Origin of the sequence: Dactylosporangium sp. NPDC049742 (genome assembly GCF_040674675.1) — a bacterium.
GTDB classification, from domain to species: Bacteria; Actinomycetota; Actinomycetes; order Mycobacteriales; family Micromonosporaceae; genus Dactylosporangium; species Dactylosporangium maewongense.
The window spans coordinates 115,344-173,014 of the sequence record NZ_JBFANF010000011.1; the positions used below are offsets into that span (position 1 = coordinate 115,344).

Genomic DNA, 57,671 nt, shown 5'->3' on the forward strand with positions numbered 1-57,671 from the left:
TCGGTGATCCAGCGGACGCCGGTGACCGCGCCGGGCACGTCGGTGCGGGGTCGCACGGCATAGAGCATGGACATGGCGAATGCGGTCAGCGCGCTGGCGCCGGCGGCGGTCAGCACCAGCAGGCCGACATCGTGCGGGGTGACGTGCCAGGCGAGCAGGGCGGCCAGGTCGAGGCCGCCCCAGTACATCACGAGGATCGACGCAAGGACGCCGCCGGCCAGATACACCAGGGTGCCCAGGATCGGGAACACGTATCGGCCTGGCAGCCCCGTGCGGCTGGCGACGGCCAGGCGTACCCGTTGGCGGGTACGGTTGCGCCGGAAGGGCAGCCGGTACAGCGCGAGCCAGGCCGCGGTCGCCGCGACAGCGACGGCGGCGAACACCGCCGCGTCGCGGGTCACGAGGGCTCCCGGCGCCGCAGCACGGTGAGCACGACCACGTTCTGCACCGCGTGCGCCACCATCGGCACGAGCACGTTGTCGCCTCCCAGCAGGTACAGCAGGCCGAGCCCGATGCCGGTCAAGGTCTTCTGCGCGACGGTCATGGCGCCGAAGTAGAGGTGGTTGAGGCCGTACACGACGGCGGTGACCAACAGCGCCGCGGCGGCCGGCCAGCCCAGGACGACTCCCAGCAGGTGTAGTCCCACGCCCCGGAACAGCACCTCCTCGGCAGCGGCGACGCCGACCGCGGCCAGCACCACCCAGACCGATCCGCCGCCCGCGAGCCGGTGCAGCGCGATGCCGGCCAGTCGCCGGTGCCGGACCGCCAGCCATGCGGCGCCGGCGGCCCATTCCAGCACCGGGGCGAGGCACCCGAACGCCACCGCGGCGGCGTACCAGCGCCAATCGACGGGCGAGGACAGGTCCCACCGCATCGGTGCGAGCGTGGCGACCAGCGCCGCCATGGCCATCAGCGCCACGGCGAACACCAGCTGCCCGCGCACGGCCGGGTCGAGTCCGCGCCGCGCCGCGCCGCGAGCGCCGGTGCCGCCGAGCACTCCGGACAGGGTCAGCCGGAACGCCTGCGCCGGGAACGCCGCGCAGAGCAGAACCAGCACGCTAAGGCAGAGGGTGCGGGTGGACATTCGTCACTCCGCCGTGCGCGACCATGCGCGGATGCGCCTTCGGCGGCATCCCGGGCAGGCACATGCTGAGCAGTTCGGGGATGAGGACGCGAACCACTTTCCAGTCGGTGCCGGCCAGTTCCGGCGGCGTGATGTCGAGGTAGGTCGCCCAGCGGCTCACCCCGGCCACCATCTCGAGCAGCGACTCGAGCGTCGACGCTCCGGCCAGCGGGGCGATCTCGGAGAGCTTCACGGACCCGCTGAACCGCTCGGCGACGATGGCGCGCTTGTGCTCCGCGTCCTGCGGTCCGGCGTAGAACAGCACGTTGGAGTCGAGGTCCAGGTACGGCGAGGAATTCGTCGCCGCGTGCACCGCCGTCGTGTCGAAGATGGCGCTGTACATGCCGAGGCCGAGGATGGCCGCGCTCTCCATCGCTCCGCGCAACAGCGCCGAGCGCGGGTCGGCGTCGCCCTGCACCCCGAAACTGAGCATCGGCAGCGCGTCGGTCTTGCGGTCCATGTACACGCCGATGGTCGGCAGTGGGAGGTCGGGTCGGGTCAGGTGGATCGCCCGGACCCGGTAGTCGGCATCCGGCCCGAGGTTCATCGTGGCCAGCACCCGCAGCGCGTCCTCGTCGTCGACGACGACCTGCGGGCACGGATTCGGGGTGTACCAGTTGAGAACGAACGAGTCGATCTGCACCGCCTCGATCAACGCGTTGCGCAGCGCGTCCTCCAGGCTCACGTGTGCCGCCGTGCCGGTCGAGAACGACGGGGTGAAGAGCAGGTCGCCGTGCGCCGCCGAGGTGGTGAAACCGAGGAAGAACAGCTGCGCGGGGACCCAGAGGTCCTCCCCCGGCCGGGTCAGCGCCGGGCAGCGCACCCACGCGATGACGTCGTCCTCCGTGGGCGGGCGGTCGGCGTACCGGTGCAGCCGCGAGGCCAGGGTGCGCTGCTGTTCCGGACCGAGGATGCCCAGGTACTCCAGTGGCAGGCACTCGCCCTCGGCCGACAGCTCGCGCCGTGAGGCGTACCGGAAATCCTGGTCGAACAGGCGGATCGCGACCATCGCGGCGTACCGCTCGACGCTTTCCCCCATCATCTTGATCATGGCCTCTTCCTGGTACAGGCCGTACCCGCTCAGGTGGTACTGCACCTGCAGATGCGGGTCACCCATGATCAGGCGGTGGTAGTGCGGCATGGTCGCCGTCATCGCCCGCATCCGGGGCTCGCCCGGGATGTCGGCGACGGCGACGAAGAACCCCGGCATGATGCCGGTCTGGTTCGCCCCCAGGTGCTTGTACCGCCGCAGCAGCCGCGTCATCGGCGGGTAGTGCGACACTGCGCTCATCGCAGCACCCCGGACACGATCCGGTCCACGGCCGCCCGGCTGTTGAAGTTGATCTCGCGGATCCGCTGGCGGGACACCTTGCCGCAGCCCGGGCAGGCGGGCATGCGCAGCAGGTCCTGCGTCTGGATCTCCAGCGTGGGCAGGTGCACGCCGAGCACCCGGCCCGACAGCCGCGACACGCCCACCGTCGCGTGCAGGTATCCCTCGGTCAGCGCCAGCGTGGTCAGCAGGCTCATCATGGGCGCGTCCGCGGCCCGCGGTGCCGGGGACCCGACCGGCGAGCGGGCGAAGTCGTGATAGGACACGTGGTCCTCCAGCCGCGCCAGCGCCCGCTGCTCGAAACACTCGAAGCAGCCGGTGTGCGGGGACTTCAGGCCCACCACGGACACGAACGGCCCGTCGATGAACGCGCACACCCACGGCACGTCGCGGCCTTCCAGCACCCGATTGATGTTACGCAGCAACGGCAGCGACGGTCGCTGCAGGCACGTCACCAGCGCCGCCGAGCCGGTCAGCGCCGGAGTCAGGTCGGTCATGGCCTGCTCGGTGGCCAGGCCGTCGATACGGGACGTGAGGTCGGCGCTCGAGAGGCGCTCGACCGTCTCCGGGGCGAGCGGCGCCAGCCGCAGCCGCATCCCGGCCGCAAGGTGCTCGGCCTGCGCCGTGGCCGCGGCAGAGTCCGACAGGAAGGCGACCTCACCGCTCGGCGGCTCGCCGTCCCCCGGGTACGGCGACACCATCCGGCCCAGCAGCGCCGCGGTCACCGCATCCTGGCTGTCGCGCTCACGCGCGGGCACGAACAATCCGGCCTGTGCCAGGTCGGCGAAGAGGCGCTCGATGTTGGCCGACTCGATCGGTTGCAGCCCCGGATCCAGATGGTCGGCGACGCGCACCGGCCCGGCGGCCGCCGCGCGCAGCGCGGCCCGCACGGTGGCCCCCACCGCCGGCGACTCGCGGCTGACGTCGATCACCGCCTCCTCGAAGTTCCACACTCCGGTGCGGATCCGGAAGCGACCGGCGCTGTCCTCCACCAACCGCGCCGTGCTTGCCAGCTGGTAACTGTCCATCATGGACTCGTCTGCGCTCACCGACTACTCTCCCTGCCCGACCACGCTCACGTGCACGACGTGGCTGGTCAGGCCGTCCAGGTCCAGCATCTTCTCGATCGTCTGCTTGTCGTAGCCACCCTGGTCGCAGCCGGCCAGGCCGAGCGCCGTGCGGGCCAGGTGCAGGTTCTGCAGGATGGCGCCGACCTCGATGAGCCCGAACACGACACCCCCGTCGCCGTACTTGCGCGAGTTGTCGTAGAGGTTGTACACGAACGTCAGGACGAACCCGCTGCGCTCGACGTCCAGGTCGGGCGAGCGCAGCACCTGTGCCGGCGGCAGCTGCGGATGCGGCGCGACCGGCGAAAGACCGTGGGCGTACGGCAGGTACTCGTACGCGCCGGGGGCGAGCCCCGCGACGTTGAAGGCATGGACGTACAGCGTTACCGGGTAGAGGCCGCCGCCGGAGGCGACGGTGCGCAGCCCGATCACGCCGTGCGGGTCGGCCGGATTGCCGTACGGCAGGCTGCCGGTGGCACCCTGGCAGTGGAACAGCAGCGCCGACAGGTCGGCCAGCGAGATCGGCGCGCCGCTGAACAGGCGGGTGCTGCGCCGCTCGGTGACGACCGCGGTCAGTCCTGCACGGATGGGTTTCGCGGTGGGCAGCTTGACGACGTCACGCAGGTCTTCCTCAAGGTCGGCGTGACAGGAGGACAGGACCGCATCCGGCTCGTAGAACCTGCCGATGCCCATCTGGAAGCCCAGCCGAGCGTTGTCCGTGCGGTAGTTGAGCAGAAGTTCCTCGCCGGCGAAGGCGTCATCCCCGGTCGCCCATCGGCCCCGCACCACGGAGTCTGGGGTCCGGACGACCGTGGATGACGTATAGATCGAGACAATCGTGTGCTGCATCGCGAAGCTGCCGACCGCCCGGAGGTAGTCGTGGTCCTTGAGCGCTTCCTCGACTTCTTCCCTGGTGCGGCGGTAGGGCATGTCACTCCGATGCGAGCGCGGACAGGGAGGTGACCGGCAGCGGCCGGATCACCAGGAGCAGCAACTGGAGCAGCAGCAGTTGCCGCCGCCGCACGTGGTGGAGGCACCCGGAGCGACCGTGACGGTCAGCCCACCGGTGGCTGTGGTACCGATCTGGCCGGAGAAGCTGAGCAAGGCTGGTTTCCCTTCACTGGTTGGGCGCATGGGCCGGCGACTACCACGAGCAGCAACTGGTGCAGCAGCAGTTGCCGCCGCCGCACGTGGTGGAGGCACCCGGAGCGACCGTGACGGTCAGCCCACCAGTGGCCGTGGTACCGATCTGACCCGAAAAGCTGAGCATGCGATTCACCTCCCCAACGACGAATTGACGATATCGATCGATGCGATTTCGTCGGCCGCACGGTAACATGCGGATCAGAGGTGTATCCAGGATGTACTTTCGCTGGTCAATGTGCATGGGGCACACGGGGCACGACTGTTCATCCGGCGTACACACCTCCGCCGAGACCTGCGCACGAACCGCAGACAGGCCGCAGCGAGCCTGATGACTACAGCCGGCCGCCGGTCGTGTCGGAGGAGAGGCGCTGGGCCAGGTACACGGGGATGATCGATGCGACGATGAGCACCGCGGCCACGACGTTGATGACCGGGGCCTGGTTCGGGCGGAACAGGTTGTTGAAGATCCAGATCGGTAGGGTCTCGGTGCCGGGGCCGGCGGTGAACGTGGTGACCACGATCTCGTCGAAGCTCAGCGCGAACGCCAGCAGGCCGCCGGCGAACAGGGCGGAGCGCAGCAGCGGGAACGTGACGTAGCGGAAGGTCTGGCCGGGGCGGGCGCCGAGGTCCGCGGACGCCTCCTCGTAGGAGGCGCCGGTGCGGCGCAGGCGGGCGAGCACGTTGTTGTACACGACGACGACGCAGAACGTGGCGTGGCCGATCACCACCGACAGCAGGCCCTTGCCGACGCCCAGCGGCTCGACGACCGAGCGGAACGCGGTGTCCAGCGCGATGCCGGTGACGATGCCGGGCAGCGCGATCGGCAGCAGCACGAGCAGCGAGACCGCCTCGCGGCCGAAGAAGCGGTACCGCTGCACCGCGAACGCCACCATCGTGCCGAGGACCAGGGCGACCAGGGTGGCGCCGAGGCCGGCCTGCAGCGACGTCCACAGCGCCGAGCGCAGGCCGCTGCTGTCCCACGCCCTCGACCACCAGCCGAACGTGAACGAGCGCGGCGGGAAGGCGAACGTGCGGTCGGCGTTGAAGGAGTTCAGCAGCACCAACGCCAGCGGCATGTACACGAACGCCAGGCCGAGGGCGGTGACGGCGCCGAGGAGCCAGCGGGCGGTGCGGGAGAGCGTCATAGGTTCTCCAGGGCTCCGGTCCGGCGTACCGCGAGCAGGTACACGAGCATGACGAGCGCCGGGATGGTGGCCAGGGCGGCGGAGAACGGCAGGTCGTTGGCGGCGCCGATGTTCGCGTACACGAGGTTGCCGATCAGCTGGCTCTTGCCGCCGACGATCTGCACGGTGATGTAGTCGCCCAGCGACAGCGAGAACGTGAAGATCGAGCCGGCCACGATCGATGGCACCAGCATCGGCAGCACCACCGAGCGCAACGTGCGCCCGGGCCGGCCGCCCAGGTCCGCCGACGCCTCCAGCAGCGAGTCGGGCAGCCGGTCCAGGCCCGCGTAGACGGGCAGGATCATGTACGGCAGCCACATGTAGGACAGCACGAGCACGGTCGCCGGCAGCCCGTAGCCGGGGCCGCCGAAGATCCGGTCCAGCGGGCCGTCGTTGGCCAGCATGACCCGCCACGCGTACGCCTTGACCAGGTAGCTCGCCCAGAGCGGGGTGACCACGGCGACGAGGAGGATCCGGCGGTACCGCGCCGGCGCCACCTTCGCCATGAAGAACGCCATCGGCACGGCGAGGACCGCGTCGATGAGCGTGACGGCGGCTGCCACTCCCACGCTGCGCAGCACGACGTTGCGGTACACGGGCTCGGTCAGGATCGTGCGGAAGTTGTCCAGCGTGCTCTCGTGCACGACCTCGCCGGTGAAGGTGTTGACCTGCCACAGCGACGAGGTGAGCAGCACCGCGAGGGACCCGAGGTAGGCCACGACGAGCCAGGCCAGCGGCGCCGAGAGCAGCGCCGCCAGCCTCGCCCGCGGGTGGCGGTGGAAGAACCCTGCGATGACCGTCATCCCTTGATGCTCGTCCAGGCCTTGGTCCACTCGCTGTAGTCCTTGCACTTCACGTCGGTGCGACCGTCGACGCAGTCGGCGACCGGGGTCGTCCAGTACCAGACCTGGCCGTAGTACGACTCGTCGTCGGCGTGGTAGGTGGTGCAGTGCTGCGGGTCGGCGGTCTTGGCGCAGGCCAGCTTGTTCGACGGTGCCTCGCCGAACCATTCGGCGACGGCGGCGTTGGCCTCGGGGGAGATGATGTGGTTCATCCACAGGTACCCGCAGTTCGGGTGCTTCGCCTTGGCCGCGATCATCCAGGTGTCGGACCAGCCGGTCGCGCCCTCGCTGGGCAGGATCGCCTCGACGGGCGCCTTGTCGGCCTCGGCGAGGTTGGCGATGACCTGCCAGGTGGTGCCGAGCACGGAGTTGCCGGCCTTGAACGCCTGCACCTCCTTGGTGTAGTCCGACCAGTACTCGCCGATGATCTTCTGCTGGCCCTTGAGCAGGTCCACGGCCGCGGTGAACTGCTTGTCGTCCAGCGCGTACGGGTTCTTGATGCCCAGCTCCGGCTTGTGCTTCATGAGGTACAGCGCGGCGTCGGCGATGTAGATCGGCGAGTCGTAGGCGGTGACCTTGCCCTTGTACGGGGAGTTGGCGTCGAAGACCACGTCCCACGAGGTCGGCGCCGGCTTGACCACGTCGGTGCGGTACATGAGCAGGTTCGCGCCGCGGCCGTGCGGGACGCCGTAGGGCGCGCCGCCGACGGAGTTCCACGCCTTGTTCTTCAGCCCGTCGAAGACGTCCTTGTAGTTGGGCACCAGGTCGGTGTTGACCGGCGCGACCACGCCGCCGTAGATGAGGCGCAGGGAGGCGTCGCCGGAGGCGGAGACCACGTCGTAGTCGCCGGTCTTCATGAGCGTCACCATCTCGTCGGACGTGCCGGCGACCTTCACGTTGGCCTTGCAGCCGGTCTGCTTCTCGAACGGGGTGACCCAGTCGACCTTCGGGTCGTTGCTGCCGTTCTCGGCGTACCCGGCCCACGCCACGATGTTCACCGCGCCTTCGCCGGCCCCGAGGCTCGCCAGCTTGTCGATCTTCGGCAGCTGGGCTCCGGCGGGCCCGGCCGGCGCGTTGCTCTGCTTGGCGTCGTCCCCGCAGGCGGCGAGGGCCAGCACGGTCGCGAATACGGCGATGTATCGGCGCATGCCTTCTCCTTGATTCGAGCGCGTCAGTCGAGCGCGATGAGGTCGGAGGAGCTCCAGGTGAGGCGGACCGCCTGGCCGCGCAGCGCGGGCAGTCCGGGTGCGGAGGTGAGCAGCACGACCATGCGGGGTCCGGCGTCGAGGTCGACGACCAGGCGGGTGAAGGCGCCGGCGTACACCACCTCGGCGACCTTGCCGGCGGCCGCGCAGTCGCCGTCGCCGTCGAGGCGGATCTTCTCGGGCCGCAGCGAGAACGTGCCGGACCGGCCGATGACGTCGGCGCCGTCGAACTGGTTCGAGATACCGACGAACCCGGCCACGAACGGGGACGCCGGGCGCTCGTAGAGCTCGACCGGCGCGGCCACCTGCTCGACCCGCCCGCCGGAGAAGACGGCGACGCGGTCGCTCATCGTCAGCGCCTCCTCCTGGTCGTGCGTGACGAACACGAACGTGATGCCGACCTGCCGCTGCAGGGCCTTGAGCTCGACCTGCATCTCCTCGCGCAGCTTGAGGTCCAGCGCGCCGAGCGGCTCGTCGAGCAGCAGCACCTTCGGCCGGTTCACCAGCGCCCGCGCCAGGGCCACCCGCTGCCGCTGCCCGCCGGACAGCTGCGCGGGGCGCCGGGCGCCGTAGCCCTCCAGGCGCACCGAGCGCAGCGCCCCCTCGGCCCGCTCGCGCCGCTCCCGCCGGCCGGTGCCGCGCACGCGCAGCCCGTAGGCGACGTTGTCGAGCACCGACATGTGCGGGAACAGCGCATAGTCCTGGAAGACCGTGTTGACGTCGCGCTCGTACGGCGGGCGCCGCGTGACGTCAACCCCGGCGAGTTCGACGGTGCCGGCGGTCGGCGACTCGAAGCCCGCGATGAGGCGCAGTACGGTCGTCTTGCCGGAGCCGCTCGGCCCGAGCATGGAGAAGAACTCGCCGTCCGCGATCTCCAGGTCGACCCCGTCGACGGCGTCGACCACGCCGAACGACTTGCGCAGCCCGGTCAGCCGGATCGCCGGTCCGCTCATGCGTTGGTCACCTCCGCTTCCCTGCGGCTGGGTTGACGGAACCGTAGGGAAATCGGGCACTGACTCCAATGGACAGATGTACAGCGCTACAGCGAATCGTTGTGCAGCGGTACAGTCACGCGCGTGAGCGTGCGTCTCGCCGACCTCCTCGCCGACGACGGGCTGAGCCTCGTCGTGCGGGCCGGTTCGCGCGCCGACCTGCAGCGGGAGGTCCGCTGGTGCGCCGTGACCGAGCTCGACGACCCCCGGCACTGGCTGCAGGGCGGCGAGCTCGTGCTCACGACCGGCCTGCGTCAGCGCACCGCCGCCGCCCAGCGGCAGTTCGTGCGCCGGGTCGCCGAGTGCGCGGTCGCCGCGATCGGCTTCGGCACCGGGCTCACCCACCGGGTCGTGCCGCCGGCGACGATCGCCGCCGCCGATCTCGCCGGGCTGCCGATCCTCGAGGTGCCGTACGAGACCCCGTTCATCGCCGTCGACCGGCTCGTCGCCGACCGGGTCTTCGCCGCGCACTACGGCCGGCAGCGGGCGCTGCTGCGCATGCACGACGAGCTGACCCGGGCGCTGCTGTCCGGCGGCGGCCTCGCCGGCATGGTGGATGCGCTGCGGCGCATGGTCGGCGCACCGATCGGCGTCGTGGACCCCTACGGCCACGTCTTCGCCTCCGCGCCGCCGGGCCTGCCGTGGCCGTCCGGCGCCGCCCGGCAGGACCCCGTCGAGGTCGGCGGAACGGTCGAGGCGGCGCTGTGCACCGGGCCGGTCGCCGGCGGCCAGGACGACATCCTGCCCTACGCGGCCAGCCTCGTCGGCCTGGAGCTGGCCCGCCGCCAGGCCGTCCTCGCCGGCCGGCGGGAACTCATCGGCCACCTCGTCGAGGACATCGTGCGGGCCACGATCGCCCCCGCGGAGGCCGAGCGGCGGCTGCTCGCGTTCGGCGTGGACGTCTCCCACCCCTACACCGTCGTCCTCGCGACCTCGCCCGACGTCGCCGGCCTGCGGGCCCTGCCCGGCAGCGTCTACCCCCTCGCCGAGACCGGGGTCGAGCCGGTCGCCACCGCCCACCTCGACGACCACCTGGTGGTGCTCGTCGGCCGCTCGCCCAGCGCCGCGGATGTCGCCGCCAAGACCCTCGCCTACGTCGCCCAGCTCGGCGACGGCGCCCGGGTCGGCGTCGGCGGCGCCTACAGCGGCGTGCACGGGCTGCGCTGGAGCTTCTACGAGGCCCGCGAGGCGCTCAGCCGCGGGCCCGGCATCAACGGCCGGGAGCCGCTCTCACTGCCGGGCCTGCTGCTGGCCAGCGACGACCTGCCCCTGGCCGACCTCGGTCGGGAGGTCCTCGCGCCGCTGCTCGACTTCGACACCGCCTCGGGCGCGGCCCTGGTCGAGACGCTGCGGGTGTACCTCGAGGAGGACGGCTCGGTCGCGAAGGTCGCCGCCCGCCTCTACGTGCACCGCAACACCGTGCGCTACCGCCTCGAGCAGATCGAGCGGCTCACCGGCAGGCGGCTCACCTCGACCGCCGACCGCGTGCAGCTGTGGCTCGCCCTGCACGCGGTGTCACTCTGACACGGTCGGCAGCCGTCCGCGGACGTCCCGGTAGCCGACGGCGCTGTTGACGGCCAGCATCAGGGCGTTTAGAAGACCTCGTCCAGGAAGGCCGTCAGCTCGCGCCAGCTGCGCGCGTCGGCCGCCGGGTGGTACGCGCCGCCCGGCAGGGTGAATCCGTGCTCGGCGCCGGAGTACGTGATGACCTGCCAGTCCAGGTCGGGGCGGGTGCGAAGCTCGTCCTGGAAGGCCGCCACCGCCTCGTCGGGCACCACCGGGTCGGCGCCGCCGGTGCAGATCAGCACCGCGCCGGTGATCGCGGCGACGTCGGCCGGCTCGTGTGTCACGAGGCGGGCGTGGAACGCGACCGTGCCGGCCAGCGGCGCCCCGGTGCGGGCGAACTCCAGCGCCGCCGAGCCGCCGAAGCAGTACCCGATGACGACGATCCGGCTCGCGTCGACCGCCGGGTCGTTCGCCACGACGTCGTAGGCGGCGCGGACCCGGGCGCGCATCAGCGCGAGGTCGCCGTAGTACTTCCCGGCCTCCGCCGCCGCGCTCTGGTGGTCCTCGAAGCGCCGCCCGGTGCCGTAGAGGTCGGCGGCGAAGGCGTAGTAGCCGAGGCGGGCGAGCATCTGGGCACGGGCCTTGGGGTACTCCCGCAGCCCCGTCCAGTCGGGCACGATGATCACGGCGGGCTTCGGCCCGGCGACCGCGGCGTCGTGGGCGCGGTAGCCCTCCATGGGCTGCCCGTCATGGTCGTAGGCCACCGCCGCCTCGGCGATCTGCGCGCCCGGGCGCTCGGCGACGGCGTCGATGAGCCGCCGGTGCTCGGCGGAGAAGTCGGTCATGACCCCGACTCTACGAGGCCGACCAGCCCGTCCACCGCGCGACGTCGATCGCGATCATCAGGCCCCGGATTCGGTACTGCGGGTAGCGCGCCACCAGTCGCCCGAGCGCCCGGCGGCCCTCCTCCCCCGCCGGGTCGACCTCACGCGCGATGCCGTCGGCGCGGACCCACCACAGCGTGGACCAGTCCTCGTCGTAATGGTCGGCGAGCACGGCGGCGCGCGGCTCGGCGGCCAGGTTGGCCAGCCGCTGCAGGGCGGTGTGCCGCTTCGGCTTGGCGTCCACGCCGTGGTAGACGGTGTCGCCCTCCAGCGCGAACACGATGGGCACGGCATGGGGCGAGCCGTCCGGGGCGACGGTGGCCAGCCGGGCGACGCGCGCCGCCCCGAAACGCTGCCGGCATTCGTCCGGCGTCACGCGCCTTCGCCGGCGAAGTCGGCGATGGCCCGTTCCCACTGTTCGAGGCCGCGCTCGACGACCGAGCGCGGGCCGGAGGGGATCCACCGGCTGGCGCGCTGGACGCCGGCCTCGTGGAGGCGCTGCAGTACCGCGGGATCGGCCGGCGCCGAGAGCACCTGCACGTCGATCTGGCGCTCGGCCCGGGCCCGCAGCTCGCCGATGCGCTCGATGACGCCCTCGCCGTAGTTGGGGAACCAGGCGTCGCCGAACGCCAGCACGCGGTCCAGCACGCCCGGGCCCATGCCACCGACGAGGATCGGCGGGTGGGGGCGCTGGGCCGGCTTGGGGAAGGACCAGATCCGTTGGAAGTCGACGTACTTGCCGTGGTACGACGCCTCCTCCTCGGCCCAGATCGCCTTCATCGCCTCGATCCGCTCGCGCAGCACGGCCATGCGCACCCGCGGGTCGGTGCCGTGGTTGCGCATCTCCTCGCGGTTCCACCCGGCGCCGACGCCGAACTCGAAGCGGCCACCGGAGAGCTGGTCGAGCGAGGCGACCTCCTTGGCGGTGATGATCGGGTCACGCTCGATGACGAGGCAGATGCCGCTGCCGATGCGCAGCCGGCTGGTGGCCGCCGCGGCCGCGGTCAGCGCGACGAAGAGGTCGTAGGTGTGCCAGTACCTCTGCGGCAGCTCCTGCCCGTCCTCGGACGGCGTGTCCCGGCTGGCCGGGATGTGGGTGTGCTCGGCGAAGAACACGGCGGACTGGCCGCGCTCCTCGGCCAGCCGCGCCAGGTCCCCCGGGGCCATGGCATTGTGGGTGGGGAAATATCCGACTCCGAAGTCCATGGCCCGATCCCTACCCAGCCGGCGCCGCTTCGACCGGCTCGAGCTCGTCGACGTCCAGTGGCTCGGCGCCGTGGCGCCCTGTGTTGAAGTTCAGGAGGGCCGGGGTGCCCGCCGGTCGCGACGCAGTTCGAGCTCCTCATCACTGACCAGGGTCTGCATCGGCTGACCCGGCACCATGATCATGGTGGCCAGGAAGCGCAGCCAGGTGTCCGGCCGGGGATTGGCGGTCTGGTAGTGGATGACGTCGCCGCCCGGTTCGAAGACCGCCTCGCCGGCCCGGACCACCCGCTCCGGCTGGCCCTCCAGTTCGAAGATCATCTCGCCTTCGAGGACGTAGGCGGAGAGTGGGCCGGAGTGCCGGTGCGGCGGGACACTCCCGCCCGGCGGCACTTCGAGCAGCACCGTCATGAGCTCGGGCGAATCGGGGATGAACGGCGGTGACTCGTCGAGCAGCGTCGTCCGTGTGACGAGGTCCTTGGGCATCGCAGTCCTCCAACGTGTCCCGAGGTCTCCGTAGCCGCCGGCTACGGACCCCATGGTTGCCCGGCGGTGCCCGATCACCCCCATCCGGGCGAGGTGACCGGGGTGCACCGGACCGCGAGGCGCCGTGGATGGCTCGACCGGGTTTGCGCTCGACCCGACCGGGTACGTGGTCGTCACAGTTCCACGGGCCCGCCGCAGCCGACACGAACAACGCGATCACCGGCATTCTGCGATGGCGGAGCAGATGCGTCAGACGTACGCCAACGCCGAGGAAGTGCCGGCCTCGCGCCACGACCCTTCCCGATCAGCGTGGTAGGACGCCGAGGTCTGGTGCCACCAACACTGGTGATCCGAAATGCCGTTCAGGCGAGGACTGGGTAAGCGGAGGTGCCGGATGAAGGCGATCGTGGTGACCGATCAGGCCGCAGGAACGGCCGGGATGACGCTGGTGGAGCGGCCCGAGCCGGAGCCGGCGATTGGCGACGTCATTGTTCAGGTTCATGCGTCGGGATTCGTCCCGACTGAGTTGGCGTGGCCCTCGACCTGGACCGATCGCCTCGACCGTGACCGGACACCGTCGATCCCTGGACACGAACTGGCCGGAGTGGTCACCGCTCTCGGCTATGGCACGACGGGGCTGTCGGTGGGACAGCGGGTGTTCGGCATCGCGGACTGGCATCGCGACGGCACCCTGGCGGAGTACGTGGCCATCGAGGCACGCAACCTCGCGCCGCTGCCCGGCGACGTCGACTTCACGGTGGGCGCGAGCCTGCCGATCTCGGGCCTGACCGCGTGGCAGGGGCTGTTCCAGCACGGCCGTCTTCAGGCGGGGCAGAGCGTCCTCGTGCACGGCGCGGCCGGCGCAGTCGGGACGATGGTGACGCAACTCGCACGTGAGGCCGGCGCGTATGTCATCGGTACGGGGCGCGCTGCCGACCGTCAGAAGGCGCTCGACTTCGGCGCGCAGGATTTCGTCGACCTCGACGACGACGCCCTGGAAGACGTCGGCGGCGTCGACCTGGTGTTCGACGTCATCGGCGGAGGCATCCAGAGGCGGTCCGCAGGCCTCATCCGGGCCGAAGGAACACTGGTGACCGTCGTAGGGCCACCCGAGGCGCGGCCCGCCGATGGCCTGGCGATCGACTTCGTTGTCGAGTCCGATCGCGCCCAGTTGGGTGAGATCGTCCAGCGCGTGCGTGACCTACGGCTGCGGACGAACATCGGCAACGTCGCGTCCCTCGACGATGCCGTCGCCGCCCTCAACCCGACTGAGCGACGCAAGGGGAAGACGATCATCCGCGTTCGTCCGTGACGACTCGGGACGCGTTCGGGTGCCGTTACGTCATCTGATCGGGTGGCACCGTGAGCCCGATGCTGGCTTGTTCAGATAGCGGCGGCAAGCTCGGTGACTGGACGCCGGCGGTTCGAGGACTTCACCGGTCATGCCTGCCCGACTGGGGCAACGCATGACGCAACGGACCAACGTGCCATCGCAAGCGGCGCCGACGTCCACGGAGGGTGTTACCGTACTTGCCGGAGCGATGACCAGTTCGCTGACGGCGATCTAAGGAGGTGTGTTGATGACTGGCGTGGAGACGCCCGCTGTGTGCGGTGCCCGGATCATCCTCACCTCCCGGGCCTCGTCCTGACCTTCGCCTGCCTTCCTCCCTCGTAGGAGTGTTCTCGGCACGCTGTCGTCCGGCGGGGCCCCCGTTCAAAGGTCTCCACCGTGTTTCATCGACCCACTTCATACCCATCTGATCTCTCTCCTCCTGCGCGGCGTGGGCCTGCACGACGACGAAGGCCTGGACCAGACCTTCGCAGAGAAAGGAATCTGGTCATGGACCTTCCCCGCATCTTCACCATCCGTGAGAGCAGCCACCGGATCCACAACCCGCTGACCGCGGACAAGTTCGCCGCCCTGGGCGCATCGCTCCACCTCGCCCCCGGGACACGAGCCCTCGACCTGGCCAGCGGCTCAGGCGAAATGCTGTGCACGTGGGCGCGTGACCACGGGATCACCGGCACCGGGGTCGACATCAGCACGGTCTTCACCGAGCAGGCCCAGGCCCGCGCCGCCGAACTCGGCGTCGCCGACCGAGTCGAGTTCATCCACGGTGACGCCGCCGGCCATGTCGCGGACCAGCCGGTCGACCTGGCCGCCTGCATCGGCGCCACGTGGATCGGCAACGGCGTCGCCGGAACGACCGAGCTGCTCGACCGCAGCCTGCGCCCCGGCGGACTGATGCTGATCGGCGAGCCGTACTGGCGGCAGACCCCAACGGACGAAAAGACCGCCAAGGCATGCCACGCCACCTCCATCGCCGACTTCCTGCTCCTCCCGGAGCTGATCGAGCAGTTCCAGGAACTCGGGTACGACGTCGTTGAAATGATGCTGGCCGACCAGGACAGCTGGGACCGCTACGCCGCGGCCCAGTGGCTCAACCTGCGCCGCTGGCTCGACCAGAACCCGGACGACGAACTCGCCCCCGAAGTGCGGGAAGAACTCACCACCGAGCCCGCCCGCTACGCGCGCTACGGGCGTGAGTATCTCGGCTGGGGAGTCTTCGCCCTCATGAAGCGCTGACACTCCCGTCCCGCGCGGGGCCCAGACGTCATACCGTCTGGGCCCCGCACGGGCCACGTGGTCACCGCAGTGCTCAAGCCGGCAGCATGAACGAGCCGACGCCCGCCCTTCCTTCTCGTCCTCCCCGGCCGCCGGCCGGTACAGCCGCGCCGACGTTCTTAGCCTGGGTAGCAGGTTGAAGCCGAGCACTCGAGCGAAGGCGAATCCGACGATGGAGGCACCGTGCGTACGTCTGCGAGGTCCTCGTCGAGGAACTCCTCGACCAGCGGGACCAGCAGCCCGGCCCGGTGCGGCAGGGAGGTGTGGGTGGTGCCGGGCAGGATCGCGAGGCGGCAGCGCGGCATCGCGCAGATGTCGCCGGGGACACCGCCGCCGAGCAGGCGGAACATCCGCACGGCATGTTCCGGCCGGACGATGTCCGCGTCGCCGACCACGACCAGTGCGGGCACCCGCAGGGCGCGGATCTGCGCCGCCGTCCACCGCGGCGGATGCGCGTCCAGGACCGCCATCTTCGTGACGAGGCGATCCCAGCCCGCCGGGTCGGGCGCGGTACGCAGGTACTCCTCGTGCAGCTCGGAGCCGTGCAGGTGCTCGGGCCGCAGGTGCGCGGCGCCGTCGAGCAGCCCGGGGTGCAGGCCACCGCGGTCGAAGACCGGCGAGGCGAGCACGAGCCGGCCGGCCCGCGCCGGGTGGTGGGTGCCGATCCGCAGGGCGACCGCGGCGCCCAGCCCCCAGCCCAGCAGGTCCGCTCGCGCCAGGCCGAGACGGTCCAGCAGCTGCACCACCTGCGCCGCAAAGCCCCCGACGGTGTACGGCCCATCGCAGTCGGGGCTGCGCCCGTGCCCCGGCAGCTCGACGGCGACGACCCGCCGGGTGCCGGCCAGCAACGGCAGCAGCGTGCCGAACGACGTGTGGATGCCCGACAGCGCGGCCGGCACGAGGATCAGTGGCCGTCCCGGGCCGTCACCGTGCTCCTCGAAGTACATCTCCATACGGCGCAGTGTGCGGGCCTGCGCTTACGGTCGGCTTACCGCCGTAACATGATCCGTCGTGCGCTTCGGGATCCTCGGTCCGCTCGCCGTCACCACCGCCGACGGCGAGCCGGTGGTCGTACCCGGCGCCAAGGTGCGCATGCTGCTGGCCGATCTGCTGGCGCACCGCAACACGGTGGTTTCCGCCGACCGGCTCATCGAGGACCTGTGGGGCGACGACGCACCCGCGAACCCCGCCGGCGCGCTGCAGGTACGGGTGTCGCAGCTGCGGAAGGCGCTCAACGACGCCGAACCGGGCGCGCGTGACCTGATCGAGTCGCGGCCGCCGGGCTACCGGCTGCGGGCCGACGACGTCGACGCCGACCGGTTCGCCGCGCTCGCCGACGCCGCCGACGTCGACCGGCTCGGCGCGGCGCTCGCTCTGTGGCGCGGCCAGGCGTACGCCGACGTGGCCGACCAGGAGTTCGCGCGCGCCGAGGCGACCCGGCTCACCGAGCAGCGCCTCCTCGTGCACGAGCGGCTCGCCGCGGCGCGGCTGGCCCGCGGCGAGCACGACCTGGTCGCCACGGAGCTGGCCGAGCTCGTCGAGCTCCACCCGCTGCGGGAAGGGCTGCGCGTCCTGCACATGCGCGCCCTGTACGCCGCGGGACGGCAGGCCGACGCCCTCGACAGCTACGCCGGGCTGCGGGAACGGCTCGCCGACGAGCTGGGCCTGGACCCGGGACCGGAACTGGCCGCCCTGCACCGGCAGATCCTCGAGCAGGATCCGGCCCTCACCGCACCGCCGAAGTCCGCGATCGTCCGCAACAGCCTGCCCGCCCAGCTGGACGAGTTGATCGGCCGGGCCGAGGCCCTCACGGAGCTGCGCGCCCTGATCCCGGCCGTCCGGCTGCTCACCCTGGTCGGGCCGGGCGGGGTGGGCAAGACCCGGCTCGCCGCGGCGACCGCCGCCGAACAGGTCCACCCGGACGGCGTGCACCTGGTGGAGCTGGCGCCGCTGCCGCCGGCGGACCCGCGGGTGGCGGAGCAGGTCCTCGGGGTGCTCGGCCTGCACGAGGCACCGGGCACCACCGGGTCCGCCACCGACCGGCTGGTGACGGCGCTGCGGCACCGCGAGATGCTGCTGGTGCTGGACAACTGCGAGCACGTGATCGCGGCGGCCGCCGCGCTGGTCGGGCGGCTGCTGCGCGACGCGCCCGGGGTACGCGTGCTGGCCACCAGCCGGGAGCCGCTGCTGCTGACCGGCGAACAGGTCTGGGAGGTGGGCCCGCTTGCGCTGCCGGGCGACCCGGCCGACGTCGACGCGGTGCGGCGCTCGGCCGCGGCCCGGCTGTTCTCGGCGCGCGCGGCCGCGCAGCACCGCGGGTTCCGGCTCGACGAGCAGACCGCACCCGTGGTGGCGCAGCTGTGCCGCCGGCTGGACGGCCTGCCCCTGGCCCTCGAGCTGGCCGCGACCCGGGTGCGCGCGCTCGGCGTCCAGGGCGTCGTGGACCGCCTGGACGACCGCTTCGAGCTGCTCACCACCCGGCAGCGGGACGTGCCGGAACGGCAGCGGACCCTCACCGCGGTGATCGCGTGGAGCTGGGACCTGCTGGACCCGCAGGACCGTGCGGTGCTGGCCCGGCTGTCGGCCTTCCGCGACGGCTGTACACCCGAGGCCGCCGAGCAGGTGTGCGACGCCGGCCTGGACGCCGTGGACCGGCTCGTGGAACGGTCGCTGGTGGTGGCCGAGCCGGGACCGCGGTACCGGCTGCTGGAGTCGATCGCGGAATTCGGCGCCGCGCAGCTCACCGACGCCGCCACGGTCCGCAGCCGGCACACCGGCTACTTCCGCTCCCTCGCCGAGCACGCCGACCCGCTGTTGCGCGGCCCCGAGCAGCAGCGGTGGCTCGCGATCCTGGACGCCGAGCGGGCCAACCTGCAGGCCGCGCTCGCGCACGGCGGCGGCTTGCGGATGGCGCTGGCGCTCACCTGGTACTGGGTGCTGCGGGGGCGGCTCAGCGAGGCACGCGCCGCCCTGGCGCTGACCGGCACGGCCGACGAGGAGCGCCTCGCCGCGCCCTGGCGGCTCGGGCTGGCGCTGCTGCAGGGCGAGCGGGTACCCGAGAACGTACGGGACGTGCTCGCCCTGGACCCGGCCGGACGGTCGGCCTGGTTCGTGGCGGACGCCGTGATGGACCGCGGTGACCTGGCGCTCGCCGCGGAGCTGCTGCCGGAGCAGTACGACGACGCGTGGACCGAGGCAGCGGTGCTGGCGTCGCGGGCGATGCTCGCGCACGCCGCCGGTGACCTGTCCGCGCTGGAGGCGACCGCGACGCGCAGCGACGCGCTGTTCGCCGAGCTCGGCGACCGGTGGGGGCGGCTGCGGGCCAGTGACTGGCTCGGCGGGCTGGCGGAGTTCCGCGGCCAGCCCGAACGGGCCGCCGCCCTGCACCGGGAAGGGCTGCGCTGGGCGACCGAGCTCTCGCTGTCGCCGCAGGTCGGCGCGAAACTGTCGTGGCTGGCCTGGCTGGCGGTACAGCGCCGGGACCACGAAACGGCACGGGAGCTGGCCGAACGCGCCTACCGGCTGGCCGTGGAGCAGGGCGCGCCCACCGCGGTGGTGTTCGCCGAGATGAGCCTCGGCATCGCGGCCCGCCGCTCGGGCCGCCTCGACCAGGCCGTCACCCACCTGACCCGCATCGCCGACCAGGGTCGGGTCGAGCCGAACCCGCCGCCGTACCTGCCGATGATCCTGGTCGAGCTGGCCTACGCGCGGGAGTTGCAGGGCGACCCGGCGGCCGCCTGGGCACTGCACATGGAGGCGTACGAGAGCGCCATCGGCTCCACCCGCGACGGCATCGGCGCTGTCGAGGGCATGGCCACGGTGGCCGAGCCGGCCGTGGCGGCCCGGCTGCTGGCTGCCGCGGCCACCGCCCGCGAGCAGAACTTCGCCCCGGCCGCCCCGGCCGAGCAGGACGAGCTCGACCGGGCGGCGCGACGGGCGGTTGCCGCGCTCGGCCAGGAACGCTTCGACGAGCTGGTGGCCGAGGGCGCCAAACTCAGCCTCGCTCAGGCGGTGGCCTTCGGCCGGTAGGTCGCGACGATGACGCCGTTGGTGAAGACCCGGGTGTCGATGAGTTCGAACGTGGCCTTGACATCGCTCAGCACGGTGGAGAACCCGGCGGCGCCCACGATGACCGGGTGGATCCAGAACTTCACCTCGTCGACCAGGCCGGCCGTGACCAGCTGCGCGGTGACCGCGCCGTAGCCGTACTGCACGATGTTCCCGCCGTCCTGCTCCTTGAGCTTCGCGACCGCCTCGACCAGGTCCCCTTCCAGCACCTCGGTGTTCCTCCAGGAGGGGTCCTTCAGCGTGGTCGACGCCACGTACTTCTTCACGTTGTTGAAGAACGCGGCGCCGGTGGCGGGATCGCTCTCGTCCATCGCCGGCCAGGCCTGCGAGAAGCCGTCGTAGGTGGCGCGGCCCATGAGCAGCGCGTCCGCGCCGTTGGTGACCTCGGTGGCCACCTCGGCCGCCTCCTCGGCGAAGTAGGGCGACGTCCACATCGGGTTCTCGATGACGCCGTCGAGGGTGAGGTAGGTGGAGTTGATGAGCTTGCGCATCGGAGGCTCTCCCGGGTGGGTCGTGGTGATCGCTGCTGACAGGGAACACTCTGCCGAGGGCCGCTTACGATTCGCTTCAGGTCGCCTTATGCCGGCTTCGAACTCATCGAACTCGACGACCACGACCACATCGGAGCCCTGGATGACGTGCCGCCGCGAGCCGGCGGCACGTCATCCGTTGCGCCGGCCTGCCAAGGCCTTCATCGGCGCGGAAGATGTGGTCGTGGCTGTCCTCCAAGACATCGTGCGATGGTCCACGTCCTGTAGGAGCCCTGCGCGCCCGTACGGAAACAGCGCATGTCGCGAACCGGACTCCGGCTGGCGCCGGACCGGGGTGTTCACGGCATCCCGTGGGCGTCGAAGGCGCCAGCGTAGAGTCGCCCGGTGACCGTGTACGACATCGCCGTGAAGTTGCCGTCGCTCGACGTGCTGCGTGACCGCTGCAAAGCTCTCGCGGTGCTGGAGCGCATCATCGACCGTGGTGAGCCGTACTACACCTACACCACGCAGTGGGGTGACGACGAGGCGGCGCTGATGAGCAACGGCAGCGGCGACGAATGGGCCGTCGTGTTCACCGCGCAGGGCGCCTTCATCCGAGTGTTCTGCCACGAGTCGCCAATGACGCCGTACCGCGACCCGGACCATGAGCTGTGGCCGGGTTTGCTCGACGGTATCCCTCCGATGTTCCGTCCCCAGGTCGAGGAGCCGGCGTTCGACGACGACGAAGGACAGTTCGTCGCCACCGCGGTGCTCTGGCGGCGCGCCGGGGACGATCGCTGGCACGCCGGAGAAGGCATTGTCTTCCCGCCGTCGCGCGGACCGCACGACACGGACACCGACGGGTCCGGCATGCTGGCGATCCTGCTGGACGACATCGTCGACCGATTTGTCGAGTTCGCCACCGACTACTACGAGATCGAGGTCGACCGTACGGCAGTCGAGCACATCGTCGCGCATCGTCCGCTCACCGGGACTGTGGTGCAGGCACTGAATTCCAGCGCGACGCTGGCAGAGGTGCGCAACGACATCACCATCATCGGATACCCGGTCGAGGCCGCATGACAGTGCAGCATCGGCAACGCTTCGGGACTCGTCGGGTTTGGAATGCGACGCCTGGGTGCGCCCGGACGTGACCCCGAACGGACTGCTGGCGCCGGCCGCCGGGGTAGCCTGGGCCGGCGAACAGACCGGCGGCACGCCTCACCTCATCCCGCGGCTGCTGTCGATCGCGATGGACGGCCCGGTCGGCCGCTGACCCGTCGGCGCCGCAGGACCCTGCGCACGACGACAACGGCGCCGGCCGCGATCAGCAACAGCGGCACCACGGTGCAGAGGCTCACCTGTACCAGGATGCCCCAGCGGGCGGGCAGCAGCGACGGCGACGAGGTCGGGCCGGCGAAGGTGCCGTCGCGGATGAGATCCTGCGGAATGTCGATCGAGGTGACGTCGTTCGGAGGGTCGAGCAGGACGCTGACGGTGCCGTCGCTGCGCAGGGCGAGGACGCGCACGTCGCCGGTCTCGTACCAGCCGGTCTCCCTGAAGTACTCATAGTCCTTCGCCAGGCCGTCCTCGGGCCGGTACTGCACGACGACGAGGTCGGTGCCGTGCCAGCCCAGCGCTCGCACCGCCATCCCGGGCGCGGCCGGCAGCGGCGGGCCGGCGACGTCGGCGCCGGTGGCGGCGTCCACGTAGGACACCGTCCAGCGGCGGGCCGCGAGCTGGTCGCGGTCGCAGACATCGGTGCAGCCGTCGAGGGTGATGGTGGCGATGGCCCTGCCGTCCGGGGTGTAGGCGCCCGAGCCGGCGAGATGCCGCTCGGCCCCGAGGTCCCTGTCCCACAGCGGCGTGCCGCCGGTGTCGTATGCGCGCAGCACGGTGCCGTTGGTCGAACCGGGCACTGTGAGCACCAGGTTCCGCCCGTCCGGTGCGAACGCCGCCGCCCACGCCAGGCTCACGTCGTAGCCCTCGAAGATGTCCGCCAGCGGTACCGATTCGGCGGTGTCCAGATCCAATAGGGCGTAACGCAAAGGCCGCACAAGGTGCTTGGCGTCGACCGGGACCTTGAAGTCTTCGAGCTGGCTCAGCAGCAGCGCCGCACCGCCGTCCGGTCGCCAGGCAGCGATGCCGTCGACGTAGTAGTCCCCGTTCTGCCCGCCGTATCCGCGGTTGCGGCCGGTGCGCAGGTCGGTCACGACCAGCCGGCCGCCGGGGCCGTCCGTGACCTCGCTCTGCGCGACGAGGTTGCCGTCGGGCGAGAGCCGGACGTCCTGCCCGGCGAGCAGTTTCTCGGTCGGGTAGCGCAGGACGCGGTACTCACCGCCGCGGCCGACGACCACCAGCTTGCCGCCCTCCATCTCGAAGAGGTCGCTCTGCAACCCGGCGGCGTCGCCACCGAACAGCACGGCCGCGGTGCCGGGCGGGTCCATGCCGACGGTGGCCTGCCACAGGTACGGCAGCTCGACGTTCGCGGGCACCACCGCGGCTCCTCGCGCCGGCCGCGATTCGGCGTGCAGGACGGGCACCAGGACGACGGCGACGCACAGCACCGCGAACTCCACGACGATGATCTTTCCGCGGCTGACCCGCGACGGGGTGGTCATGCCACCAACACCTTGCCCTCCACCCTCCGACACGCTCGCACCCACCGTCGGGGGTGGGCGCCGCCCTCCGACGGTTGCCTATCATCGCCGGACGGTGCTCGGGTACCGGATCGCGGGGTCGGTAATCGCGTCGGCGGCGGCGAGGAGCAGTGCCTTGGACAGCGCGATGCGAATTCGGCTCCAGGCCGGCGGGCGGGGCAGCGGCCGGGGTAAGCCCGGCGAAAGCGAAGCACGTACCGTGTGGTCATGGCGCTGACCGTTGGAGACGTTGAGCGGTTCGAGGTGGCCCGGCCGCGGCTGGAGGCCATCGCCTACCGCATGCTCGGCTCCGCGGCGGAGGCCGAGGACGCGGTGCAGGAGACGTTCCTGCGCTGGCAGGGCGCGGACCACGGGCACATCGAGGTGCTCGAGGCCTGGCTGACGAAGGTCCTCACCAACCTGTGCCTCAACCAGCTCGCGTCGGCGAGGGCGCGGCGCGAGGTGTACGTGGGGCAGTGGCTGCCGGAGCCCCTGCTCGCGGGGGATCCGATGCTCGGTCCGGCCGACACCGTGGAGCAGCGCGAGTCGGTGTCCTACGCGGTGCTCACGCTGATGGAGCGGCTCACGCCGAACGAGCGGGCGGTGTACGTGCTGCGCGCCGCGTTCGACTACCCGCACCGGGAGATCGCCGGGATCCTCGACATCACGGAGGCCACCAGCCAGCAGATCTTCCACCGGGCCAAGCAGCACGTCGCCGAGGGCCGGGCGCGCACGGAGATCGACGAGGCCGCGGCGCGGCGGATCGTCGAGGAGTTCCTGGCGGCCGCGACCAGCGGGCGGACCGAGCCGCTCGTGCGGCTGCTCGCCGGGGACGCCGTCTCGATCGGCGACGGCGGCGGGAAGGTGCCGGCGCGGGCGAAGGCGTTCGAGGGTGCCCTCGCGGTGGCGAAGTTCGTGCGGGGCCTGTTCGCGCCCGGCGAGGCGAAGCGCGCCGCCGCCGGCGGGTCGCCCGAAATCTACGCCACGACCGCCAACGGGGAGCCGGCCGTGGTGGCCGTCGTGGACGGGCGGGTCGTCGGGGTCATGTGCCTGGAGGTCACCGCCGGCGGTATCGCGGCACTGCGCAACCAGGTCAACCCCGACAAGCTCGACCGCGCGACCGAGCGCTGGGCGGCCGCCGGCGACCATGGAAAACCCCTGTTCACCGCGTTTGAGTGAGCATGTGAGCTGCTTCACACCACGTTCCTGTCAGCAAACGGCGGGCCGCCCGGTTCAAGGGGCACACCGCCAGACAGGAGCAGGGACATGCAGCAGCACCGCATCATCGTTCTGGGCGCCGGGTACGCCGGGGCCATCGCCGCCGGCCGGCTCGCCAAGCGGCTGCGCCGCGAGGACGTCGCGATCACCCTCGTCAACGCCGAGCCGGACTTCGTCGAACGGGTCCGCATGCACCAGCTGGCGACCGGCCAGACGCTCAAGCCGCGGCCGTTCAGCGCCATGCTCGCCGGCACCGGCGTCCAGCTGAAGATCGCCAAGGTCACCGCCGTGGACGTGGAGCGCAGGACCGTCACGGCCGGCGGTGAGGAACTCGGGTACGACACCCTCGTCTACGCGCTCGGCAGCGGCTGGAACGCCCAGGGCGTCCCCGGCACCGCCGAGCACGCTCACGAGCTCGCCAGCCGCCCCGGCGCGCTGCGGCTGCGCGACCGCCTGGCCCGCCTCGACGCCGGGCAGCCCGTGGTCGTCGTCGGCGGCGGCCTCACGGGGCTGGAGGCCGCCACCGAGATCGCCGAGGCACGTCCGGACCTCGAGGTCGCGCTCGCCGCCCGCGGTGAGCTCGGCGACTGGCTGTCGGACAAGGGCCGCGCGCACCTGCGGAAGGTCGCCGCCCGGCTCGGGATCACCGTGCACGAGCACGCCGACGTCGCCCGGGTCGAGGCCGACGCCGTCGTCACCGCCGACGGCCGCACCATCCCGGCCGCGGTCACGGTGTGGACCGCCGGGTTCGCGGTGCACCCGATCGCGCAGGCGAGCGGCCTGGAGGTCACCGACACCGGCCGGATCGTCGTCGACGGCACCATGCGGTCGGTGTCCCATCCGGAGGTGTACGCCGTGGGCGACGCCGCATTCGCCATGGGCGCCGGGGACAAGCCGCTGCGGATGTCGTGCGCGTCCGGCACCCCGATGGCGTGGCAGGCCGCCGACGCGATCGCGGCGCGCCTGACCGGCGGGAAGCTGCCGAACGTCCCGCTGCGCTACTTCAACCAGTGCATCTCGCTGGGCCGCAAGGAGGGCCTGATCCAGTACGTGACCGCCGACGACCGTGCCGTCTCCGCGGTCCTCACCGGCCGGCTCGCCGCGGTCTACAAGGAGCTGATCTGCAAGGGCGCGGCCTGGGGCGTCGCCAACCCGATGCTGGGCATGCCCACCCGCCGCCACCCCGTCACCGTGGACAGCACGGTCGGGGCGACGGCGTAGCGCTGGTGCCGTTGTACCCGGCGTCTTGTCTCCGAGTCAGTTCCTCGCCCGGTACTCACTCGGAGACATCCCGTACTCCTCTCGAAAAATCCGGCTGAAGTGGGCGGTGGAACCGAATCCCCAGCGGCTTGCGATGGCGTGCACGGGCCGGTCGCGCAGTCCGGGATCGGCCAGATCCTTCCGGCAGCGCTGCAGCCGCCGGGTGCGAATCATCTCGGCCACCGGGGTTTCACCGGTCCGGAAGAGACGCTTCAGCGTGGTCATCGAGACGTTGTGCGCCGCGGCGATCATCTGCGGATCGAGGTCCGGTCTGCCGAGGTTGGCGTCGATGAACGCGTCGATGCGGGTGCGCAGCACGACCTGCGAAACGTTCCTCGACAGGGATTCCGCGACGTCGAGCTGCTGCGCGAGCAGAGCGGTGATCAGGTTGAGCGTGACGCCCGCGAGGAGCGTGGCGTCCGACGTGTCGTACTGCTCGGGGTGGGCGCTGATCTGCTGCAGGTGCTGTGCCAGCAGGACGCCGATGCCCTCGGTTGACGGCAGGGGCATGCCGAACAGTCGGCTGACCTTGTCGTGCGGGATGGGCAGCTGCGAGTGCGGAATGACCACGACGACGGAACCCACAGGCCCCGCAACGGTCCGGATGCCGTGGGACGCCTTGTAGGGTCGGGAGGAGGTGAGCAGCGTGAACTGGCCCGGCTGGATGGCCGATTCGCACCGGTCCTGCTCGACCGTGCCGGAACCCGATGTGAGCAGCGCCAGATGGTACTGCTGAGGATCGGAGCGGCGGATCAGCTTTGCCGTCCGCCGGGTGGTCAGCGATGGAAACCGCAGCGTCGTGAGGGTGGGCGCCCCCAGACTGCTCATTCGCATCCAGGCATCGAAGTCGTGGGCGTGTGTGCTGCTGATCTGGTTGGGTGCGACCTCCTTGGCCACGAGATCCGCCCAGTAGTCGAATCGCTCGGCCGGCGGGAGCGGGGACAGGTCCACGGTGCGCGTTGCCAGCATCTTCGATAGTCCCCCGCGTACTCGACGTCCCGCTCCCCGTGCCGCTTCCGCAGATCGGTGACCGTGATGATGTCCACGCCCTTCAGCCTGCGTGACGGCGCTCCGCCGCGGATCGACCGCGCGGCACCTCAGTCGGTGAGCCTCCGGATCAACCGATCGGTGGATGCGCTCAATCGTCCGGTGACCTGGTCCAGGTCGCGCCCAGGAGCACCTGTCCCTCTACTGACGTGGCGTCCGTGCAGATTTCCGTGCCGCGCACGGATGCCCGGTGGCGCGGCTCGGCGCACCCTGATCACCGACGCCGAAACCATCGCACCGAGCCGAGGGGCAACACCATGAACAAGGCCGTGATCAGTCTCAACACGGGTCTGGAGGATGCCGAGACGGTCACCGTCGCGTTCCTCGTCGCCGTGGGGGCAGCCGAGCAGGGACGACCGACGCTGATGTTCCTGACCAAGGAGGCGGTCCGGCTGGCCACCGACGGGTTCGCCCAGGCCGTCGCCTGCGACGGTTGCCCGGCCCTGGCGGATCTCCTCGACCGGTACGCCAAGGCCGGCGGCACGTTCCTGGTGTGCCCGATCTGCGTGCAGGCCCGCAAGGTCGACCCGGCCGGATTCCGGGACAACGCGGAACCCGGCGGCACCGTGCAGATGTGGCAGTGGATCGGTGCCGACCCTGCCGTGACCTTCAGCTACTGACGGGGTCGCAGCCTCGGTAGCAGCTGACGCCACCAGGGGGTCGCCTTCGCCAGTTCGCCGCGCACCACCCCGTTGAGCGTCCACGCGTGATCAGCGTCGCCGGCGGTCGGTTGCGCGGCCGCGTACCCGGCGGCGTCGGCGAGGCGGGCCAGTCTGCGGGTCGGCTCGCCGACGGCGGGGAAGCGCTCCGCAGCCGCGGCGGCGACCTGCCCGGATGTCGTGGACGGTGGCCAGGCCAGGCCGGCGTCGGCGTACCGGTCGAGGGCGTCCAGCCAGGCGCCGTAGATCCGCCGGCGCGGGTCGGACGCGGTCCGTCTGCGCCGTCTGACGAGGCCCCGCGAAACGGGGCGGGCGGCGAGCAGCATGACGGCGACGCCGGCCGCCAGTCCGGCAATGATCCACTGTGGACTGTCGCCGACCATCGGTCCGCCGGTTGCCGAGGAGTCCGCTGTGGAGTCGCCGGAGGGTGCGGTCAGGGGTGCCGGGGTCGTGGTGGGTGCGGGCTCGACGGGTTCGTCCTGCTCGGCCGGCTGCGGCTCCGGCGCACGCTGCCGCGAGCCCGGCGTCGGGTAGAACCCGACCCATCCGGCGCCGGCGAAGCGGACCTCGGCCCAGGCGTCGACGTCCCGTTCGGTGATCTTGCCGGGTGTCGACGGGCGGAAGCCGACGACGACCCGGGCGTCGTAGCCGAGGGCCCGGGCCATCAGCGCGTACGCCGACGCGTACTGCTCGGCGGTGCCTGAGTGGCTGGTCAGCAGCCGGTCGATCTGGAACAGGCCGTGGCCGGTCGGTGGCCGGTTGGACGGGTCCACGGAGAAGCCGCCGTCGAACGCGAGCTGGTCGGCGAGCCGGCGCAGCGCCGGGTATCCACCGTTCGCGCCGGCGAGCCGGGTCGCGTGACCGACGAGCGTCGCTGGCGGCCGTTCTCCGGTGTATGCAGCGGGTGTGTCACCGGCGAGCGCGGCCGGGTCCGGTTCGGTCACCAGGCTGCGGACCGTGTACTGCCGCGGAACCGGGCGGCCGGCCGGCATGACCACGTCACCGGTCCGCGTGTCGACGCCGAGCCCGGTTTCGGAAACCTGGACCGGTCGGCCGGTCGCGACGAGCCAGCCGAACGTGCCGGGGTCCTCGACGTGCACCTCGTCCTCGACGGTGACGCCGTCCCGGTCGGGGGCCGGCAGGCGGGTGCCGGCACGACGGTATGTGGCGGCGCTCGTCCAGTACGTCCCGTCGAACCGGTCCAGCGTCGCGAACCGTAGCCGCGTCGAGGGCTGCGCCGACCGGACGGTGAGCCGCAGCGTCAGCTTGCCGGACTTGAGGGCGGGGTACTGGGCCAGCGGGCTGGTCCCCTCCCGCGGCTGGACGGTCTGGTCGGCGAGGAGCCGCAGGTCGACCGGTTTCGGGTCACCGGCGAGGGTCAGCAGCGGTGTGGCGAGCAGCCCGCCGGCGGCACCGATGGCGGCGACGGCCAGCAGTGCGACCGGTGGCAGCAGCCGGAATCCGGCGGAGGCCGCCGAGACCGGTCGGCGTTCGCGGGCGGTCAACGCGAGCAGCCCGACGGTGACGGTGGCGAACGCCGGCGCGAGCCAGGCTGCCGGACGGCCCGGGACGGCGAGCAGGACGGCGATGCCGGTGCCCAGAACCGGGGCGATCAGCGACCACCCGGCGGCGGCGCGGCGCAGCGCCGGCTCGACCGTGCCGATCGCGACGAGCCCGGCGAACAGTGTGGAGGCCGCGAGCTCGGCGCCGTCGGGGTCCAGCGGCGGGATGCTGGTCAGCAGCCGGGACGGGCCGGCGGCGAGCTCCGCCGGGGACAGCCCGAAGATCAGCAACACGTACCCGGCGAGCGCGGCGAGCGCGATCGTCAGCCTGGTGACCGGCGGGACGCGCCGGGCCTCGCCGGACGCGGCCGTCACGAGCAGACACGCCAGCGGCGCGAGCGCGACGGCGCCGAGCATCGGCAGCGCGTACGCCGGTTCGGTCAGCGCCTCGACGCCGGTCCGCCCGTATGCGGGCGCGAGTGCGACGACCGGTGCGAACGCGAGCAGTCCGGCCAGTCCGGCGCGTGGCAGCGCCGCGCCGGGTTCCCTCGCGGCGGGTTCTGTCATGGCCGGTCGGGGCGCCGTTTCGGTCACCGTCCACCGCCGAGCCGGGTGTACGCCTGCGCGGCCGCCTCGGCGGTCGGCGCGGAGATGATCGAGATCCCGGAGCGCAGCGACGTCCCGGTCGAGTCGCCGATCTGCACGAGCACGATGCGGGCGTACCGTCGCCGCTGCGCCCCCAGGAGCGGGACGAGCCCGGCCGGTTCGCCACTGACGACGACGATCGTCCCGCCGCCGGGCGCGCCGCGGACCATCGCGAGCAGACCGGTTTCGTCGCCGCCGTCCTGGACGGCCGCGGCGAGCCGGTCGAGCGCGGTGACCGGCGGCGGGTCCGTCGGCGTGGTGCACAGCAGCGCGACCGGGTGGCCGCCGCGGCCGGCGGCCGACACCACCGACGCGGCGAAGGCAACCGCCTCCTCGAACCGCTCCGGTGACAGCACCGCCGCGCGGGTGTCCAGCAGGACCGTGGTGGACGGTTCGGTGGTGTCGACGCGGTCCTGCACGACGAGGTCACCGACGCGGGCCGTGGTCCTCCAGTGGATCTGCCGGAAGTCGTCGCCGGCGCGGTACTCCCGCAGTGACGCGAACGCGGTCGAGCCGTGCTGCGCGCGGTCGATCAGCTCACCCTCGAAGTCGACGGCGACGCCGATCGGCAGTGCCTTGAGCGGGTGGATCTTCGGGTGCACCCAGATCCACAGCGCGGGGGCGAGCGGCTCACCGCGGCGGACCAGGCCGAGCGGGTCGCGGCGTTCCAGCCGGACCGGTCCGAGCGCGATGACGCCGCGGCGGCGGGTGCTGATCTCGTACGAGTCGGCGAACCGCGCGCCGGGTGCCAGCGGCGGGACGGCGATCCGCTGCGGTTCGCCGTCGAAGGAGTCGAGGACCTCGAAGACGCCGGTGGGCAGCCGGCCGGCGTTGACGACCGTGACGTCGGCGCGTACCGCGTCGCCGACGGTCATCCGGGTCCGGGCGGCGGCACGGGTCACGTCGAGGCGGGCCGGTAGGAGTACCAGGGCGACCGCGCCGAGCAGCAGGGTCAGCCCGGCGGCGCCGATCCCGACGAGCGCCGGTAGGCCGGCGGTCAGGCCCGCCGCGGCCAGTGCGCCGCCGCCGAGCCCGACGACCAGGCCCGAGCCGGTGGGTCTCATCGGCGTCCGGCCACCTCCGGCACCGGCACCGGCACCGTTTCGAGGACGTCGCGGAGGATGTCGGCGGGGTGGACGCCCTCGATCTCGGCCTGCGGGCGGACCAGGAGCCGATGGGCGAGCGCGGCGACCGCGACGGCCCGGACGTCGTCGGGGACGACGTAGCCGCGTCCGTCGGTGGCGGCCCAGGACTGCGCGGCGCGCAGGAGCGCGAGGCTGCCGCGGGGGCTGACGCCGAGCTGCAGCCGCGGGTCGGCGCGGGTCGCGGCGGCGATGCGGGCCACGTAGTCGGCGATCTGCTCGGCGACGTGCACCTGCTGGACGTACTCGATCATCCAGCGGATCTGCTCGACGGTGGTGACGGGGGTGAGCCGCGCGGCGGTCCCGGTGCGGGAGCGGCCGAGCAGCAGGTCCCGTTCGTCGTCGACGGCCGGGTAGCCGATGCTGATCCGCAGCAGGAACCGGTCGAGCTGCGCCTCCGGGAGCCGGTAGGTGCCTTCGAGGTCGACCGGGTTCTGGGTGGCGACGACCAGGAACGGCACCGGCACCGGGTAGCTGCGCCCGTCCACGGTGACCTGCCGTTCCTCCATCACCTCCAGCAGCGCCGACTGCGTCTTCGGCGACGCGCGGTTGATCTCGTCGGCGAGGACCAGATGGGCGAAGGTCGGGCCGGGCCGGAAGGAGAACTCGCCGCTGTGCTGGTCGTAGACGGTGCTGCCGGTGATGTCGGAGGGCAGCAGGTCGGGGGTGAACTGGATGCGGTGCCAGTCGGCGTCGATCGACGCGGCGATCGACTTGGCGAGGGTCGTCTTGCCGACGCCCGGCACGTCCTCGACGAGGAGGTGACCGCCGGCGAAGAAGCAGGTCAGCGCGAGACGGATGGCGTCGGGTTTGCCGGTGAGCGCGCCTGAGACGTTGTCATGGATGGCGTTGTACTGCTCGGCGAAGTAGCCGGCCGGGTCGCTTGCCTGGGACATCGGGGCACTCCTTCACTTACCGCCGGTGGCGGCCAGGCACGGGGCTGGTGGTCCGGGCGGCGGCGGCACGTCGGTCATGACGAGCGCCCAGATCTGGTAGCAGTACTCGGTCCGTGGGTCGAGTCCGCGCACCAGGTACGGCGACGGCTGGTCCTTGGACGCGTCGCCGATCTTCTCGCGGTCCCGGAAGATCACGTACGAGACGAAGCCGGGGATGTTGGAGGCGACGCGGAAGTCCAGCCGGACGACGCCCGCCTGGGGTGACGTGGCGGTCACCGGCACCGGGTAGAGCTGGCTCTTCGGACCGGCGGCGCTGCTGGTCCTGGCCGTCGCGGGGGTGCCGGTGCTGTCGGGCCGGCCGGTCCAGAGGCCGACGGCGGTCGCCGCGATCAGCAGCGTCAGCAGGCCGAGGATCGGCACCAGCAGGCGCCGCCGGGCCGGTTCGGGCGCGGGCGCGTCCGGCACCGGCAGGGTCGCCCCGGCGGTGGGTTGCAGATCGTCGTGGGCGGCCGGCCGGGACCGCGGGCCGACCGGCGCGGGCTCTTCCGCCGGCGCGACGTCGGTCCCCGGCGCGGCGGCGCGGAAGGCGACGTCGATCGGCCGGGCCGGGGTCGGCGGCGGCGCGTCCGGCGGCAACGTCCCGGTGTGCCCTTGCAGGTCGGCGAACCGCTCGGCGAGGGCGGCCGCTTCAGGCCGGTCGGCGGGCCGCTTGGCCAGGCAGGCCTGGATCACCGACCACACCGGGTCGGCGAGCCCGTCGGGGCGGGCCGGTTCCTCCTCCAGGTGCGCCCGCAGCAGCGCCATCGGGTGGTCGCCGGCGAACGGCCGGTGGCCGGCCAGCAGCTCGTACGCGGTGACGCCGAGGGCGTACACGTCGACGGCCGGGCTCGCGGGCCGGCCCATCGCCAGCTCGGGTGCCAGGTACGCGGGGGTGCCGACGACCATGGACTGCTGGGTCAGGTCCTCGCCGCCGGCGACCTTCGCGATGCCGAAGTCGGTGAGCCGGGCCCACGGCTCGCCACCGCGCCAGGTGATCAGCACGTTCTCCGGCTTCACGTCGCGGTGCACGATGCCGGCGGCGTGGACCGTGGCCAGTGCCGCGGCGACCTGGGCGAGCACGGTCACCGCCCGGTCGGTCGTGAAACCGCGTTTCGTCGCGCCGCGCAGGTCGAGCCCGTCGACGAGCTCCATCACGATCGCGAGGGTGTCGCCTTCGACGACGAGGTCCAGCACCCGGACGAGGTTCGGGTGGACGACGGCCCGCAGCGCGTTGCGTTCCCGCAGGAACCGGGCGACCGCCTCGGGGTCCGCCGCGTACTCCTCCCGGAGCACCTTGATCGCCACCGGCTGGCCGTCCGCGCGGCGGATCCCGCGCCAGACCCGGCCGTTGGCGCCCTGGCCGATCACGCTGTCACGGAGGTAACCGCTGCCCAGCGGTGACCCAGCCGGGGTGTAGGGCGTCGTCGGTGGCAGCGTCGGCTGAGCCGCCGGATCGTCGGTCATGATCTCCACAGTGGGGGTGTGGTCCGCAGCGGGTGAGCGGCGCGACAGCACCGTGGTGTCCACACCATAGCGACTCCCGCTCATCGCACCGACTCACGGGGTTCGGTGCTCGACGCCGCCGGAACCTGTACCGCCGAGTACTGTCCACGGGTGACGAGCAGACCGCGGCCGGCCGGCCAGCCGCCGGCGGTCGAGCGCGGCAGCCGGATGTCGAACAGTTCGCCGTCCACATGCGACAGTGGGTTGAGCAGCAGCCCGGTCCGCGCCCGCCGGAGCATCGCCAGCCAGCCCCGGTAACGGTGCTGCTGCAGGTCGTCGGTGGTGCCGGCGGCGACGATCACGCTGCCGGCGTCGCGGGCCGTTCGTACCAGCGTCTCCAGGGTCAGCGCCGCCGGGCCCTCGGCGAGCAGCTCCGCGTCGTCGACCAGCACCGCTACCGGCGTACCCACCTCCTGCAGCACGAGCGCGAGGTCGGCGGCGTCCTCGGTGCCGACGAGGGCCGCGGCGAGCCCGTCGAGGTCGGTCAGCGGCGACCGGCGCGGGCAGAGGGCCACGACGGGCGCCGGCCGCGCCACCAACGACCGGGCGACCTGCAGCAGCGCGCCACTGCGGCCGGAACTCGGCGGCCCGGAGATCAGGAACGCGTTGCCCAGTTCCGCCAGGTCGACGTCGACCGGGCCGAGCTGGTCACCGCCGACGCCGACGGTGACCGCGCCGGCGGCCCGTGGCGCGCTGCGCAGCGCCTCGGCATCGATGCTAGTGATCATCGACGGGAGCGGGTCGACGCGTTGGGGCAGCGCGTCGGCGGGCACGCCGTCCCAGCGGTGGCGGGTCGCCGCGCAGAGCCGGTCCAGCGCGGCGACCTGCGCGGCGCCGTCAGGTTCCGGGTCGAGCAACGCGACCTGCACACTCTGCCCGCCGGGGCAGGCGATCGCCCGGCCGGGCGGCATCTCGCCCGGCGCCTCCCGCGGGTTGATCCCGTACGCGGCGAGGTCGTCACGGTCGGCGTGGGCGAGCACCAGGCGCGTCGCGACCGCACCGGCGAGCCGGTGGGTGAACCCGGACCGGTCCGTGGACAGGACGGTCAGCACCCCGGCAGCGGGGCCTCGCCGCAGCAGCGCGTCGACGGCATCGACGAGCCGGCCACCGTCGAGCTCGGCGAACCGGGCGTGGAACGTCTCGTACCGGTCGATGATCAGCACCAGGTACGGCAGCGGGTCCCTGGAACCGGCCCGCTGCTCGGCCGGCGACGCGTGCCCGCCGGCGGCGAGGAGCCGCTGACGCCGGCCGATCTCGGCGTCCAGGAGCCGCAGCACGCGCGCCGTGCGGTCGGTGTCGTCGCCGTCCACGTACGCGCCGCAGTGCGGCAGCCCGGCGAGCCCGGCCAGGGCGTGGTTGCCCTGGTCGAGGATGTACAGGTGGACGTCGGCGGGCCCGGCGGCGCTCACCAGCCCGGCCGCGATCGTCCGTAGCGCCGTGGACCGGCCGCTGCGGGCCATGCCCGCGACCAGGACCGGGCCGGTCGACGCGAGGTCCAGCACGTACGGTCGCTGCGCCTGCTGCGACGGCAGGTCGGCGAGGCCGACCGCGACCCGGGCCAGTCCGTCCACGGCGGGACCGGCGAGATCGGCGGCGACCACGACCGGCGGCAGCGGCGGCAGCCACGGGCTGGCCGGCGCGGCGAGTCCCGCGTGCTCCGCGGCGCCCCGGATCGCGTCGACGAGGACCGCCAGGTCGGTCTCGGCGCCGTCGTCGAGCGCGGCGGGCGGCGGCGGCTGGTGGCCGAGCGAGCCGACCGTCCGGGCCCGCGCGAGGACCTCCGACTCGTCGGCGTCCACCACGGCGGAGCGCGGACCGCCGATCCGCGCCGCCTGCAGCAGCGCCAGGTCACCGTGGCCGGCGCGCAGGTAGGCCCGGCCCGGCAGGTGCCGGGACAGTCGCACGGCGTCGGGGACGTCCACGACGTCGCTGCTCTCGCTCGCGCTGGTGACCCGCAGGCAGATCCGGAGGTTCAGGTTGGCGCGCAGCTCGGCGCTGACCACACCGGCCGGTCGTTGGGTGGCGAGGACGACGTGGACGCCGAGGCTGCGCCCGCGCATGCCGATCCCGGCGACGCCGGTGACGAACTCCGGCACCTCCTCGACCAGCGACGCGAACTCGTCGATCACGATCACCAGGCGGGGCAGCCGGCCGCCGGTCGTGGCCCAGTACTCGGCGATGTCCTTGGCCTCGACCTCGGCGAGCAGCGCCTCCCGGCGGCGCAGCTCGGCGCTGAGCGAGGCGAGCGCCCGCGCGACCAGATGCCCGTCGAGGTCGGTGACCATGCCGGCGCAGTGCGGCAGGTTCCGGCATTCGGCGAACGCGCTGCCGCCCTTGTAGTCCACGAGCACGACGGCGAGCGCGTCCGGCGGGTTGACCAGGGCCAGGCCCGCGACGAGGGTCTGCAGCAGTTCGGACTTGCCGGCGCCGCTGGTGCCGGCGATGAGCAGGTGCGGCCCGTCCCGGCTCAGGTCGATGCTGAACGGTCCGCCGGCGCCGACCCCCAGCGGCACGGTCGCGGACCTCCCGCCGGGACTGGCGGCCCACCTGCGGGCGACCGCCTCCGCGGTGGGTGTGTGCCCGAGCCCGGCGAGGTCGAGCAGGCGCACGGTGTCCGGCAGTCCCCCGTCGTCGCCGGAGCGGCCGCCGAGGACCCGCAACGGAGCGAGGGCGTGTGCCAGCGCGGCGGCGTCGGCCGGACCGAGCCGGTCCAGCAGCATGTTGTCCAGGACCCGCCCGTCGGGGTGCCGCAGCCGGGCCCGCGTCCCCGACGGGGAGCTGATCACGGCGGTGGCCCGGCACTCAGCCGGCAGGTCTGTCTCCTCGACGTCCACGCAGATCGCGTACACCCCTGCATCCGGACCGTCGGTGAGCAGTTCGGCCAGCTCCGGCAGCCCACGCAGCCGCCGGGCCCCGTCCGCGACCACGATCATCCGGCGGCCGGCCGGCACCGACGCGCGCAGCGCCGCCTGCCGCTCGGCCCGGCGCGCCGCCACGATCCGGCGTAGCTCGGTCAGCCGCGCCCGGGCCTGCTCCGCGTCGGTGGCGATCATCCGCTGGCACGCCAGGTCGGCAGTGTGCGGGACGGTGTGCGGCAGCCAGCTCGCCCACTCCCACTCCGATGCCTCGTCCGTGCCGGTCAGCACCACGATCCCCAGGTCGTGCGGGGCGTGCAGGGTGGCGAGGTGCGCCAGCACGGCGCGGGTCGTGGCGAGGACCGCTTCCCTGGGACCGGCCAGCCCGAGCACACCGGCCGCCGCCAGATCGACGGTGGACGGCAGGTGTTCGACAACGGGGATGTCGAACTCACCGTCAAGGTCGACCCGTGCCGGTGCGGTGCCCAGCCCCAGCCGGACGTGCAGGAAGTCCTGGTCGGCCGGCCGGCGCTCGTACAGCCGCCGGCCGGGACCGCTCGCGATGCCCAGCAGGCGGGCCGGGTCGGGCCAGGCGTCACGGCCTGCCCGGCCCTGCTCGCCGGCGAGCCGCTCGAGGTCGGTGACCAGGGCGGCCCGCGCTCGTCCGTACTCCTTCACCGCCGCGCGGTGCTCGTTGCGGCCGCTGCGCCGGTCGGACAGCACCGTCGCCAGCATCAGCACCGGCGACAGCGCCAGGAAGATCAGGAAGTAGCCGGCGCCGGGGAGCAGCTTGTACATGACCGCGGCGATGACCAGCGGCAGCAGGATCACCAGCAGCGGAAAGCGCACCGCCCGCGGCCGCTCCGGCCGCCGCGGCACGCTCAGCCGCGCCACCGCCGGGGGTGCGCCGATGCGCGGCGGCCGGTTGTACGGGACCGTCCCGTCCTCCGCGACCGGCCCGACCGGCCCGTCGGCCGGATCGACGGGCCGGACGGTGAGGACGGTCTCGCCGGCGGAGAACACCTCGCCGGGCGCGACCTCGGCAGCGCCGACGAGCCGCACCCCGCGGTGCGCGACGCCGTTGCGGGAGCCCGCGTCGGCGATCTCGAACCCGGTCGCGGTGGGCCGCGCCGTCGCGTGGACCCGGCTGACCTCTGGGTCGGCGATCACCAGGTCGTTGCTGGATGCCCGGCCGACACTGACCGTGCTGCCGGCCGGTAGCGCGGCCCGCGCCGCGCCGCCCGCCCCGCCGACCGCGACCAGCTCGACCCCGTCCCGGTCATGATCCGGACCGGCCGGTCCGGCATCGGTTCGCAGCAGCGCGCCGATCGGCACCGTCAGGTCCGCCACCCGCGCGGTGCCGGGCAGCGGCCGGCCGGCCAGCCACAGCTGCCGGCCGGCGCAGTCCAGGGCCCGCGCGAGATCCTCGACGGTCGCCCGCGCCCCGGCCCGGATCCTCGTCGCGTACTCCCGGCCGTCCGTGGCGACGCGCACCTCACGCTCCATGCCCGTGATCCGCATGTCGCCGGTTCAGCCGCCGGCCTGCTCGAGGGCGTCGGCACGCCGCCGCACCTCGTCCGCCGCGTCCTGCAACGCCACCGACAGCCGGGTCAGCGCCGGCTCGTACTCACTGCTCCACGACGATCGGAACCGTTCCGACGCGCCGCCCTGCCAGTACGTGTTGGCCAGTGCGGTGCGCAGGTCACGCAGCAGGCTGTCGACCGTGCTGCTCTGTCGGGCGAAGTTGCCGTTCAGCGTGTGCAACTGCCCGATCTCGCCGCCGATCACCGACATGGGACTCTCCTTCGCTGGTGGACTGTTCGCCACTCAACGTAGGGACCGCGCCGGCACCGGCGACATCGGAAAGGCTCCCCAATCCCTCGTGACCCCGGCGGGCGCGCTCAGCGCAGCAGCCGCAGGTCGTCGCGGGTGATCAGCTCCCGGCTCAGCGCGTACTCGGCCAGGCCGACAAGTGCGTTGTGGCCGGTCATGCCGGGCACACCGGCCTCGTCGAGCCGGGCCCGCAGGTATTCGATCCGCTTCACGAGGGTCGTGCGCGGCCAGTCCAGGCGCGCGGCCGCGGCCGCGTACGTGCGAGGGTGCGGGTCGTACTGCGGCGGCTCCCGCAGGTACCCCGCGAACAGGGCGACCATCGCCAGGCGGTCCGCCGCGCTGATCACCACGGCGGCACCGACCTCGGTCGGCACGGCCGGTGTGAGCGGCTCCGCCACGGGGCCGCCGGCCGGTAGCGGTGCGGACGGCGGTGTCAGCCGCAGATCGTGCTGGGCCAGGCTGCCGTCGACGAGCACCGTGACCGGCCGCTCGACCGCGACCCGCCGGCCCGGCGGCAGGACACTGCGGAAGCCGTACTCGTCGGCGACCGCGAACGGCCGGGTGGACGACGCGTTCGTCAACCACCAGACGGACCCCTCCCTGGTGATCGTCCCGGCGATCCGCGAGATCGCCGCGTCACCCGGGTCCAGGCAGATCGTGCACTCCTTCGCCCGCCCGAACGTCAGCCGATCTTCATCGACCAAGGTCAGAACCTGTCCACCGCGCTCAACACGCATCCGTTGGGAAACCCTTCCCGTCCGACCGCCGCTCCGATTGACCGGCATCGTCGCTATTCTCGGCCACGCCGACAAACCGAGGGAGTGCCATGTCCGGCTTCACCGCCCGGCTCAGGTCCATGCCGCTGCGCCTGCCGGGCCGCTCGTCATTGACCGGCGAACGGGTCAACCGCGCCGCCCTGGCCGTCGTGCTGTGCGGTGCCGTGATCGCGGTCGGGCTCGGCGTCGGCTACCGGTCCTCACGCGCCGCGTACGGCGACGGTGGGGCGTTCCTGCAGAAGGACACCAGGATCGTGCACGTCAATGCCGACAACCGCGACGCCGACGCCGTGGTCGCCAAGCAGCTGGCGACCGGCAAGCAGATGCTCGAGGTCGTGCAGGTCCGGCCCGGCGTCGTGTACGTCGTCAACAACGCCACCGGCACGGTCACCCTGCTGCCGACCGACACCCTCGACCCGAAGACCGTCGACAAGCGACCCGACTCCCAGGGCAAGCTCACCGTGGTCAGCGGCGGCGGCGACGCGTACCTCCTCGACTCGCAACGCGGCACGGTCAGCCGGCTCGACGGCACCGCCGGGCAGCAGACCCAGGTGACCGACCTGCCGCCGGTCGACCGGGCGGTGGTCGACGGCGCCGGGACCGCCTGGGGATACGCACCCGCCTCCGGCGAGCTCGTGGAGATCGTCAAGGACAAGGTGAAGTCGCGGCAGCGCGTGCTCAGCGCCGGCGAGCGCGCCGAGCTGACCCTCGTCGGCGGCGCACCGGTGATCTACGTACCGCACACCGGGCAGGCCGGCATGTACGGCCCGGACGGTCCGAAGCGCGTGCTCGACCTCGACGCGACGTTCGGGGTGCTGGCCGCCCCCGGCGCGGCCGCGACCGTCGCCGTCGCCGTCGCCCGCACGGGTGAGCTCGTCCTCGGCGAGTTCAGCGACGAACGGGACGTGCGCCGGATCGCGCTGCCCGGCCGCGCCGGTCACCGGTTCGGCCAGCCGGTCATCCACAAGGACCGCGTGTACCTCCCGGACTTCACCGCCCGGCACGTGATCGTCGTGCACACCGCGAGCGGCAAGGTGGAGACCGAACAACCGGTCCCCGGCCGCTCCGACTCGTTCCAGGTCTTCACCCGCGACGATCACGTCTGGGTCAACGACCCGCACGACAACGCCGTGGTGATCACCTTCGACGCCGACGGCCGGCCCACCACTACGGACCTCACCGACGCGACCAAGCCGAGCCCGTCACCGAAGGCGTCGACGAAGCCGTCGGGAAAGCCGTCGGCGAGCCCCAGCGGCTCCCAGCCGTCGGCCTCGGCGAGCGCGGCGCCACAGCAGCCGGTCACCCTGCCGAACCTGGTCGGCGTCGACCGCACCGCCGCGTGCGCGCGGCTGGCGCAGCTCAGCCGCCAATTGCGGTGCAGGCTCGTGGCCCAGCCGGACGGCCCGGCCGACACCGACAAGGTGACCGGCACCGACCCGCCGGCCGGGTCGCGGGTCAGCCCGCGCAGCACGGTGACCGTCTTCTACCGTGGGCCCGCGCAGGTGCCCGACGTCACGAAGCTTCCCGCCAGCCAGGCCTGCCGGGCGTTGGTCGCGGCGAGCCTGACCTGCCGGGAACAGGTCGCCGGGCTGGCCGCCGACGGCAGCCAGGTCCGGGTCGTCACCGCGCAGAGCCCCGCGCCGGGGACGGCCGCGGCGACCGGCACGCCGGTCACCGTCACCTACCCGGACATGATCGCGGTGCCGAACCTCGTCGGCCAGCCGTCCAACGTGGCCTGCCCCACCGGTCTGACCTGCGCCCCGCACAGCCTCGGCCCGGGCACCCCGGCGTACGTGGTGATCGCCCAGCAGCCGGCCGCCGGCACGGGCCTGGCGCCGGGCGCGGCGGTGACCCTCGACCACTACGTGCACGGCGGCGTGGGGAACCTGGTCGGGATGAGCCCCGACGAGGCGTGCGCGAACCTCGCGCAGCAGCAGCTGGGCTGCAACCGCAGCGACACCGCCCAGATCCTGTCGCCGATCGGTGTCGTCGTCGCGCAGGACCAGCCGCCGGGCACCGCGCTCCCGGTCGGCACCGCCGTCACGATCGCCTACCAGTCACGGACTCCGGTGCCGATGAACCGGTTCAAGGCGCCGGGCGCCAGACGCGGCAACTTCCTGTCGCCGGGCGGTGGCGGGCCCTCCGGCTGGTCGCAGCAGAGCACGATCGGACGGATCTATCCGGTCGCGATGGCCGCCGGAATGCCCGGGCTGACACTCATCTACCAGTCGCACTGCGAACGGGCCTGCGGTGAGGTCGGCGGCTACTACTACTCCGCAAACCCGAACACGCAGGCCAACTGGGTCATGGACGGGCCGGCGTTCGCCTGCTTCGTCGACCAGATCCCCGGCACCGTGCCGATCCGGGCGCTGTTCCACCCGGGCGCCGCCGCGTGGGCCTGGGCGGAGCCCGGCAGCGGTGAGTACAACGCCTTCGTGGCCGCCGGGTTCGGCTCGCCGTACGACTTCACGCTCTGCCACGTCTGGCCGCGCCCGTAACCGTCACCCGCCGCGATGTGGCGGGGAACCCTTCCCATTGAAGGGTTCCCCGCCACCGGCAACGCTTGGGGCATGCTCCCGCGCGACCCTGTTCTCATCGACGGTGCCCGCTACGCCGAGTACGCGCAGACGGCCACCACCCAGGCGGCGGTCCTCCGATCCGCGGCGATCCGCGCCGAGGCGGCCGTCCGCGCCGTCGGACGCGGCACCGCCGGCGCCGCGTTCGAAAGCCCGTCGGCGAGCCGGTTCAAGCAACGCACCGGCGACATGACCGAAGACCTCCGTGCCGCCGCCGACCGGCTCACCGAGCTCGCCGAGGACCTCGACCGGATGTCGAAGCACTACGGCGACCTCTACCTCGCGTGGAAGACGGTCCAACCATGAACCCGGTCGTCCGGTACGTCTTCAACCTCGACGACCTGCACGGCCTCGCCGGCACCCTGCGCGGCGCGGCCCACGCCCTCGACGACGCCGCCGGGTCGGTGCGGGTGGCGCAGGCGGCCGTCGCCGACCTGCCCGGGATCGGCGCCGACACCGCCGCGGTGGCCGGCGGCATCGCGGTCCGGTTCGAGGCCGCGGCCCGCGGGCTGCGCGCCGACGCCGGCTGGCTCGCCGCGACGGTCGGCAAGCTGGCCGCGCTCGACGCCACCTTCTGGGCCGGGGCGAGTCTCGGCAAGGTCACCAACGCGTTCAAGGGCGACCGCACGCTGCGCGCACGGTACGGACGCGACGCCGGCGCCGCCCGGCGGCTGGGCAACATCACCCGCACCGGCGTCGACCTGTTCGGCGAGGACGTGACCGGTTCGAAGCTGCCGCAGCAGGCGATGCGCTACTACCAGGGGCTCAAGCACTTCAAGGCGGTCGACCGGGCGCTGTGGCGGCTGCGCTACCCGCTCGCCTGGCACGCGACGGCCGCCGCCGACGCGCTGCGTCATGCCGCCCGGCGCGCCGGCGTGCCGGCCGCGAAGCGACCCGACTGGATCCGGCGTCTCGCCGGCGACGGCCACGGCCTGCGCCGCCTCAGACGCGTCGGGAACTGGGCGATCCCCGGTGGCTCGGCGGCGCTGCTGCTCGAGGACGGCCGTCAGCTGTTCAACCAGAAACACACCGGCGCGCGAGGAGGCCTCGAGGTGCTGCGGGACACCACCGCGACCGTCGGATCCGGGTTGCACCTGGCAAGCGACGTGCTCAACGTCGTCCCGGTCGCCGGTACCGTCGCCGACAAGGGCGTCGACGCCGCCGTTTTCTTCACGTTCGACGCGTCGGTGATGGCCCTGGACGCTGTCGACTTCGTCGGCTTCGAACACGGCGACGACGTGGTGCACGCCGTCGGCGACGCGGCCGGCGAGGTCAAGGACTTCGTGGGCGGCATCCTGTGAACCGCCCCGTCGCGCCGCCGGCGCTGCTCGCCACCGCCGATGAGCTGGACGCCCTCGCCTACGGCCTCGCCGGTGCCGGGTTCCCCGGGGTCGGGCCGACACTGGTCGCCGCCGCCCCGCCGGAGCACCGGGCGGCGGTCGCCCGCCGGCTCACCGGTGCGCTGCGGATGCGTGGGATCGTCCAGTCGTGCGTCGGCGGCTGGCAGGTCGCCCCTGTCTACCAGGACCTCTTGGACGCCGTCCTCGACCCCGACCTGGTCGTCGGCGTCCGGGTGCGCACACCCGCCGCGTCGACGATGACGCTGGTGTCCCGGGGCCGCGGCACGGTCGTGCTGCACGAGGCCACCGCCGACGGCGACCACCGGCTGCGGCACTCCCCCGCCGACCTGCCCACCACCGTGCGCCACCTGCTCGCCGCCCCGGCCCGCCCGCCCTGCGGGGACGGCGCGGAACGGCTGACCCGGACCGGACTGCGCCGGCGCATCGAACACGGCCCCATGACGCCGTTCACGCACGCCGTCGCCGACTGCCGGTACGCCGCCCGGGTCACACCGTTCGGCGGCGCCGGCGACGGCACATACCACGCCGCCTCGGCCGTGCTGCTCGCCGCCGAGACGGGTCCACTGTGGACCGTAGAGGTCCACGACGACGACCTGGTGATCGCCGAACCCGTCGACGACATCACCGCCTGGCTCCGGCATCTCCTCCTCGAACCCGCCCCCGCCCGCTCGAGCCGAGGCTGACATGGCGCTGACCCCACCCCACGAACTCGACGACCTCGCCACCGCGCTCGACCGGCACGCCGGCGAACTGGACCGGGTCCGCGACGAGCTCCGGCACGCCGTCCAGGACACCCGCGGCGGGTGGGAAGGACTCGTCGCCGACCGTTTCCGGGCCCACCTCGACGGCCGGCACCGGCAGCACCACCTCGCGCACGCCGCCGACCGGCTCCGCGACACCGCACGGCTCGCCCGGCTGGCCGCCGACGAGCAACGCGACCGGCTCGCCACCGCCCAGACCGGCGGGACCCCGGCACCATGACGGTCCACCCCGCGCCGGCCCGGCTGACACTCACCCTCGACGAGCTGTGCGCCCTCGCCCGGCTCGCCGGCTACTGGCTGCCCGCCGACGTCACCGACGACGACGCGGACATGCGCATCGACCTGGCGGCGGCACGAGGCCTCGCCGCGCGTGGACTCGCGCCAGGCGAGGACCCACTCGCCGGTGTCCTCGAACCGCTGACCGGGCCACGCACCACCGTGGAGATCGACGCCGACGAGGCCGGGACCCGGCGCTGGTACGCGGCCGCCGGCGACACGTCCACCACCGTCCTGGCCGGCCGTCACGACGGGCTCGTGGACGTGGAGCTCCTCGACGGGTCGCCGGCGGCGGTCGTGCCGCGGCTGCTGCTGTTGCCCGACGCCCGCGACGAGACGACCGGGTTCGACGTCGACGCCGACGCCTTGGCGGAAGCCGACGAGCTGGTGGCCGCCGGCGCGGACGGCGCCGCGCTGGACGTCCTGCGCCGCGCCGGGGTGCCGGTGGGGCCGGCGACGAGGTGGCTGCGCGCGATCACCGGCCGGCGGTTCGCCGCCGCGGTCCGGGTCGCCCACCACGACCCGGCAACGGGCCGGTTCGTTGCCGACGAACTGCGGTGGCTCGTCGCCGGCGACGGGACCGGCTGGCAGGTCACCGCCATCCACAGTGGACGCCATCGGGTCGCCCCGGCCGACCCCGGCGACGTCCGCGAAGCCCTCGACCACCTACTGTCCTGGAGTGCCTCATGCCGAGTGCCCTGAGCCGGTTCATGGCCGCGATCCGCTCGGTCGAGTCCGGCGGCGACTACCACATCGCCGGCCCGCCGACCCCGTACGGCCGCGCGAGCGGCGCGTACCAGTTCATCGACTCGACCTGGAACAACTTCAAGGGCTACCCGACCGCGAGGAGCGCCCCGCCGGCCGTCCAGGACCAGAAGGCGGCGCAGCTCATGTCGTCCTACCACCGGGAGTTCGGCCGCTGGGACCTGGTGGCCGTGGCCTGGCACGCGGGCGAGGGCACCGCCCGCCGGGTCGCGCACGACCCGTCCTACCTCAACCGGCTCAGCGACGGGTATCTGCCGACGTCGGCGTACGTGCAGCGGGTGCTGCACCGGGCCGGCCTGCCGCCGGCCGACGGTAAGCCGGGCGGTGGTGGCGGTGGCGGTGGCGGTGGCGGCGTCCTTCCGATGCGACCCTGGCAGGTGCCGCGCAACATCGCCGGCAAGCACGGCCGCATCGTCATCGACCCGCCGCTGCTGTCCCGGCTCGCCCGGCAGCTCACCGACCACCTGGCGACCGTCGACTCGGTGTACCACCGCACGAAGCGCGCCACCGCCGACGTCCACCGGATGCGGTTCGCCGACCCGGCGACCGGCCGGCGCCTGCACGCCGCCCTCGCCGAGGTGCTCGACGGCCAGCACGGACTCAGGCTCGTCCCCGGCTACCTGAGCCGCGACGTCGGATACCTCCTGGAGGCCCGTGACCGGGCACTGCGCGCCGACACCGACAACCGGCACGAACGGCGCGGGGTCGAGCGCCTGATCGCCTCGCTGGCCGCCCGGCACGGCGCCGGCACCCGCAAGAACGTCGCCCACCTGCTCCGCGACCTGTACCGGCGGGACAGCGCCCCCACCCGCCGGCACCTCCCGACGTCTCCGGCGTCGTCACCGTCCGCGCCCCGGCCGCACGGGTTGTCGAACGTCAAGCTCGGACACGCCTGGGGCGGCAGCAAGTCGATCTTCGACCAGTTCGTGACGCCGTTCCTGCGCAAGGAGGGCCTCACCGCCGGGTCGCAGAAGCGGCCGACCGACTCCGTCCCCGGCCCCGCCACCTCGGACCACTTCGTCGGCAGCAGATCCTCCTACGCGATCGACTACCCGACCGCCTCCGGCGAGGACGAGGCCCGCGCCCCGGCCCGGGCGATGGGCAACCGCTCCTGGCAGCCGAACAGCTACGACTCGTTCGTGGTCAAGGTCGACGGAGCGCAGTTCCGCGTGCAGATCCTGTGGGGCGCCCGCATCGACCACGCCGACCACGTCCACGTGGGCATCCACCGCCTGTGAGCAGAAACGGCGGCCGTCCGGGCCGCATCGTCGGTGCGGCCCGGACCGTTGCTCAGCAGTACACGTTGCCGCAGTACTGGATGATGAACGCGTTGGAGGTCTTGGTGGCGCTCTGTCCGTTCTGCGTGTACGTCACCGTCACCGAGATCACCGCGTCGCTGTTCGCCACCGCGAGGCCGCAGCCGCTGGCGGTCGACGTGCAGCCCGACACCACGTAGAGCACCGGCCCGGTGTAGCTCCAGGAGAACGTGTACCCGGTGCCGGAGAGGTTGTTGACGTTGAAGCCGGCGTTGTACACCGATGCGGGCTTGTTGTTGTGGCAGTTGGTGCTCCACGTCAGGATGGTGCCCGGTGAGACCCGGCAGCCGAAGGTCTCGCCGCCGAACGCCTGCGCCGGGGAGGCGCCGACCGCCAGACCCGCCGTCGCCGCGACGACGCCGAGGGCCAGCCGCGCCAGAATGCGCCGGAATCGCTGTGCCATGACCGCCCCTTCACGAACCATAGATCCACCACTATCTATGGCAGGATACTGCTTCCGTGACGCGGCGACGGCTGTCCGAACTCGCGAATGGCGCCGCGGCGCTCGACGACGGCCTGCCCGCCGTCAGGTCGGCACTGCCAGCCGGACCTGCCGCTTACGGCGGTACATCTCGGCGTCGGCCCGGCGCAGCAGCGCGTCGGCGTCGGCCGGGGTACCGGTGGCGACGCCGATGCTGGCGCCGACGTGCGCCACGGTGCCGGGCAGGTGGCACGGCCGGGTGATGGCGGCGCCGATCGAGGCGGCGCGGTGGTGCGCCGCGTCGGCGTCGACGCCCGGCAGGAGCAGGGCGAACTCGTCGCCGCCGAGGCGGGCGACCAGCGCGTCCGGGCCGGCGGCCGCCTCGAGGCGGCGGGCGACCTCGACGAGCAGCGCGTCGCCGGCGTGGTGGCCGTGGACGTCGTTGACCTGTTTGAAGCCGTCGAGGTCGATGACCAGGACGCTCAGCCGGGCGGCGGTGTCGATCGCCGCGAGCCGCTCGGTCAGCAGGGCGCGGTTGGCGAGGCCGGTCAGGGCGTCGTGCGTCGCCTGGTGGCGCAGCGCGTCGTGCAGTCGCTGCAGTTCGAGCATGCTGCGGTCGAGGTCGGTGAGCAGCCGGTCGTTGTCGTGGAACGCGATCAGCTGGCGGGTGAGGACCACGGCGGTGATGAGCACGACGCCGACCGCGACGCCCGACGTGCGCGCGTCCGCCCCGGCGACGTACAGGGCGACGATCGCGAGCAGTTCGGTGGCGACGACGGCGACGTACGGCATGACACTGAACCGGCGCTGCGGCGCCTCGGCGTGTCCGGCCGGGCGGCGCTGCTGGATCCCCTGCACGCGCAGGCTCGCCACGGTGAGGATGCACGGCAGCAGCGACGCCACCGCCTCGATCCGCGCATCGGTGGCGCCGGTCAGGATCGCGGCGACGGAGGTGCCCACGGCCGTGCCGCCGACCCCGACACAGCCGGCGATCCCGGCCTGCCGGGTGAAGGGGGCGGTGCCGCTGAGGATCAGCTTGAGCACGCCCAGCACGATCACGAGCATGACGACGGCGCCGGCCGCGGCGGCCAGCCGGTCCCCCAGGTGTGGGCTGTCCAGTTCGGCGCCGATCGAGAAGTACCAGAGGAAGACGGCGACACCGATCAGCACGGCGCCCGCGTCGAGCCACAGCCGCATCCGCTGCCGGCCGCCGTCGCCGAGCGGGTGGCGCAGCATCACCACCGCCATCAGCGTCATCGCGCACACGACGCACAACGACTGCACGATGCTCACCGCGGCGCCGGGGTCGGCGACCGTCACGACGGTCTGCGTGCCGTCGCCGACGGCGCACAGCAGGCCGGCGACCGCCATCGCCCGCCAGAACCGGCGCCGGTGCCGGTCCGTGCCGCCGTGCGCCTGCAGCTGGCGGGCGAACACCACGATCGACACGTCGAGCGCCGCCTGGATCCCCCAGGAGACGGCGCCGCCGCCCGGCCCGGCGAGGAACCACACCGGCACGACCAGGGCCAGCCCGGCGAGGCCGAGCAGCGCCGGGTCACGCAGGAGCTCACCGACCGGGGACCGTTGCGCCATGCCCGCCCAGTCGGCCGGCGGCACGACGACCTGAGGGCGGCGGGCGGACCGCTCCGGCCGTCAGCGGTACTGCAACCGATCCGCACTGAAAGCGGTCGTCACCAGGCGAAGCGCTCGCGGTGCAGGCGCGGGGCGGGGACGCCGACGCGGCGGGCGGCGCGCAGGACGGCGTCGGTCCACGGGTCGGGGCCGCAGACGAAGACGTCGTGGTCCGCCAGGTCCGGGGCCAGGGAGCGCAGCGCCGCGATGTCGTCGTAGTCGGCGTACACCACCGGCAGCCACGAGCCGGGCGCCGCGCGCGGGCCGACGAGTGGGACCAGGCGGACGCCGCGCTCGCGGGCCAGCCACTCCAGTTCGTGCAGGAACGCCACGTCCTGCGCGTGGCGGGTGCGGTACACCAGGGTCGCCTGGCCGTGGCCGTACGGCAGGTCCCACAGCAGCGCCAGCAACGGGGTGACGCCGACGCCGCAGCCGAACATGGTGACCGAGCCGCCGCGGTACGTGTCGGCGGTCATCCGCCCGTACGGGCCCTCGATGACGACCTTCGTGCCGGGGCGCAGGTTGGCGACCCGGGCCGTGGCCTCGCCGACCGTTTTCACGGTGATGCGGAGGCGGTCGGCTCGGGGCGGGCCGGACAGGGAGTACGGGTTGCCGCGCCAGCCGCCCTCGCCGTCCAGGAAGCGCCACACGAAGAACTGCCCGGCGCGGGCCCGTAGGCGGTCCAGGCGGCGACCGCGCAGGTACACCGAGACCAGGCCGGGCGCCTCCTCGACGATCCGGTCCACGCGCAGCCGGTGGCGCAGCGTCCGCCACACCGGCATCCCGAGGCGGAACACGACGGTCGAGCCGGCGGCCGCGCCGTACATCGTCCACCAGAACACCGACGCGAGCGGCGTGCCGAAGTCGCTGCCCAGCCACAGCTCGTGCGGCACCGCGAGGGCGATGCCGGCGTACGCGTACAGGTGCAGCAGATGCCAGGTGGCGTAGCGCAGGCGGCGGCGGACCGGACGCAGCGACGTCGCCGCCACCAGCACGAGGGCGAGCAGGCCCACGGTCGCTGGGACCATGCCCCTGTACCCCGTGAGGAGCGCCCACAGCTGCCCGGCGCTTTCGACGTGCGACACGAGCGCCAGGACCACGTGGGCGAGCAGCAGCGCGAAGGACGCGGTGCCCGTCCAGCGGTGCCAGCGGCCGAGGGTGTCCTGGCCGAAGGCGCGCTCGAGCCACGGGATCCGGGCCGTGCCGAGGACCTGCAACAGCAGCAGGTCGGTCGACCACAGCGCGGCGAGGCGGCCGGCGGCGGCCAGGCCGGGGGCTGACGTGGGCAGGCCGACCGCCCACAGCACTGTGGCGACGGCCAGGCTGGACGCCGCGAAGAGTTTCGCCGCGGTTCGCACAACACACCCCACTGGGCATGAGGAACGGCCCCGCCACGTGGGCGGGGCCGTTCGGAGGGATTAGGTCAGCCGCCGGTGAAGGACGGGGTGGTGCCGCACTTCGCCTTCGCGTTGAGGCAGACCTTCACGAGGGGGCCGAGGTTCTCCGGCTTCCAGGCGTTCATGAAGTCGCCGTGCATCGACGAGGCCATCCCCGACGACAGCGCGAGGCCGTCGCCGCCGAGGGACTCGTAGTTCACCATGAACGACAGGTTCGGGATGGCGACCGGGTAGTCGCCCTGGCACTTGCCGTTCTTCGCGCCGCCCATGTGCGACTTGTGATCGGGCGAGTCGATGTGCTTGCCGTCCCAGCAGTCCTGGAAGGTCAGCTGGAAGATGAGGTTGCCGCCGGGGGCGCACACCGGCCAGTTGCCGTCGGCGCTGCGGCCGACCTCGGCGCTGCCGGCGCACCAGAACTGGCCCGGGGCGCCCTTCTGCGTGGCGACCTGACGCTTGGCGTCGCCGTGGACCATGACCAGGCCGGGCGGGAACGGCACCGTCGCCGACGGGTCGGGCAGCCGCGAGCCGTAGTACACCCGGAAGCTCTTCATCTTGACCGGCTGCCCGTTCTTGAGCAGCTGCGGCACCCAGTAGGCGCTGTTGTCGCCCGGGGCGTTGCAGTTGGTCTTGCGGGCGAAGAGGTCGGCCGGCTTGGTGGTGGCGTCGACGGTCGGGCCGAAGAACGTGTGCATGTGCGACGCGCCGGGCAGGCCGGGCAGCACGATCGGGTCGTCCTTGGCTTCGTTCGACACCGCACAGTCCGTGTGGAACTCCGCGACCCGGGTGGTGCCCGCCGGCACCGGCAGCTGCTTGATCTGGTTGAACGCGGCCAGCTCCGCCTGCCACTTGGCCTGGTCGACGTCGACCCAGCCGCCGGCCGGGGCCGAGCCGGTCGGTGAGGTGCTGGGCGAGCCGCCGCCGGTCGGGGCGGCGCTGCTCGGCGGGGGCGGCGCGACCGTGGCGGTTGCCGGCGGGCGCGTGCCGGAGCCGAGCGCGAACCAGTTGACGTTCACGAAGTCGCTCTTCTGGTCGCTCTTCATCACGGCGACCAGGGTCTGCGGGCCGGACGGGACGCGCGCCGCGGTGGCGTTGACGGTCGTCCACTTCTGCCAGCCGCCGGTGTACGCGACCGGGAACGTCGCGACGAGCTCGCCCGCGGGCGAGCCGAGGTGCAGCTCGATCGAGCCGCCGGCCCGGTTGTTCGCCGCGATCCGGGCGCTCAGCTGGGCGCCGACGGTCACGTTGTCGTACTGCAGCCAGTCGCCGGCGGCGAGCCACCCGACGTTCTTGCCGCCGCCGCTGTCGGCGGTGTTCTCGGTCCGTGCCCCGTTCTGGGCCGACCAGCTCTCCGCCTCGATCCTGCCGGGCGCTGTCTCGTCGGCGTTCGCGGTCGCCAGGTAGGCCCCGCTCACACCGACCGCCGCCACGACCGTCGCGGCGATGAGGATGTTGCGGGCCCGCCGTCTACCGCGCGGGTTCTGGGAATAGTTGCGCATACGTCTGTCTCCGCCGTCCTGGGCTGACGTCGTGGAATCCGTTCGGTCAGCAAGTTACCAGCTCAGAGGCTTACTTCAAGTCGCAAAGGAACTCTTGTAAATGCGCTTTCCCAGCACTGCTGGCCCGGTCGAAGAGCCCACTCGATTACGCTTTTCCGGCTTAAGTTTGGCTTAAAGACGTACGGGAGTCAGGCGGTGACCTTCCGCAGCTTCAAACGTCCGCCTGCACTACGCCCGCATGCGCCCCGGCACCGGCGTCCGCGACTTCATGTCGGTCCCGGTCACCTTCACCGCCAAGACGTCCAGGGCCGCCGTAGCCTGATCCCGTGCATGCCCCTGGCAGATCGGTCGTGCGTGCGGCCTGCAACATGCCGGTGACCGCCTGCCGAGACCTCATCTGCTGCATCGCGTGCCGCCGAGTCACGCCCGGTAAGGCGGCTTTGTGGAGTTGTTTCGGAAACGGTCAGCGAACAGCCCGACCGGTGCCGCGCGATCACCGATCGGTGAATCGACAGCGACACCGGCCGGGCCGATTTCCTCATCCAGCTCGACCGAGGCGCATCTCATCCATCGACGAGCGAATGAAGACTCTGCCAGAGCAGTACCGATCCGGCTGCGATCATGGCCACTGCCAGCACCCTGTCCACTACGTGAACCAGCCCACGCATGAACGCGATGTCCTCTTCGGAGCGTCGGCGTGGTTGGCCCCAGAAAGGCCGAGCCGACTGAATGCTCCGTGCAACGTGATAGTTGACGATGCCGCGGAAGTTAATCATCACGGCAAGACCAGCCATCGCGAGCACAGCACCGAACAGCACACCAGACAGATCCGCCAGCATCACAGGCCCCATCGAATATCACCAGGACCAGTCCATCGGCCAGTAACTTGTGAAAGTCCCATTCCTCGAGTCGTACGAGAAGAGGGTGTGTGTGATGCCTGCGTCGGCGCCGGCACCGACGCCTGCCCCCGCCCCACCCCAGACCTTATGGTCGGTCGTGTTGCCACCCACCACACAGCCAGCGGCGCCATCACCGACACATCCCCAAGCAGAAATCGGACCCTGTTCGTCCACTTTCGCAGTAACAAGGTTGGCACTAACCGCCGCACCGGCGCCACCACCAGGACCGACACCGAAATTCCACACGCCGTCCTGGACAGTCAGCGACGCGCAGAACACCACGGCACACCCGGTGGCTGCCACCTGCACGTGCTCCTTCACCTGCAAGGCCGCCGCGCATGCCTGCTGCAGGTACTGCTGGCATGGATTCCCAAAGCCGAGGCCCGGCCCGGGACCGTACTCGTACGCACATCCGAACACACCACACGCGCTATCGTCGGCGGAGCCACCCGAGACAGTGCCCGACGCGGTCTTCATGGTGGTTTTCTGCTGCTGCTTCTGGTACATGACCTGCTTCTCGTTGTACGCCTCGCAGGCGCGGGCGGTCATGCCTGCGCAGAGCTGCTGCTGGACCGAAGGGCCGGGGTTGGACTTGCGCGGCTTGCCGCGGTAGCAGCTGCCGTTGCCGCCACAGATCTTCTTGTTCTTGGCGGAGCTCTTCTTGCTGGACCCGTTGCCCCAGGCGGAGTTGCCGTGACTCTGATCCGATCCGCAGTCTTCGGCGCCGCTGCAGGTGCGCAGGCCGGTCGGGTCGCTGTCGGTCACAGGGTTTGCGGCGGCGTACACAAAGCCGTTGACCTGAAGCGGGTCATCATGGTCGGTGATTGGGTCGTCGGAGATGAATCGGCCGGTGAGGGGTTCGTATTCTCGGGCACCAAGGTGTGTGAGACCGGTGCTGTCGCGGGTGCCGCCGACGAAGCCCTTGGTGTTGGGCCAGGTCGGATCGGTGCCGCGGGGGTTGCCGAACGGGTCGGTCTTGCGCCGGGTGGCGGTCTGGCTGACCGCGTCGATGGCGAGCTGTCCGCTGCCGTGGTGGTCCGCGGCGATCCAGGTCAGGCCGGCCGGGGTGCGGCTGGCGACGCCGTAGTAGCGGGTGCAGGTGACGGTGCCGCCGACCTTGCGCAGTTCGTAGCCGGGCAGGTACACCGTCGCCCCTGCGGGGTCCTTGGCCACGAGACGGGTGCCGTCGGCGTCATAGATGTAGCTGCTGGCGCCGGTGCTGTCGGTGACGGTGGCGAGGTGCCCTTCGTTGTCCCAGGTCAGGGTCTGGCCGGGCTTGCCGGTGACGTTGCGGGTGAGGGTGTTGCCGGCGGCGTCGTAGGTGTAGTTGTCGGTGCCGGTGCCGCCGCCGGTGGCGGTCACGCTGGTGAGGGTGTGCCGTTTGCCGGTGGTCGGGTAGGTGTAGGTGCGGGTGGTGTCGGTGCCGCCGCCGATGGCATGGCGGATCTCCTGGGTGCGGTTGCCGCTGTTGTAGTTGCTGGTGCCGGTGGCGTACTGGTAGCTGGTCCAGTACGGGTCGGGTCCGCCGATCACCGCGGTGGACGGGTTGGCCTGGCACGCTGCGGCGGTCGTGGTCCACGCCTCCGTCAGTTCGCGCAGCGCGTCGTAGCCGAAGCACTGGTTCGACACGACCGACCCGGCCAGGGTCTCGGTGATGTTCTTGACGTTGCCGGCGGGGTCGTAGCCGTAGCCTTCGGTCAGCCGTTCGGCCCACGTGTTGGGGTTCGCGGAGTTCTCCGTCTCGGTCTTGGCGCTGGTGAGCCGGCCGGTCGCCTCGTCGACGGCAGTGGTCTGCCGGACCCGCTTCGAACCGGACCCGAGGACTTGCTGGTACATCGGACCGAACGCCTGGTAGGTCGTCGCAGCGACATACGTCTCCAGACCGCTGAGCGTCAGCGCGTTGCCGGTGTTGTCGTAGGTCGTGGTCAGCGTCTCCGCCGGCAGGCCACCGGCCGCCGGGTAGGTCACCGTGGCGGCCGACCCGTCGACGTTGTACGTCATCGACGTGGTGTACGAGCCGTTCGGCAGCCACGGCATGCTCAGGCTCGACGGGATCACCGTCGTGATACCCAGCGGCCGGTAACCGTCGTCGTAGCCGGTGACGGTGCTGGTGAACGCGTCGACGCCGACGTACCGGGTGGACGAGGTCAGCTGCCCCTTGGCGAGCGTGTCATACGTCCACGACGCCCGCTTGAAACCGGTCGTGCCGGCCCCGTCGTACAGGCCTGTCTTGCGGCCGAGCTCGTCGTACTTGAGGGTCGTGCTGGACCCGGGGCGCGCGTCGGTGACCGTCGTCGGCCGGCCGCCCAGGTCGTAGCTGATGCTGGTCGTGCCCTTGTCCGGGTCCGTGGCCGAGTCGACCTGGCCGAGCCGGTTGTAGCTGGTGGTCCAGGTGTTGCCGGACTGGTCGGTGGTGGTCCGCAGCCGGTCGAGTCGATCGTAGGTATAGGTGGTGGCGTGGAAGCTGCCCGCTGGTGCACCGCTGAGGTACTGGCGCAGTTCGGTGGTCTTGCCCCGGCCGTTGACATACCTGCTGATGGGGATGCCTCCGGCAGGAGGTGTGACGGTGGTGAAGTTGCCGTCGTAGGCGGTGGTGGTCTGCCACTTCAGGGTGTTGACGGAGTACAGCGCGTCGATCGTCTGCCGCTGCAGGCTGTCGTAGGTGTAGCGGTGCTGGTTCTTGACGCCCGAGTCGGTGTCGGAGAATCCGGCGAGCGCGGCGGCCGGGGCACTCGAGTTCCAGAAAGTGGTCGTCTTGGCGCTGAGGCCGCGCCCGTCGTACTGGGTGTCGGTGACGATCCGTCCGCCGTTGGCCTGCGGGGCTGGCCGCTGCTGCTGCCGTTGCCGCAGATTGCCGTCGTACAGGTCGTAGCTGGTGATGCCGTTGCCGTTCGGGCCCAGCACGGTCGTGGCGGTCGAGTTGGTCGTCCCTGCGCCCGAGTACAGCGTGTAGGCGTAGTGGAGGTCCGCAGTACCGGTGGCGGTGCGGTTCAGCCACACGTCGGTGAGCCGGCCCAGCGGGTCGTGGACGGCGGTGGTGGTCTTGTTGTTGGCGTCCTTCACCGTGACCGGGACGCCGCGAGCACCGTCCGACGTCACGGTCGTGACGTGGCCGAGCGGGTTCGTGGTCACCGTCGTTGTCACGGGGGCGTCCGCGGCCGGGGTGTACTGCATGGTGGTCTTGTGCGCGTTGTCGTTCATCGGGTCGCGGGTCCAGACGACCCGGCCGTAGGCGTCGTAGCCGGTGTTCGTCGTGTTCTGCCATTGCGGAGACGTCCCCGTCGCCCCGCCCAACGCGTCGACCCTGGTGACGAGACCCTGTCCGACCGGGCCGGTGCCGGTGGTGTTGCCGTCGTAGTAGAGGAACGCCCCGGCGAGGAAGTCGTTGCCGTCGACGATCGTGCAGGTGGTCTGCAGGGTCTGCCGCGGGTAGTTGACGTGGTAGCGGCCGTTGGCCGGGTCGACGCTGCGGTCGGCGTAGGTGATCTCGGTGCAGCGGTCGTCGTTCGGGTCGGCCTCGTCGCCCCAGTCACGGATCAGGGTGGGCAGCGTGTAGCTGTCGGTCGTGGTGGTGGTCTTCGTCCACCGCCATCCCTCGCCCCCGGCCGGGCTGGTGATGTGGGTGCGGGTGCGGGTCTCGACCTCGGCGAAGTTGTTCGCGACCAGATTTCCCATCCCGTACGCCAGGTCTCGCATCGCGACCGTGCCGTAACCGTAGGTGTGCAGCGTCGAGGAGTACGCCAGCCCACCGGGCCGGAACGACGTTTCTTCCCGCAGCTGCCCGCGCAGCACGTTGACGTCGGTCGTGGTGCCTTGCGAGTCGGTGACGGTGACTGTCCGGGCGCCGCCGGTGGCGCTGGCCCGGTCACCGTGCAACCCGCGGTAGTACAGCGCCGAGGACACCGTCTGCGTGCCGCCGACCGGTCCGGTCGTCGTGGTGACGTCGGTGTAGCCGCGCCAGTCCGACCACGACCGCCGCGACAGCGGCGCGGTCTCGGACGGATCATGACCCCACAGGACGTTCGTCGAGGAATGCGTGAGGCTGTAGCTGTAGCTGGTCAGCACCGGCGGCGCGGTCGCGTCCGCCAGGTCCGACTGCTGCACCGCGGTGACCACGTACTTGTGGAACCAGCCGAACCCGGCCGTACCGCCCTCCGGGGCCCAGTACTGCGGGAAACATCGGTAGATGTTGTTGTTCGCGCTGCCCTCGGGGATGCTCGTCGGACTGCAGTCCTGTCCCGCGTAGTACACCGTCAGCAAACCACCGGTGCCGTTCTCGATGCTGCTGAGCCGGAACCGGCGCAGCTTGAGCACACCGGCGGCGAGGTTGTAGTCGACCCGGTTGTCCAACGCACCGCCACCGAACGCCATCGGCGGCTCCGACAGCGACGTGCCGCCCTTGAACCCGGTGTGCTGCAACCCTTCCAGCCACAGGGCCGACGGACTGGCATCGCCCGGGTTGAGGAAGTCGTGATCGAGGGTCCACTGGTCGACGGTCTGATACGTGGCGCTGGCCGGATCCGTCAGCACCTTCGTGGTCACCGACGCCAGCGCCCACTGCATGAAGTACGAGGGGCTGGTCAGGTTCGGACACGACGACGCCACACAGTACTTGTCCCACGGCACGTCGATCGAACAGGTGCCGACATCGTTGCACCGCGCCTCGATGCCGAAGTCGACCCGCATCGGCGCCGGCTTGCCCGGCGCACCCTCCGAACCCTGCCGGGTGCCGTACTCGATCCGCACCGGGTACACGTTGACGTCGTAATCCGCGACACCGTTGTTGTTGTTGTGACCGTACTTCGCCGTGGTCTTCTGATAGAAGATCGTCTCGCTGTTCCCGCGCGGGTCCACGACGTAGTCCAGGTTCCACCGGTACGCCTGCGGGCACGACGACGCCGCATACCCACCCTGCGCCGCCGTCTTGTAGCACGGCTCCCCGCTGTTGTTGCCGTACACCGGCACGATCCCCGTGGAGTACGTCTGCGCCGCCGTCGCGCTGTAGGCCCCGCCGTGACCGAAGAAGTACTGCGTCCCGTCCGGCGACATCACCTGCCAGAACTCGCCGTCGTTGTCGTAGTTGACCGCGCCGGTGTACTTCCGGAAACTCCACCCGGTGTGGACCGCCGACTTGTACTCACCGGTGGCGCTGTCCCGCACCAACTGCCCCGACACGCCGTCCATCACGATCGAGATCGGCTCGTTGTCGCCGTTCGCCGACGTCCAGCACAAGTCACCGGTGGCGTTGCCGTCATCGGAGCAACCCCGGTAGGACCGCTCGATGTAACCGAGGTCGAGGTCCCAGCCCTCACCGACCCACGACGCCTGCGCGTTCGTCGCCACCGTCTTGCCGTCCACGCCGCCCGAGCTGTACTGCAGCTGCAGATTCGGGGTGGGACCACCCAACGACGGCGGCACCTGCAACGGCACGCTGTACGTGAAGTCACCCGACGAACCGCCCTGCGACCACGACGCCGACGGCGACAACGACGTCTTCGACCAGTCACCCGCCTGCGACGCCGAACCCGACGTCAACGCCAGCACCGCGCCTGCAGACCCAGAGCCGGCCGACTTCGACCCGCCCGCCACCGCCGCCGGGTCACCCGGCAGCGACACCGAGTCGAACGACACCCGCTTCGACACCGGGTTGTTCACCGACTTCAACGGCGACTGCACCTGACACTGCGGCAACGCCGGTGTGCTCGCCGCGCACGCGGGCAGCGACACCAGCCGCAGCCGACCGCCGTAGTCGCCGCCGTAGCCCGTCGCGAACGCGGCATAGTCCAGGTCCAGCCCCACCGACCCGGACCTCGCCGCACCGTCCGCCCGGTTCACCGTCAGCACCACACCCTTGACACCCAACGCCGCGGCCACGTCCTGGCCGAGCACCGATACCCGCACCTGCGACACCGCCGCAACGCCGCTCTGCGCGGTCTGCTCCCCCGCGGTACGCGGCTCGGACACCGGACCACCGGCCCGGACCATCACCGGCAACCCGCCCGGCGCCACCACGGTCCCCTGCTGCTTCGCCTGTGCCTGCGCCGTCCCGCTCACCGGCACCACCGCCGACCCGGCCACCGGCCACACGGGCGCCGGCACCTTCCCCAGCGCCGCCTTGTCGGACTCGACCCCCGGCCGGGCGCGTCCCGACACGCCAGACACCGCGACCGACTGCGCTTGAGGATTCACCGCCCCCGACGGATTGGGGGGTGCCGCCTCAGCGGCCTCGTGGTCGAGGCTGTCCAGCCCGCCCAGCACCAGCAGCGCAGCCAGGGCGAGAGTCACCGGACGGAACGCCCGGAACCAGCTCAGCGCACTGAAGACATGCGAACGCCAACGTGTCGGCAACGTAACTCCCGTCAGTTACACACGAACATGAATGTGCAGGCCACCGGCGTTCCTCGCCCCCCAGCGCGAATGCCTGCCCCGGGGGCGAGGAGTTTGGGCCGAGTGGCCGCCGGCGATGGCGCGCAGCGACCCAGCGGCCGTTCGCGAAGCGGAGCGATGGGCCAGCGCGTTCTGCCGCTCCATCGCACCCCCCGTTCACCTCACTGTCGCCACCAGCGATCAAGGCGATCGATGTCAGTCTGTGGGCAAGCACGGCAACGGACGTTGCCTATCCGGA

At 72.1% G+C, this 57,671-nt stretch carries 46 protein-coding genes (1 of these 46 only partly in view); 16 read left to right on the forward strand and 30 right to left on the reverse strand.

Annotated elements, in window-relative coordinates:
• The 5 genes in view from AB0J72_RS16775 to AB0J72_RS16795 are tightly spaced (at most 3 nt apart) and all read right to left on the reverse strand, a layout consistent with a single transcriptional unit that may run on beyond the window.
• Positions 1 to 401 carry the 5' portion of a CPBP family glutamic-type intramembrane protease gene (locus AB0J72_RS16775; protein WP_363399544.1) on the reverse strand. Its footprint begins 361 nt before the window's first position, so only the first 401 of its 762 coding nucleotides appear in the window; it begins with the start codon at positions 399 to 401; its stop codon lies off the left edge, out of view.
• Positions 398 to 1,057 (reverse strand): CPBP family glutamic-type intramembrane protease, encoded by a 660-nt coding sequence (locus AB0J72_RS16780; RefSeq protein ID WP_363399546.1) that lies wholly within the window; start codon positions 1,055 to 1,057, stop codon positions 398 to 400. Before AB0J72_RS16780 ends, AB0J72_RS16775 begins: the two co-directional genes overlap by 4 nt.
• Position 1,058: 1 nt before the next feature.
• Complete coding sequence (locus AB0J72_RS16785) at positions 1,059 to 2,414, reverse strand: YcaO-like family protein (RefSeq protein WP_363399548.1); 1,356 nt, start codon at positions 2,412 to 2,414, stop codon at positions 1,059 to 1,061.
• Positions 2,411 to 3,502 carry a TOMM precursor leader peptide-binding protein gene (locus AB0J72_RS16790; protein ID WP_363399550.1) on the reverse strand — a complete coding sequence of 364 codons (1,092 nt, stop codon included), beginning with the start codon at positions 3,500 to 3,502 and terminating at the stop codon, positions 2,411 to 2,413. The genes AB0J72_RS16785 and AB0J72_RS16790 overlap by 4 nt, the downstream gene beginning before the upstream one ends.
• Positions 3,503 to 3,505: 3 nt before the next feature.
• Positions 3,506 to 4,450, reverse strand: coding sequence for a SagB/ThcOx family dehydrogenase (locus AB0J72_RS16795; protein WP_363399552.1), 945 nt, complete (start codon positions 4,448 to 4,450; stop codon positions 3,506 to 3,508).
• A gap of 194 nt (positions 4,451 to 4,644) precedes the next feature.
• Here AB0J72_RS16795 and AB0J72_RS16800 point away from each other — a divergent pair, with 194 nt between their 5' ends.
• A complete protein-coding gene (locus AB0J72_RS16800; protein WP_344511652.1) occupies positions 4,645 to 4,773 on the forward strand; it encodes a hypothetical protein in 129 nt (42 codons plus the stop codon).
• 225 nt (positions 4,774 to 4,998) lie between these two features.
• On the opposite strand, the gene AB0J72_RS16805 is transcribed toward AB0J72_RS16800, so the two are convergent.
• The 4 genes from AB0J72_RS16805 to AB0J72_RS16820 are packed head-to-tail and all read right to left on the reverse strand — an operon-like array spanning position 4,999 to position 8,850.
• Complete coding sequence (locus AB0J72_RS16805; RefSeq protein WP_363399554.1) at positions 4,999 to 5,811, reverse strand: ABC transporter permease; 813 nt, start codon at positions 5,809 to 5,811, stop codon at positions 4,999 to 5,001.
• Complete coding sequence (locus AB0J72_RS16810; RefSeq protein WP_344511648.1) at positions 5,808 to 6,653, reverse strand: ABC transporter permease; 846 nt, start codon at positions 6,651 to 6,653, stop codon at positions 5,808 to 5,810. Before AB0J72_RS16810 ends, AB0J72_RS16805 begins: the two co-directional genes overlap by 4 nt.
• Positions 6,650 to 7,840, reverse strand: coding sequence for an ABC transporter substrate-binding protein (locus AB0J72_RS16815; protein WP_363399557.1), 1,191 nt, complete (start codon positions 7,838 to 7,840; stop codon positions 6,650 to 6,652). The genes AB0J72_RS16810 and AB0J72_RS16815 overlap by 4 nt, the downstream gene beginning before the upstream one ends.
• A 23-nt stretch (positions 7,841 to 7,863) precedes the next feature.
• Complete coding sequence (locus tag AB0J72_RS16820) at positions 7,864 to 8,850, reverse strand: ABC transporter ATP-binding protein (RefSeq protein ID WP_363399559.1); 987 nt, start codon at positions 8,848 to 8,850, stop codon at positions 7,864 to 7,866.
• A 123-nt stretch (positions 8,851 to 8,973) separates the two neighbouring features.
• Here AB0J72_RS16820 and AB0J72_RS16825 point away from each other — a divergent pair, with 123 nt between their 5' ends.
• Positions 8,974 to 10,413 (forward strand): PucR family transcriptional regulator ligand-binding domain-containing protein, encoded by a 1,440-nt coding sequence (locus AB0J72_RS16825; protein ID WP_363399561.1) that lies wholly within the window; start codon positions 8,974 to 8,976, stop codon positions 10,411 to 10,413.
• A 68-nt stretch (positions 10,414 to 10,481) separates the two neighbouring features.
• Here AB0J72_RS16825 and AB0J72_RS16830 read toward each other — a convergent pair whose 3' ends face one another.
• The 4 genes from AB0J72_RS16830 to AB0J72_RS16845 all read right to left on the reverse strand — a co-directional run bounded on the left by AB0J72_RS16830 (position 10,482) and on the right by AB0J72_RS16845 (position 12,968).
• Positions 10,482 to 11,240, reverse strand: a complete 759-nt coding sequence (locus AB0J72_RS16830; RefSeq protein WP_363399563.1) for a dienelactone hydrolase family protein — start codon at positions 11,238 to 11,240, stop codon at positions 10,482 to 10,484.
• Positions 11,241 to 11,250: 10 nt separating this feature from the next.
• Positions 11,251 to 11,655: a TIGR03668 family PPOX class F420-dependent oxidoreductase gene (locus AB0J72_RS16835; protein ID WP_363399565.1), complete on the reverse strand. Its 405-nt coding sequence runs from the start codon at positions 11,653 to 11,655 to the stop codon at positions 11,251 to 11,253.
• Entirely contained in the window at positions 11,652 to 12,485 is an 834-nt protein-coding gene (locus tag AB0J72_RS16840; protein WP_363399567.1) for an LLM class F420-dependent oxidoreductase, read from the reverse strand. The genes AB0J72_RS16835 and AB0J72_RS16840 overlap by 4 nt, the downstream gene beginning before the upstream one ends.
• 90 nt (positions 12,486 to 12,575) lie before the next feature.
• The gene (locus AB0J72_RS16845) at positions 12,576 to 12,968 is read right to left on the reverse strand and encodes a cupin domain-containing protein (RefSeq protein ID WP_363399569.1); all 393 of its coding nucleotides are present in this window, start codon (positions 12,966 to 12,968) and stop codon (positions 12,576 to 12,578) included.
• Between the two features lie 394 nt (positions 12,969 to 13,362).
• On the opposite strand from AB0J72_RS16845, the gene AB0J72_RS16850 reads away from it, so the two are divergent.
• The gene (locus AB0J72_RS16850; protein WP_363399572.1) at positions 13,363 to 14,280 is read left to right on the forward strand and encodes an NADP-dependent oxidoreductase; all 918 of its coding nucleotides are present in this window, start codon (positions 13,363 to 13,365) and stop codon (positions 14,278 to 14,280) included.
• A 528-nt stretch (positions 14,281 to 14,808) separates the two neighbouring features.
• Positions 14,809 to 15,555 (forward strand): class I SAM-dependent methyltransferase, encoded by a 747-nt coding sequence (locus AB0J72_RS16855; RefSeq protein ID WP_363399574.1) that lies wholly within the window; start codon positions 14,809 to 14,811, stop codon positions 15,553 to 15,555.
• Between the two features lie 158 nt (positions 15,556 to 15,713).
• Here AB0J72_RS16855 and AB0J72_RS16860 read toward each other — a convergent pair whose 3' ends face one another.
• Positions 15,714 to 16,547, reverse strand: a complete 834-nt coding sequence (locus tag AB0J72_RS16860; protein ID WP_363399576.1) for an alpha/beta fold hydrolase — start codon at positions 16,545 to 16,547, stop codon at positions 15,714 to 15,716.
• Positions 16,548 to 16,605: 58 nt separating this feature from the next.
• On the opposite strand from AB0J72_RS16860, the gene AB0J72_RS16865 reads away from it, so the two are divergent.
• Positions 16,606 to 19,623 carry a BTAD domain-containing putative transcriptional regulator gene (locus AB0J72_RS16865; protein ID WP_363399578.1) on the forward strand — a complete coding sequence of 1,006 codons (3,018 nt, stop codon included), beginning with the start codon at positions 16,606 to 16,608 and terminating at the stop codon, positions 19,621 to 19,623.
• Here the strand turns inward: AB0J72_RS16865 and AB0J72_RS16870 are convergent.
• Positions 19,599 to 20,153 (reverse strand): dihydrofolate reductase family protein, encoded by a 555-nt coding sequence (locus AB0J72_RS16870; RefSeq protein WP_363399580.1) that lies wholly within the window; start codon positions 20,151 to 20,153, stop codon positions 19,599 to 19,601. The two genes, AB0J72_RS16865 and AB0J72_RS16870, sit on opposite strands and share 25 nt — an antisense overlap.
• Before the next feature lie 384 nt (positions 20,154 to 20,537).
• Between AB0J72_RS16870 and AB0J72_RS16875 the strand changes: the two genes are divergently transcribed.
• Positions 20,538 to 21,215 (forward strand): hypothetical protein, encoded by a 678-nt coding sequence (locus tag AB0J72_RS16875; RefSeq protein ID WP_363399582.1) that lies wholly within the window; start codon positions 20,538 to 20,540, stop codon positions 21,213 to 21,215.
• A 143-nt stretch (positions 21,216 to 21,358) separates the two neighbouring features.
• Here the strand turns inward: AB0J72_RS16875 and AB0J72_RS16880 are convergent, their stop codons facing one another.
• The gene (locus AB0J72_RS16880) at positions 21,359 to 22,753 is read right to left on the reverse strand and encodes a hypothetical protein (RefSeq protein WP_363399584.1); all 1,395 of its coding nucleotides are present in this window, start codon (positions 22,751 to 22,753) and stop codon (positions 21,359 to 21,361) included.
• Between the two features lie 246 nt (positions 22,754 to 22,999).
• Here AB0J72_RS16880 and sigJ point away from each other — a divergent pair, with 246 nt between their 5' ends.
• Complete coding sequence (gene sigJ, locus AB0J72_RS16885) at positions 23,000 to 23,950, forward strand: RNA polymerase sigma factor SigJ (RefSeq protein ID WP_363399586.1); 951 nt, start codon at positions 23,000 to 23,002, stop codon at positions 23,948 to 23,950.
• A gap of 87 nt (positions 23,951 to 24,037) precedes the next feature.
• Positions 24,038 to 25,210 (forward strand): FAD-dependent oxidoreductase, encoded by a 1,173-nt coding sequence (locus AB0J72_RS16890; RefSeq protein WP_363399588.1) that lies wholly within the window; start codon positions 24,038 to 24,040, stop codon positions 25,208 to 25,210.
• Positions 25,211 to 25,246: 36 nt separating this feature from the next.
• Here the strand turns inward: AB0J72_RS16890 and AB0J72_RS16895 are convergent, their stop codons facing one another.
• Complete coding sequence (locus AB0J72_RS16895) at positions 25,247 to 26,218, reverse strand: helix-turn-helix domain-containing protein (protein ID WP_363399590.1); 972 nt, start codon at positions 26,216 to 26,218, stop codon at positions 25,247 to 25,249.
• Between the two features lie 335 nt (positions 26,219 to 26,553).
• On the opposite strand from AB0J72_RS16895, the gene AB0J72_RS16900 reads away from it, so the two are divergent.
• Positions 26,554 to 26,916 carry a DsrE family protein gene (locus AB0J72_RS16900; protein WP_363399592.1) on the forward strand — a complete coding sequence of 121 codons (363 nt, stop codon included), beginning with the start codon at positions 26,554 to 26,556 and terminating at the stop codon, positions 26,914 to 26,916.
• Here the strand turns inward: AB0J72_RS16900 and AB0J72_RS16905 are convergent.
• From AB0J72_RS16905 to AB0J72_RS16935, 7 genes are all read right to left on the reverse strand, one after another.
• Positions 26,910 to 29,024: a transglutaminaseTgpA domain-containing protein gene (locus tag AB0J72_RS16905; protein ID WP_363399594.1), complete on the reverse strand. Its 2,115-nt coding sequence runs from the start codon at positions 29,022 to 29,024 to the stop codon at positions 26,910 to 26,912. The two genes, AB0J72_RS16900 and AB0J72_RS16905, sit on opposite strands and share 7 nt — an antisense overlap.
• Before the next feature lie 23 nt (positions 29,025 to 29,047).
• The gene (locus AB0J72_RS16910) at positions 29,048 to 30,166 is read right to left on the reverse strand and encodes a DUF58 domain-containing protein (protein WP_363399596.1); all 1,119 of its coding nucleotides are present in this window, start codon (positions 30,164 to 30,166) and stop codon (positions 29,048 to 29,050) included.
• The gene (locus AB0J72_RS16915) at positions 30,163 to 31,140 is read right to left on the reverse strand and encodes a MoxR family ATPase (RefSeq protein ID WP_363399598.1); all 978 of its coding nucleotides are present in this window, start codon (positions 31,138 to 31,140) and stop codon (positions 30,163 to 30,165) included. The genes AB0J72_RS16910 and AB0J72_RS16915 overlap by 4 nt, the downstream gene beginning before the upstream one ends.
• Before the next feature lie 12 nt (positions 31,141 to 31,152).
• On the reverse strand, positions 31,153 to 32,643 hold the full coding sequence (locus AB0J72_RS16920; RefSeq protein ID WP_363399600.1) for a protein kinase: 1,491 nt from the start codon (positions 32,641 to 32,643) through the stop codon (positions 31,153 to 31,155).
• 80 nt (positions 32,644 to 32,723) lie between these two features.
• Positions 32,724 to 37,043, reverse strand: a complete 4,320-nt coding sequence (locus AB0J72_RS16925; protein ID WP_363399602.1) for an FtsK/SpoIIIE domain-containing protein — start codon at positions 37,041 to 37,043, stop codon at positions 32,724 to 32,726.
• Between the two features lie 24 nt (positions 37,044 to 37,067).
• Positions 37,068 to 37,331, reverse strand: coding sequence for a WXG100 family type VII secretion target (locus AB0J72_RS16930; protein WP_344510109.1), 264 nt, complete (start codon positions 37,329 to 37,331; stop codon positions 37,068 to 37,070).
• Positions 37,332 to 37,438: 107 nt separating this feature from the next.
• Positions 37,439 to 38,074: an FHA domain-containing protein gene (locus AB0J72_RS16935; protein WP_363399605.1), complete on the reverse strand. Its 636-nt coding sequence runs from the start codon at positions 38,072 to 38,074 to the stop codon at positions 37,439 to 37,441.
• Positions 38,075 to 38,196: 122 nt separating this feature from the next.
• Between AB0J72_RS16935 and AB0J72_RS16940 the strand changes: the two genes are divergently transcribed.
• The 7 genes from AB0J72_RS16940 (at position 38,197) to AB0J72_RS16970 (ending at position 45,123) form a co-directional block, all read left to right on the forward strand.
• A complete protein-coding gene (locus AB0J72_RS16940) occupies positions 38,197 to 40,644 on the forward strand; it encodes a PASTA domain-containing protein (protein WP_363399607.1) in 2,448 nt (815 codons plus the stop codon).
• Positions 40,645 to 40,716: 72 nt separating this feature from the next.
• On the forward strand, positions 40,717 to 41,028 hold the full coding sequence (locus AB0J72_RS16945) for a hypothetical protein (protein ID WP_363399609.1): 312 nt from the start codon (positions 40,717 to 40,719) through the stop codon (positions 41,026 to 41,028).
• Positions 41,025 to 42,023 carry a hypothetical protein gene (locus AB0J72_RS16950; RefSeq protein WP_363399611.1) on the forward strand — a complete coding sequence of 333 codons (999 nt, stop codon included), beginning with the start codon at positions 41,025 to 41,027 and terminating at the stop codon, positions 42,021 to 42,023. The genes AB0J72_RS16945 and AB0J72_RS16950 overlap by 4 nt, the downstream gene beginning before the upstream one ends.
• Entirely contained in the window at positions 42,020 to 42,766 is a 747-nt protein-coding gene (locus AB0J72_RS16955) for a hypothetical protein (protein ID WP_363399613.1), read from the forward strand. Before AB0J72_RS16950 ends, AB0J72_RS16955 begins: the two co-directional genes overlap by 4 nt.
• A gap of 1 nt (position 42,767) precedes the next feature.
• Positions 42,768 to 43,064 carry a hypothetical protein gene (locus AB0J72_RS16960; RefSeq protein ID WP_363399615.1) on the forward strand — a complete coding sequence of 99 codons (297 nt, stop codon included), beginning with the start codon at positions 42,768 to 42,770 and terminating at the stop codon, positions 43,062 to 43,064.
• Entirely contained in the window at positions 43,061 to 43,822 is a 762-nt protein-coding gene (locus tag AB0J72_RS16965; protein ID WP_363399617.1) for a hypothetical protein, read from the forward strand. Before AB0J72_RS16960 ends, AB0J72_RS16965 begins: the two co-directional genes overlap by 4 nt.
• Positions 43,807 to 45,123, forward strand: coding sequence for a hypothetical protein (locus tag AB0J72_RS16970; protein ID WP_363399619.1), 1,317 nt, complete (start codon positions 43,807 to 43,809; stop codon positions 45,121 to 45,123). The genes AB0J72_RS16965 and AB0J72_RS16970 overlap by 16 nt, the downstream gene beginning before the upstream one ends.
• Positions 45,124 to 45,175: 52 nt before the next feature.
• Here the strand turns inward: AB0J72_RS16970 and AB0J72_RS16975 are convergent, their stop codons facing one another.
• From AB0J72_RS16975 to AB0J72_RS17000, 6 genes are all read right to left on the reverse strand, one after another.
• Positions 45,176 to 45,604, reverse strand: coding sequence for a hypothetical protein (locus AB0J72_RS16975; RefSeq protein WP_363399621.1), 429 nt, complete (start codon positions 45,602 to 45,604; stop codon positions 45,176 to 45,178).
• A 123-nt stretch (positions 45,605 to 45,727) separates the two neighbouring features.
• Entirely contained in the window at positions 45,728 to 47,215 is a 1,488-nt protein-coding gene (locus AB0J72_RS16980; RefSeq protein ID WP_363399623.1) for a GGDEF domain-containing protein, read from the reverse strand.
• A 98-nt stretch (positions 47,216 to 47,313) separates the two neighbouring features.
• Positions 47,314 to 48,612 (reverse strand): ferric reductase-like transmembrane domain-containing protein, encoded by a 1,299-nt coding sequence (locus AB0J72_RS16985; protein WP_363399625.1) that lies wholly within the window; start codon positions 48,610 to 48,612, stop codon positions 47,314 to 47,316.
• A 65-nt stretch (positions 48,613 to 48,677) separates the two neighbouring features.
• On the reverse strand, positions 48,678 to 50,147 hold the full coding sequence (locus tag AB0J72_RS16990) for a DUF1996 domain-containing protein (protein WP_363399627.1): 1,470 nt from the start codon (positions 50,145 to 50,147) through the stop codon (positions 48,678 to 48,680).
• A 563-nt stretch (positions 50,148 to 50,710) separates the two neighbouring features.
• Positions 50,711 to 50,989 (reverse strand): hypothetical protein, encoded by a 279-nt coding sequence (locus AB0J72_RS16995; RefSeq protein ID WP_363399629.1) that lies wholly within the window; start codon positions 50,987 to 50,989, stop codon positions 50,711 to 50,713.
• Positions 50,990 to 51,004: 15 nt separating this feature from the next.
• A complete protein-coding gene (locus AB0J72_RS17000; RefSeq protein WP_363399631.1) occupies positions 51,005 to 57,331 on the reverse strand; it encodes an RHS repeat-associated core domain-containing protein in 6,327 nt (2,108 codons plus the stop codon).
• Positions 57,332 to 57,671 lie beyond the last annotated feature (340 nt).

Excerpts from the sequence above, each read along its gene's own strand:
- AB0J72_RS16785 (WP_363399548.1), bottom strand. The coding sequence starts at position 2,414 with ATGAGCGCAGTGTCGCACTACCCGCCGATGACGCGGCTGCTGCGGCGG.
- AB0J72_RS16795 (WP_363399552.1), bottom strand. The coding sequence starts at position 4,450 with ATGCCCTACCGCCGCACCAGGGAAGAAGTCGAGGAAGCGCTCAAGGAC.
- AB0J72_RS16805 (WP_363399554.1), bottom strand. The coding sequence starts at position 5,811 with ATGACGCTCTCCCGCACCGCCCGCTGGCTCCTCGGCGCCGTCACCGCC.
- AB0J72_RS16810 (WP_344511648.1), bottom strand. The coding sequence starts at position 6,653 with ATGACGGTCATCGCAGGGTTCTTCCACCGCCACCCGCGGGCGAGGCTG.
- AB0J72_RS16815 (WP_363399557.1), bottom strand. The coding sequence starts at position 7,840 with ATGCGCCGATACATCGCCGTATTCGCGACCGTGCTGGCCCTCGCCGCC.
- AB0J72_RS16820 (WP_363399559.1), bottom strand. The coding sequence starts at position 8,850 with ATGAGCGGACCGGCGATCCGGCTGACCGGGCTGCGCAAGTCGTTCGGC.
- AB0J72_RS16830 (WP_363399563.1), bottom strand. The coding sequence starts at position 11,240 with ATGACCGACTTCTCCGCCGAGCACCGGCGGCTCATCGACGCCGTCGCC.
- AB0J72_RS16840 (WP_363399567.1), bottom strand. The coding sequence starts at position 12,485 with ATGGACTTCGGAGTCGGATATTTCCCCACCCACAATGCCATGGCCCCG.
- AB0J72_RS16845 (WP_363399569.1), bottom strand. The coding sequence starts at position 12,968 with ATGCCCAAGGACCTCGTCACACGGACGACGCTGCTCGACGAGTCACCG.
- AB0J72_RS16850 (WP_363399572.1), top strand. The coding sequence starts at position 13,363 with ATGAAGGCGATCGTGGTGACCGATCAGGCCGCAGGAACGGCCGGGATG.
- AB0J72_RS16855 (WP_363399574.1), top strand. The coding sequence starts at position 14,809 with ATGGACCTTCCCCGCATCTTCACCATCCGTGAGAGCAGCCACCGGATC.
- AB0J72_RS16860 (WP_363399576.1), bottom strand. The coding sequence starts at position 16,547 with ATGGAGATGTACTTCGAGGAGCACGGTGACGGCCCGGGACGGCCACTG.
- AB0J72_RS16870 (WP_363399580.1), bottom strand. The coding sequence starts at position 20,153 with ATGCGCAAGCTCATCAACTCCACCTACCTCACCCTCGACGGCGTCATC.
- AB0J72_RS16880 (WP_363399584.1), bottom strand. The coding sequence starts at position 22,753 with ATGACCACCCCGTCGCGGGTCAGCCGCGGAAAGATCATCGTCGTGGAG.
- sigJ (WP_363399586.1), top strand. The coding sequence starts at position 23,000 with ATGGCGCTGACCGTTGGAGACGTTGAGCGGTTCGAGGTGGCCCGGCCG.
- AB0J72_RS16890 (WP_363399588.1), top strand. The coding sequence starts at position 24,038 with ATGCAGCAGCACCGCATCATCGTTCTGGGCGCCGGGTACGCCGGGGCC.
- AB0J72_RS16895 (WP_363399590.1), bottom strand. The coding sequence starts at position 26,218 with ATGCTGGCAACGCGCACCGTGGACCTGTCCCCGCTCCCGCCGGCCGAG.
- AB0J72_RS16900 (WP_363399592.1), top strand. The coding sequence starts at position 26,554 with ATGAACAAGGCCGTGATCAGTCTCAACACGGGTCTGGAGGATGCCGAG.
- AB0J72_RS16905 (WP_363399594.1), bottom strand. The coding sequence starts at position 29,024 with ATGACAGAACCCGCCGCGAGGGAACCCGGCGCGGCGCTGCCACGCGCC.
- AB0J72_RS16910 (WP_363399596.1), bottom strand. The coding sequence starts at position 30,166 with ATGAGACCCACCGGCTCGGGCCTGGTCGTCGGGCTCGGCGGCGGCGCA.
- AB0J72_RS16915 (WP_363399598.1), bottom strand. The coding sequence starts at position 31,140 with ATGTCCCAGGCAAGCGACCCGGCCGGCTACTTCGCCGAGCAGTACAAC.
- AB0J72_RS16920 (WP_363399600.1), bottom strand. The coding sequence starts at position 32,643 with ATGACCGACGATCCGGCGGCTCAGCCGACGCTGCCACCGACGACGCCC.
- AB0J72_RS16925 (WP_363399602.1), bottom strand. The coding sequence starts at position 37,043 with ATGGAGCGTGAGGTGCGCGTCGCCACGGACGGCCGGGAGTACGCGACG.
- AB0J72_RS16930 (WP_344510109.1), bottom strand. The coding sequence starts at position 37,331 with ATGTCGGTGATCGGCGGCGAGATCGGGCAGTTGCACACGCTGAACGGC.
- AB0J72_RS16940 (WP_363399607.1), top strand. The coding sequence starts at position 38,197 with ATGTCCGGCTTCACCGCCCGGCTCAGGTCCATGCCGCTGCGCCTGCCG.
- AB0J72_RS16945 (WP_363399609.1), top strand. The coding sequence starts at position 40,717 with ATGCTCCCGCGCGACCCTGTTCTCATCGACGGTGCCCGCTACGCCGAG.
- AB0J72_RS16950 (WP_363399611.1), top strand. The coding sequence starts at position 41,025 with ATGAACCCGGTCGTCCGGTACGTCTTCAACCTCGACGACCTGCACGGC.
- AB0J72_RS16960 (WP_363399615.1), top strand. The coding sequence starts at position 42,768 with ATGGCGCTGACCCCACCCCACGAACTCGACGACCTCGCCACCGCGCTC.
- AB0J72_RS16965 (WP_363399617.1), top strand. The coding sequence starts at position 43,061 with ATGACGGTCCACCCCGCGCCGGCCCGGCTGACACTCACCCTCGACGAG.
- AB0J72_RS16970 (WP_363399619.1), top strand. The coding sequence starts at position 43,807 with ATGCCGAGTGCCCTGAGCCGGTTCATGGCCGCGATCCGCTCGGTCGAG.
- AB0J72_RS16975 (WP_363399621.1), bottom strand. The coding sequence starts at position 45,604 with ATGGCACAGCGATTCCGGCGCATTCTGGCGCGGCTGGCCCTCGGCGTC.
- AB0J72_RS16980 (WP_363399623.1), bottom strand. The coding sequence starts at position 47,215 with ATGGCGCAACGGTCCCCGGTCGGTGAGCTCCTGCGTGACCCGGCGCTG.
- AB0J72_RS16990 (WP_363399627.1), bottom strand. The coding sequence starts at position 50,147 with ATGCGCAACTATTCCCAGAACCCGCGCGGTAGACGGCGGGCCCGCAAC.